Source organism: Pseudomonas sp. A2 (assembly GCF_023100865.1).
Lineage (GTDB): Bacteria > Pseudomonadota > Gammaproteobacteria > Pseudomonadales > Pseudomonadaceae > Aquipseudomonas > Aquipseudomonas asiatica.
In genome coordinates, this window is the sequence record NZ_CP039127.1 from 5,017,292 (window position 1) to 5,074,064 (window position 56,773).

The 56,773-nt window shown below is 63.2% G+C and carries 52 protein-coding genes (2 of these 52 cut by a window edge); 22 read left to right on the forward strand and 30 right to left on the reverse strand.

All coding sequences use genetic code 11. The features are described from left to right. The 5 genes from E5221_RS23245 to E5221_RS23265 all read right to left on the reverse strand — a co-directional run. Positions 1-226 carry the beginning of a phosphatidylserine/phosphatidylglycerophosphate/cardiolipin synthase family protein gene (locus E5221_RS23245; protein WP_247846522.1) on the reverse strand. Its footprint begins 932 nt before the window's first position, so 226 of the gene's 1,158 nt are visible here — the first part of the coding sequence; its start codon is at positions 224-226; its stop codon lies off the left edge, out of view. 1 nt (position 227) lies between these two features. After that, positions 228-809, reverse strand: coding sequence for a YceI family protein (locus tag E5221_RS23250; RefSeq protein ID WP_013974065.1), 582 nt, complete (start codon positions 807-809; stop codon positions 228-230). A 44-nt stretch (positions 810-853) separates the two neighbouring features. Further along, a complete protein-coding gene (locus E5221_RS23255) occupies positions 854-1,150 on the reverse strand; it encodes a hypothetical protein (protein ID WP_039613782.1) in 297 nt (98 codons plus the stop codon). Next, positions 1,147-2,226: a serine hydrolase gene (locus E5221_RS23260; protein ID WP_247846523.1), complete on the reverse strand. Its 1,080-nt coding sequence runs from the start codon at positions 2,224-2,226 to the stop codon at positions 1,147-1,149. Before E5221_RS23260 ends, E5221_RS23255 begins: the two co-directional genes overlap by 4 nt. Positions 2,227-2,398: 172 nt before the next feature. After that, positions 2,399-3,286, reverse strand: a complete 888-nt coding sequence (locus E5221_RS23265) for an acyl-CoA dehydrogenase (protein WP_025340513.1) — start codon at positions 3,284-3,286, stop codon at positions 2,399-2,401. Positions 3,287-3,446: 160 nt separating this feature from the next. Between E5221_RS23265 and olsB the strand changes: the two genes are divergently transcribed. Both olsB and E5221_RS23275 read left to right on the forward strand, forming a co-directional pair. Beyond that, a complete protein-coding gene (gene olsB / locus E5221_RS23270) occupies positions 3,447-4,202 on the forward strand; it encodes an L-ornithine N(alpha)-acyltransferase (protein WP_247846524.1) in 756 nt (251 codons plus the stop codon). Then, positions 4,202-4,990 (forward strand): lysophospholipid acyltransferase family protein, encoded by a 789-nt coding sequence (locus tag E5221_RS23275; protein WP_123085008.1) that lies wholly within the window; start codon positions 4,202-4,204, stop codon positions 4,988-4,990. The genes olsB and E5221_RS23275 overlap by 1 nt, the downstream gene beginning before the upstream one ends. 133 nt (positions 4,991-5,123) lie before the next feature. On the opposite strand, the gene E5221_RS23280 is transcribed toward E5221_RS23275, so the two are convergent. Continuing rightward, complete coding sequence (locus tag E5221_RS23280; RefSeq protein ID WP_182329001.1) at positions 5,124-5,708, reverse strand: ACP phosphodiesterase; 585 nt, start codon at positions 5,706-5,708, stop codon at positions 5,124-5,126. Positions 5,709-5,858: 150 nt separating this feature from the next. On the opposite strand from E5221_RS23280, the gene E5221_RS23285 reads away from it, so the two are divergent. Both E5221_RS23285 and E5221_RS23290 read left to right on the forward strand, forming a co-directional pair. After that, the gene (locus E5221_RS23285; RefSeq protein WP_247846525.1) at positions 5,859-6,161 is read left to right on the forward strand and encodes a helix-turn-helix transcriptional regulator; all 303 of its coding nucleotides are present in this window, start codon (positions 5,859-5,861) and stop codon (positions 6,159-6,161) included. 17 nt (positions 6,162-6,178) lie between these two features. After that, on the forward strand, positions 6,179-7,228 hold the full coding sequence (locus E5221_RS23290; protein WP_039613786.1) for an alkene reductase: 1,050 nt from the start codon (positions 6,179-6,181) through the stop codon (positions 7,226-7,228). A gap of 123 nt (positions 7,229-7,351) precedes the next feature. Here the strand turns inward: E5221_RS23290 and E5221_RS23295 are convergent, their stop codons facing one another. The 3 genes from E5221_RS23295 to E5221_RS23305 all read right to left on the reverse strand — a co-directional run bounded on the left by E5221_RS23295 (position 7,352) and on the right by E5221_RS23305 (position 10,244). Further along, positions 7,352-8,221, reverse strand: a complete 870-nt coding sequence (locus E5221_RS23295) for a hypothetical protein (protein WP_039613787.1) — start codon at positions 8,219-8,221, stop codon at positions 7,352-7,354. Between the two features lie 87 nt (positions 8,222-8,308). Beyond that, positions 8,309-9,304 (reverse strand): NAD(P)-dependent oxidoreductase, encoded by a 996-nt coding sequence (locus E5221_RS23300; protein WP_247846526.1) that lies wholly within the window; start codon positions 9,302-9,304, stop codon positions 8,309-8,311. A 49-nt stretch (positions 9,305-9,353) separates the two neighbouring features. Continuing rightward, on the reverse strand, positions 9,354-10,244 hold the full coding sequence (locus E5221_RS23305; protein WP_039613789.1) for a LysR family transcriptional regulator ArgP: 891 nt from the start codon (positions 10,242-10,244) through the stop codon (positions 9,354-9,356). Positions 10,245-10,341: 97 nt separating this feature from the next. Here E5221_RS23305 and E5221_RS23310 point away from each other — a divergent pair, with 97 nt between their 5' ends. Together E5221_RS23310 and E5221_RS23315 are read left to right on the forward strand one after the other, a co-directional pair. Further along, positions 10,342-10,941, forward strand: coding sequence for a LysE/ArgO family amino acid transporter (locus E5221_RS23310; RefSeq protein ID WP_003258234.1), 600 nt, complete (start codon positions 10,342-10,344; stop codon positions 10,939-10,941). 473 nt (positions 10,942-11,414) lie between these two features. Next, on the forward strand, positions 11,415-12,011 hold the full coding sequence (locus tag E5221_RS23315) for a Fe-Mn family superoxide dismutase (protein WP_039612983.1): 597 nt from the start codon (positions 11,415-11,417) through the stop codon (positions 12,009-12,011). A gap of 115 nt (positions 12,012-12,126) precedes the next feature. Here E5221_RS23315 and E5221_RS23320 read toward each other — a convergent pair whose 3' ends face one another. Next, positions 12,127-12,876 carry a TIM barrel protein gene (locus E5221_RS23320; protein ID WP_247846527.1) on the reverse strand — a complete coding sequence of 250 codons (750 nt, stop codon included), beginning with the start codon at positions 12,874-12,876 and terminating at the stop codon, positions 12,127-12,129. A 93-nt stretch (positions 12,877-12,969) separates the two neighbouring features. Between E5221_RS23320 and E5221_RS23325 the strand changes: the two genes are divergently transcribed. The 9 genes from E5221_RS23325 to E5221_RS23365 all read left to right on the forward strand — a co-directional run bounded on the left by E5221_RS23325 (position 12,970) and on the right by E5221_RS23365 (position 28,895). Beyond that, positions 12,970-13,872 (forward strand): GntR family transcriptional regulator, encoded by a 903-nt coding sequence (locus E5221_RS23325; RefSeq protein ID WP_123085003.1) that lies wholly within the window; start codon positions 12,970-12,972, stop codon positions 13,870-13,872. A 212-nt stretch (positions 13,873-14,084) separates the two neighbouring features. Then, entirely contained in the window at positions 14,085-16,541 is a 2,457-nt protein-coding gene (locus tag E5221_RS23330; protein WP_247846528.1) for a membrane-bound PQQ-dependent dehydrogenase, glucose/quinate/shikimate family, read from the forward strand. A gap of 437 nt (positions 16,542-16,978) precedes the next feature. Next, positions 16,979-19,033, forward strand: coding sequence for a GGDEF domain-containing phosphodiesterase (locus tag E5221_RS23335; RefSeq protein ID WP_015271685.1), 2,055 nt, complete (start codon positions 16,979-16,981; stop codon positions 19,031-19,033). Positions 19,034-19,191: 158 nt separating this feature from the next. Further along, a complete protein-coding gene (locus tag E5221_RS23340; protein ID WP_182328997.1) occupies positions 19,192-20,529 on the forward strand; it encodes an imelysin family protein in 1,338 nt (445 codons plus the stop codon). Positions 20,530-20,843: 314 nt separating this feature from the next. Continuing rightward, the gene (locus E5221_RS23345; RefSeq protein WP_247846529.1) at positions 20,844-22,271 is read left to right on the forward strand and encodes a di-heme oxidoredictase family protein; all 1,428 of its coding nucleotides are present in this window, start codon (positions 20,844-20,846) and stop codon (positions 22,269-22,271) included. Positions 22,272-22,291: 20 nt separating this feature from the next. Beyond that, positions 22,292-23,356, forward strand: coding sequence for an imelysin family protein (locus tag E5221_RS23350; RefSeq protein ID WP_182328995.1), 1,065 nt, complete (start codon positions 22,292-22,294; stop codon positions 23,354-23,356). Positions 23,357-23,358: 2 nt separating this feature from the next. Further along, complete coding sequence (locus E5221_RS23355) at positions 23,359-24,456, forward strand: DUF1513 domain-containing protein (RefSeq protein WP_061552429.1); 1,098 nt, start codon at positions 23,359-23,361, stop codon at positions 24,454-24,456. 233 nt (positions 24,457-24,689) lie between these two features. Continuing rightward, positions 24,690-25,838: an efflux RND transporter periplasmic adaptor subunit gene (locus tag E5221_RS23360; RefSeq protein WP_247846530.1), complete on the forward strand. Its 1,149-nt coding sequence runs from the start codon at positions 24,690-24,692 to the stop codon at positions 25,836-25,838. 12 nt (positions 25,839-25,850) lie between these two features. Continuing rightward, positions 25,851-28,895 carry a multidrug efflux RND transporter permease subunit gene (locus E5221_RS23365; protein WP_247846531.1) on the forward strand — a complete coding sequence of 1,015 codons (3,045 nt, stop codon included), beginning with the start codon at positions 25,851-25,853 and terminating at the stop codon, positions 28,893-28,895. A 297-nt stretch (positions 28,896-29,192) separates the two neighbouring features. Here the strand turns inward: E5221_RS23365 and E5221_RS23370 are convergent, their stop codons facing one another. From E5221_RS23370 to colR, 5 genes are all read right to left on the reverse strand, one after another. Then, on the reverse strand, positions 29,193-29,426 hold the full coding sequence (locus E5221_RS23370) for a hypothetical protein (RefSeq protein WP_013974086.1): 234 nt from the start codon (positions 29,424-29,426) through the stop codon (positions 29,193-29,195). Further along, entirely contained in the window at positions 29,423-30,124 is a 702-nt protein-coding gene (locus E5221_RS23375) for a lipopolysaccharide kinase InaA family protein (protein WP_013974087.1), read from the reverse strand. The genes E5221_RS23370 and E5221_RS23375 overlap by 4 nt, the downstream gene beginning before the upstream one ends. A gap of 6 nt (positions 30,125-30,130) precedes the next feature. Further along, positions 30,131-30,814, reverse strand: a complete 684-nt coding sequence (locus tag E5221_RS23380) for a class I SAM-dependent methyltransferase (protein WP_013974088.1) — start codon at positions 30,812-30,814, stop codon at positions 30,131-30,133. 107 nt (positions 30,815-30,921) lie between these two features. After that, complete coding sequence (locus E5221_RS23385; protein WP_182328992.1) at positions 30,922-32,232, reverse strand: HAMP domain-containing sensor histidine kinase; 1,311 nt, start codon at positions 32,230-32,232, stop codon at positions 30,922-30,924. Then, positions 32,222-32,905: a two-component system response regulator ColR gene (gene colR / locus E5221_RS23390; RefSeq protein ID WP_003255215.1), complete on the reverse strand. Its 684-nt coding sequence runs from the start codon at positions 32,903-32,905 to the stop codon at positions 32,222-32,224. The genes E5221_RS23385 and colR overlap by 11 nt, the downstream gene beginning before the upstream one ends. 183 nt (positions 32,906-33,088) lie before the next feature. Here colR and E5221_RS23395 point away from each other — a divergent pair, with 183 nt between their 5' ends. After that, positions 33,089-33,817: a phosphatase PAP2 family protein gene (locus E5221_RS23395; protein WP_085721017.1), complete on the forward strand. Its 729-nt coding sequence runs from the start codon at positions 33,089-33,091 to the stop codon at positions 33,815-33,817. A 166-nt stretch (positions 33,818-33,983) separates the two neighbouring features. Here the strand turns inward: E5221_RS23395 and groL are convergent, their stop codons facing one another. The 5 genes from groL to E5221_RS23420 all read right to left on the reverse strand — a co-directional run bounded on the left by groL (position 33,984) and on the right by E5221_RS23420 (position 38,720). Then, positions 33,984-35,624 (reverse strand): chaperonin GroEL, encoded by a 1,641-nt coding sequence (gene groL / locus E5221_RS23400; protein WP_013974091.1) that lies wholly within the window; start codon positions 35,622-35,624, stop codon positions 33,984-33,986. 48 nt (positions 35,625-35,672) lie between these two features. Further along, on the reverse strand, positions 35,673-35,966 hold the full coding sequence (locus tag E5221_RS23405) for a co-chaperone GroES (protein ID WP_003260750.1): 294 nt from the start codon (positions 35,964-35,966) through the stop codon (positions 35,673-35,675). Between the two features lie 333 nt (positions 35,967-36,299). After that, entirely contained in the window at positions 36,300-36,761 is a 462-nt protein-coding gene (locus tag E5221_RS23410; RefSeq protein WP_039612990.1) for an FxsA family protein, read from the reverse strand. A gap of 67 nt (positions 36,762-36,828) precedes the next feature. Beyond that, the gene (locus E5221_RS23415) at positions 36,829-37,560 is read right to left on the reverse strand and encodes a DUF2470 domain-containing protein (protein WP_039612991.1); all 732 of its coding nucleotides are present in this window, start codon (positions 37,558-37,560) and stop codon (positions 36,829-36,831) included. Positions 37,561-37,709: 149 nt separating this feature from the next. Next, the gene (locus tag E5221_RS23420) at positions 37,710-38,720 is read right to left on the reverse strand and encodes a DUF481 domain-containing protein (RefSeq protein WP_061552434.1); all 1,011 of its coding nucleotides are present in this window, start codon (positions 38,718-38,720) and stop codon (positions 37,710-37,712) included. Between the two features lie 166 nt (positions 38,721-38,886). Between E5221_RS23420 and E5221_RS23425 the strand changes: the two genes are divergently transcribed. Both E5221_RS23425 and E5221_RS23430 read left to right on the forward strand, forming a co-directional pair. Beyond that, on the forward strand, positions 38,887-39,240 hold the full coding sequence (locus E5221_RS23425; protein WP_182328991.1) for an MGMT family protein: 354 nt from the start codon (positions 38,887-38,889) through the stop codon (positions 39,238-39,240). Positions 39,241-39,283: 43 nt separating this feature from the next. Beyond that, a complete protein-coding gene (locus E5221_RS23430) occupies positions 39,284-40,831 on the forward strand; it encodes an AmpG family muropeptide MFS transporter (RefSeq protein ID WP_013974096.1) in 1,548 nt (515 codons plus the stop codon). Between the two features lie 115 nt (positions 40,832-40,946). On the opposite strand, the gene E5221_RS23435 is transcribed toward E5221_RS23430, so the two are convergent. The 3 genes from E5221_RS23435 to E5221_RS23445 all read right to left on the reverse strand — a co-directional run bounded on the left by E5221_RS23435 (position 40,947) and on the right by E5221_RS23445 (position 43,848). Next, positions 40,947-42,191 (reverse strand): MFS transporter, encoded by a 1,245-nt coding sequence (locus E5221_RS23435; RefSeq protein WP_247846532.1) that lies wholly within the window; start codon positions 42,189-42,191, stop codon positions 40,947-40,949. A 214-nt stretch (positions 42,192-42,405) separates the two neighbouring features. Further along, complete coding sequence (locus tag E5221_RS23440) at positions 42,406-43,248, reverse strand: mechanosensitive ion channel family protein (protein WP_015271698.1); 843 nt, start codon at positions 43,246-43,248, stop codon at positions 42,406-42,408. A gap of 114 nt (positions 43,249-43,362) precedes the next feature. Continuing rightward, on the reverse strand, positions 43,363-43,848 hold the full coding sequence (locus E5221_RS23445; RefSeq protein ID WP_003260761.1) for a YajQ family cyclic di-GMP-binding protein: 486 nt from the start codon (positions 43,846-43,848) through the stop codon (positions 43,363-43,365). Between the two features lie 100 nt (positions 43,849-43,948). Between E5221_RS23445 and E5221_RS23450 the strand changes: the two genes are divergently transcribed. The 3 genes from E5221_RS23450 to E5221_RS23460 are packed head-to-tail and all read left to right on the forward strand — an operon-like array spanning position 43,949 to position 47,503. After that, positions 43,949-44,866, forward strand: coding sequence for a putative 2-dehydropantoate 2-reductase (locus E5221_RS23450; RefSeq protein ID WP_247846533.1), 918 nt, complete (start codon positions 43,949-43,951; stop codon positions 44,864-44,866). A 38-nt stretch (positions 44,867-44,904) separates the two neighbouring features. Further along, positions 44,905-46,935 carry an ATP-binding protein gene (locus E5221_RS23455; protein ID WP_013974101.1) on the forward strand — a complete coding sequence of 677 codons (2,031 nt, stop codon included), beginning with the start codon at positions 44,905-44,907 and terminating at the stop codon, positions 46,933-46,935. A 1-nt stretch (position 46,936) separates the two neighbouring features. Continuing rightward, a complete protein-coding gene (locus E5221_RS23460) occupies positions 46,937-47,503 on the forward strand; it encodes a cob(I)yrinic acid a,c-diamide adenosyltransferase (protein ID WP_247846534.1) in 567 nt (188 codons plus the stop codon). A 125-nt stretch (positions 47,504-47,628) separates the two neighbouring features. On the opposite strand, the gene E5221_RS23465 is transcribed toward E5221_RS23460, so the two are convergent. The 4 genes from E5221_RS23465 to secA form a co-directional block, all read right to left on the reverse strand. Continuing rightward, positions 47,629-48,573, reverse strand: coding sequence for a Nudix family hydrolase (locus E5221_RS23465; protein WP_013974103.1), 945 nt, complete (start codon positions 48,571-48,573; stop codon positions 47,629-47,631). Continuing rightward, positions 48,570-49,202: a glutathione S-transferase family protein gene (locus E5221_RS23470; protein WP_013974104.1), complete on the reverse strand. Its 633-nt coding sequence runs from the start codon at positions 49,200-49,202 to the stop codon at positions 48,570-48,572. The genes E5221_RS23465 and E5221_RS23470 overlap by 4 nt, the downstream gene beginning before the upstream one ends. Before the next feature lie 143 nt (positions 49,203-49,345). Continuing rightward, complete coding sequence (gene argJ, locus E5221_RS23475) at positions 49,346-50,563, reverse strand: bifunctional glutamate N-acetyltransferase/amino-acid acetyltransferase ArgJ (protein WP_023662147.1); 1,218 nt, start codon at positions 50,561-50,563, stop codon at positions 49,346-49,348. A 196-nt stretch (positions 50,564-50,759) separates the two neighbouring features. Continuing rightward, positions 50,760-53,495, reverse strand: a complete 2,736-nt coding sequence (gene secA, locus E5221_RS23480; RefSeq protein WP_039612997.1) for a preprotein translocase subunit SecA — start codon at positions 53,493-53,495, stop codon at positions 50,760-50,762. 390 nt (positions 53,496-53,885) lie between these two features. Here secA and E5221_RS23485 point away from each other — a divergent pair, with 390 nt between their 5' ends. Beyond that, the gene (locus E5221_RS23485) at positions 53,886-54,341 is read left to right on the forward strand and encodes a DciA family protein (RefSeq protein WP_023661964.1); all 456 of its coding nucleotides are present in this window, start codon (positions 53,886-53,888) and stop codon (positions 54,339-54,341) included. A 47-nt stretch (positions 54,342-54,388) separates the two neighbouring features. Here the strand turns inward: E5221_RS23485 and lpxC are convergent, their stop codons facing one another. From lpxC to ftsA, 3 genes are all read right to left on the reverse strand, one after another. Then, complete coding sequence (lpxC, locus tag E5221_RS23490) at positions 54,389-55,300, reverse strand: UDP-3-O-acyl-N-acetylglucosamine deacetylase (RefSeq protein WP_247846535.1); 912 nt, start codon at positions 55,298-55,300, stop codon at positions 54,389-54,391. Between the two features lie 112 nt (positions 55,301-55,412). Continuing rightward, positions 55,413-56,609 (reverse strand): cell division protein FtsZ, encoded by a 1,197-nt coding sequence (gene ftsZ / locus E5221_RS23495; RefSeq protein WP_003260772.1) that lies wholly within the window; start codon positions 56,607-56,609, stop codon positions 55,413-55,415. 55 nt (positions 56,610-56,664) lie between these two features. Next, positions 56,665-56,773: the final stretch of a cell division protein FtsA gene (gene ftsA, locus E5221_RS23500; protein WP_015271706.1), read on the reverse strand. The gene runs 1,148 nt beyond the window's last position; 109 of the gene's 1,257 nt are visible here — the last part of the coding sequence; its start codon lies off the right edge, out of view; it ends in the stop codon at positions 56,665-56,667.

Genomic DNA, 56,773 nt, shown 5'->3' on the forward strand with positions numbered 1-56,773 from the left:
CATAGTCGTCGAACAGGCAGCGCACCCGCACGCCACGTCGGGCAGCCTGCTCCAGCGCTGCGACCACCGCATCCGCGCAGTCACCGGCCTCGACCAGGTACAGTTCCAGGTCGACCTGGAACTCGGCGCGCATGATCGCCAGGAGCATGCGCGGAAAAAACTCGGGGCCGTCGATCAGCAGTTCGAACTGGTTGCCATCCCGCCAGGGAAAGACCGGCCCCGGCATGTCAGCGGGCGGTGAAGATCAGCACCGCGCTAACCGGCACCGACGGGTTGATGGACTTGAGCCCGGCGAACTTGCGCAGGCGTTGCAGCCCCGGCAGCAGGCCGAAATCCTCGGCGCGCAGCACCAGGGGCTCCAGGGTCACCACCTGGAAGCGTCGCTCGTCCAGGCGGGTGGCCAGCAGCAGGGCGTTGTAGCTGTGTGACTGGCCATGCAGGGTCACGGTCAATGGCAGGCGCAGTTCGATCTGGGCACCGTTGGCCAGGTCGTTGATCGGCCGTAGGTCCAGTTGCGCCTGCACCTTGGCTTCGGCAAAGCGCTCGACCTCGAACAGGTCCTCGCGCATGCGTTCATCACGCAGCGGAATACCGCTGCTCACCGAGTCCATCTCGATGCTCAACCCGGCCACACCCTTGCGGTCGACCGTGCCATGCAGCACCAGGAAGCGGTGCACTTCGGCGGTGTTACCGTTCTTGCCGGTAATGAACGAAAGGCGCGAAGACTCGCCATCGAGGTGCCAGTTGGCGTGGGCGGGCAGGCAAAAAGCCAGCAACAAGGCGGGCAGCAGGCGGGGCAGCTTGAACATGACAGATCTCGTGAAACCAGGCCGCCAACCTTACCCGCCCGCCTTCACGGCAGCAAGCGGCAGCCCTCGCGCGGGCCTTGCCAGGCAGCCTGATTGCGACGGCCCAGGCCTTCGGCGGTGACCTGCCGCTGTTGGCTGTCTTCCTCCAGCAGGCTCAGCGGCAGCCATTGCTTCACGTAGCCTTGGCAATACGCCGGCTCAAACCCCATGACGAAGCGGCACGAGCAATATTCCTTGGCCGAGTAGGCCGAAAGGATACCGGGGAAGTCCGTCAGGGCCTGGCGCTCATGCCAGGCCCAGTACACCACCCCCAGCAACACCACCAGCAGCACCCGCTTCATGCTCCCTCCCCAGCCAGCGCCGCGAGTATCCGCTTGAGCAGTTCATCGTGCTGGTAGCTGCCGTCGCGGTCATCGGCGTAACGCACGATCACCAGCTTTTGCGCGGGCAGCACGTACAGCGCCTGGCCCCAGTGGCCAAGGGCGGCATAGGTGTCTGCGGGGGCACTCGGCCAAGGCCGTGCTGCGCCGGGCAGCGGCTGGTTGAGCCACCAGTGGCCACCGGGGTTGGCCTCGCCGGGCAGTGCTTCGGCATCGGCAAACGGCGTGCGGTTGAAAGCCACCCAGGGCTTGGGCAGCAATTGCCGATCCTGCCAACTCCCGTCGCGCTGCATCAGCAGGCCGATGCGCGCCAGGTCGCGAGCGCTGAGGTACAGGTAGGACGAACCCACATAGGTACCCGCGCGGTCCCGCTCCCATACCGCGCTGTCGATCCCCAACGGAATGAACAGCGCATGCCAGGGGTAGTCGGGGTACTGACCGGCATCGAGCATGCCGCGCAACGCGGCGGCCAGCAGGTTGCTGTCGCCACTGGAATAGAGAAACCGCTGGCCCGGGCTGGCCACCGCTTCCCGCGCCGCCGTGTAGGCCGCCATGTCCTCGCGGCCACGGGTATACAGCATGGCCACCACCGAGGACTTGAGCGGGGCGTACTCGTAGTCTTCCTGCCAGTCCAGGCCGCTGGCCCAATGCAGCAGATCGGCCATGCGCACGCCGGGATGGGCGTGCATGGCCGGGTAGAAACGGGTCACCGGGTCCTGCAGCTGGAAGCGGCCTTCGCCCTGGGCTACGCCCAATAGCGTGGCGAGTACGCTCTTGCTGATCGACCAGGTGAGGTGGGCGGTGGCGGCGGTACTGGGGGCGGCGTAGCGTTCGTGGAGGATGCGGCCGTCGCGGATGATCAGCAGGGCGTCGGTGCGGATGCCGCTGCGTTCGGGGGTGGTGCGTGCGGGGAAGGCGTAGGCGTCGACGGCTTGCCAGTCGAGGGGGGTGTTGTCGATTGGCCAGTCGGGTTCAGGCCAGTCTTCGGCCCGGGCACAACCCGCAACCATTATCAGGATGATCAACAGTACCTTCATCGTGATCGCCGTTATTGGGGCCGCTGCGCAGCCCTATCGCGACACAAGGCCGCTCCTACAGGTACAGCGTCAGCCTGAACTTGACGCGTTCCCCTGTAGGAGCGGCCTTGTGTCGCGATAGGGCCGCAAAGCGGCCCCAGGATTCATCGGATCACACAAACCTATCAGGCATTCATGACAATCCCGCAGCAGCCCAAGCCTTGTTCAGCCGCTTCTCCCGCGCCGCCGCCGCCAGCGCCATCACCCCCTGGTCACGCTGCCAGATCTGCGCCCACTGCGCCGGCCCCGCCGCCAACGCAGCATCGATCTCCCCTCGCAGCGCCTGGAACTGTGCAAACAATCCCCCCAGCAACAAATGGCAACCAACGCTATCGGCGCACTGCCGGCTACCTTCGGCACACCCGGCCAGCAGCCCAAGCAACTGTAGGCGCAGGGCCTGCGGCCAGGCGCACTCCTGCCCCACGCCATACAGCCAGGCCGTCAACGCCGTAAGCACATACAAGTCCTCCAGCGAACGGAACGGCTTCACATAGGCATCCCAACCATCACCGGCCAGTAGCTCGCACGCCGCCTGCTCCAGCACCAGTCGCCCATGGCCCACCTCCGGCATCAGCGGCAGGGTCGGCAGCGCTTCCAGCGTCACACCTGGCTCCCCGGGGTAGACCACCGCCAGGTTCAACTGCGGCGCCGCGCCCGTCGCCTCGCAGCGCGCCGCCACCAGCAGCCATTCCGCCTCCAGGCCGGCAGTGACGAAGTCCTTGCTACCGGTCAGCCGCAAGCCGTCCAGGCGCGTGCGCATGTCCGCCGGCCGCACGCTGCGCCGTTCGGTGGCGCACAGGGCGCCGAGGCTGGGTGGAGCACTGGGCCACAGCACGCGCAAGGCGGCCTGGTAGCCGACCAGGAAGGCCAGGCCCGGGGTGGCCATCGCGCGCCCACCGAGCACCGCCAGTTCAAACGGGGCAACAGGGCCAAGGCGCTCGAGCAGCGCGGCATAGGTTTCGCCCAGAGTGCCCGCCAGCGCTTGGCGAAGCGGGTCGTTGAGTCGTTGCAACCAGGCCATCGGTCGGCTCCTTGCTGAAGGGCTTTCAGTTGTGGCTCAGGGGGTGTCACGCAAGCATCACCAAAGATTCACAGGGGTGACACCCCATCTACCTAGGCTGACTTTGCACAACAAAGCCGACCGGCCGCAACCCTTCATGGCTGGCTTATGGAGACTCGTAATGACTCGGATCGCTCACGCTGGCGACAACAGCACCGAACGCCGTCTGCAAGCCGAACGCCTGGTTGGCGCCACGGCCCTGCAGGAAGCCCAGGCCCTGCGCTACAAAGTGTTCAGCGCCGAATTCCAGGCCAAGCTCAAAGGAGCCGAGCAAGGCCTGGACATGGACGACTACGACGTGCACTGCCGCCACATTGGCGTACGCGACCTGAGCACCGGCGAGCTGGTGGCCACCACCCGCCTGCTCGACCATCAGGCCGCCAGCAGCCTGGGCCGCTTCTATAGCGAAGAAGAATTCAGCCTGCATGGCCTGTTGCAGCTGCAGGGCCCGATCCTGGAGCTGGGCCGAACCTGCGTAGCTCCCGACTACCGCAACGGCGGCACCATCGCCGTGCTCTGGGGCGAACTGGCCGAAGTGCTCAACGAAGGCCGCTACAGCTACCTGATGGGCTGCGCCAGCATCCCCATGCAGGATGGCGGGGTACAGGCCCATGCGGTGATGCAGCGCCTGCGTGACCGCTACCTGTGCACCGAGCACCTGCGCGCCGAGCCGAAGAACCCATTGCCCAACCTGGCACTGCCGAACAACGTCATCGCCGAGATGCCACCGCTGCTAAAGGCGTACATGCGCCTGGGCGCGAAGATCTGCGGCGAGCCGTGCTGGGACGAAGACTTCCAGGTGGCCGATGTGTTCATCCTGCTCAAGCGCGACGAACTGTGCCCACGCTACGCCCGCCACTTCAAGGCAGCGGTCTGATGCCGAAGCTGCGGGTAATGGCCCGCCTGACTCGACTGCTGCTGGTACTGCTGCTGGGCATGCTGATGGCCAGCGTGATCGCCCTGGGCGAACGCCTGGGGTTCAAGACGCCCATCGAGCGCCGCCAGCGCTGGACCTGCCTTTTCATGAAGCGCCTGGTCGCGGCCCTGCCCTTCGATGTGCGGGTGATCGGAGAGCTGCCCCAACGGCCAATGCTGTGGGTCAGCAACCACGTGTCCTGGACCGATATCCCGTTGCTTGGCATGCTGCTGCCGCTGTCGTTCCTGTCAAAGGCCGAAGTGCGGCACTGGCCGGTGGCCGGCTGGCTGGCGGAAAAGGCCGGCACCTTGTTCATCCGCCGTGGCGGGGGCGACAGCCAGCGCCTGCGTGAGCAGATCGCCGGGCAACTGGGTCTTTCCCGGCCGCTACTGATCTTCCCGGAGGGCACCACCACCAGTGGCCGTACCCTGCGCACCTTCCATGGTCGCCTGCTGGCAGGTGCCATCGACCGTGGCGTGGCGGTGCAGCCGGTCGCCATCCAGTACCTGCGCGATGGCCAGATCGACCCGATTGCACCGTTCATTGGTGACGATGACCTGGTGTCGCACCTCATGCGCCTGTTCGCCCAGCCGCGGGGCGAGGTTTGCATTCACCTGCTGCAGCCGATCGGCAGCGTGGGCAAGGAGCGAGCGGTGCTGGCATTGCAGGCGCAGCAGGCGATTCACCTGGCGTTGTTCGGGGTTGAGGAAGTTGAACTGGCGCCAAGGCGGCAAGCGCGGGCTGCCTGAGTTTTATGCACTGCCTGTTCTGGCCCTTTCGCGGGTGAACCCGCTCCCACAGGGATGGCACTCATCCTGAGTTCTGTGGTGTACCTGTGGGAGCGGGTTTACCCGCGAAGAGGCCGGCAATGCCAACCCAGCACTAACTGTCAGACATCCGCCCCGCTGCAGCAAACGCCTGCAACTGTGGATAAAACTCCCTGAAGTCGGCCAGCAATGGCTCATACAGCCGCTCCAGCTCCCCCATCACCCCAACCATCCCCTCCGGCCGCGACAAGCGCCGGGCAATACCGTTGAACACCTGCTCCAGCGTGGCAAAATCGCCATACGCCCCCAGCCAGTCATCCGCCGCCATGAACGGCGCTATCCGCGCCAGCCGCCCCGGCAACTCGGGCTCCGCAAGCAATACCCGATAAAAATCCCCGGTGAACTGCTCCAGCGGCTGCTCGGCATAATCCCGCCAGTGCCGGGCCAGGCAATGGTCGAAAAACACATCCAGGACGATGCCGGCAAAGCGCCGCCGCGCCCGCGGAAAACGCGCAAGAGCCGCCAACACCAACGGGTGCTGGTCGGTATAGCTGTCGATATGCCGGTGCAGCCGGATGGCCGCCTCCAGCGCTGGCGGGAAGCGCCCTTCCAGCGAGCCTTTGACGAAGTCGCCATACAGGCTGCCAAGCAGTTGTTGCGGCGCCGGGCCGCCAAGGTGCAGGTGTGCGAGGTAGTTCATGAGCGCAGTCTAGCACCGCCGGCCCATATATCGTTATAACGCGATATAGCGATTCGTGCTCAGCTCAGAACCTCTTCATATTTGTATATCGGGAAACCACGATTTACATTTCGTCCTATCGCGATATACCGCTACAACGAGCCTCAACCCATGCCTCTCGATCTCGACGAAATCATAAAAGCGCTGGCCCACCCGGTCAGGCGAGAAATCCTCAGCTGGCTGAAGGACCCGGCTACGCAATTCCCCGACCAGTACCACAGCACCGAGAACGGTGTGTGTGCCGGGCAGATCGACCAACGCTGCGGTCTGTCGCAGTCGACCGTCTCCGCCCACCTGGCCACCTTGCAGCGCGCCGGGCTGATCAGCAGCCAGAAGATCGGCCAATGGCATTTCTTCAAACGCAACGAAGCCAGCATCCAGGCGTTTCTCGAACAACTGCGCCAAGCACTCTGAACAGGCAGGTAACCGTCATGACCACGCTTTTCGATCCGATCACCCTGGGCGACCTGCAACTGCCCAACCGCATCATCATGGCCCCGCTCACCCGCTGCCGGGCCGACGAAGGCCGCGTGCCCAACGCGCTGATGGCCGAGTATTACGTGCAGCGCGCCAGCGCCGGGCTGATCCTCAGCGAGGCGACCTCGGTCAGCGCCATGGGCGTCGGCTACCCGGATACCCCCGGTATCTGGAACGACGAACAGGTGCGTGGCTGGAACAACGTGACCAAGGCCGTGCATGCCGCCGGCGGGCGCATATTCCTGCAGCTGTGGCATGTTGGCCGCATCTCCCACCCCAGCTACCTGAACGGCGAGCTGCCGGTGGCCCCCAGCGCGATCCAGCCCAAGGGCCATGTAAGCCTGGTGCGCCCGCTCAGTGACTACCCCACCCCACGTGCGCTGGAAACCGAAGAAATCATCGACATCGTCGAGGCCTACCGCAGCGGTGCCGAGAATGCCAAGGCTGCCGGTTTCGATGGCGTGGAAATCCACGGCGCCAACGGCTACCTGCTCGACCAGTTCCTGCAGAGCAGCACCAACCAGCGCACCGACCGCTACGGCGGTTCGCTGGAAAACCGTGCACGGCTGCTGCTGGAAGTGACCGATGCGGCCATTGAGGTGTGGGGGGCAAACCGCGTGGGCGTGCACCTCGCGCCGCGGGCCGATGCCCATGACATGGGCGATGCCGACCGTGCCGAAACATTTACCTACGTGGCCCGTGAGCTGGGCAAGCGTGGTATTGCCTTCATCTGCTCGCGGGAAAAGGAAGCCGATGACAGTATCGGCCCGCTGATCAAGGAAGCGTTCGGCGGCCCGTACATCGTCAACGAGCGCTTTGACAAGGCCAGTGCCAATGCAGCCCTGGCCAATGGCAAGGCCGACGCCGTGGCGTTTGGCGTGCCGTTCATCGCCAACCCTGACCTGCCGGCGCGGCTGGCGGTGGATGCGCCGTTGAACGAAGCGCGGCCGGAGACTTTTTATGGCAAGGGGCCGGTGGGGTACATCGATTATCCGCGGTTGTAACTGAAATCGCCGGGGCCGCTTTGCGGCCCTATCGCGACACAAGGCCGCTCCTACAGGGGAACGCGATTTCCTGTAGGAGCGGCCTTGTGTCGCGATAGGAGGGCAAAGCCCTCCCCTGCAATGTCACGGCCGGGCATTGATCTGCTGCTGCAGGTTCTGGATCTGGCTCTGCAAGGTATTCAGGTTGCGTGTCGTCTGCGCCCGGAAGGCGTCGAATTCCTGCACCGAAGCACCACTGGACGCCGCCGCGGCCGGGCGGTTATCGATCTGGCTCTTGAGCACCAGGATGTCCTGCTCCAGGTCCTGGATGGCCGCGCTCGGGTTACCCTGCTTCTTCAGCGCAGCAACCTCGCTGCCCAGGCTCTTGAGCTGCGCATCCAGCTTGGCGCCATCCACCTGCGCGGCCTTCAGCGCAGCAACCTGTTCGTTCAGGCCCTTGAACTGGGTATCCAGCTTGCCACCATCGACCTGGCCCGAGCGCAATGCGGCCAGCTCGCCATTCACCGCCTTCAGTTGCGCCTGCAACTGGGTTTGCAGCTGGGTCACGGCCTTCTGCTGTTCGCGGGTATCAGCCAGTACTTGCTCCAGGCGCTTGCCCAGGTCGCCAGTCTGCCCGGCCACCCCCTGCTGCAACTGACGCAGTTGCAGCTTCAACGCCTCGCTGTTGGTAGTGGCGCCGGATTCGCTGGCCGCCACCTTGCCGCTGATCGCCTGCAGGCGCCCGGCAGCCTCTTCGCTGATGCGAGCGAAGCTTTCCTGGGTCGCCACCAGCTGCTGCTCCATCAGCGAGATCTGCTGGAAGCTCCACCAGCCAAGGCCCGCCAAGGCGATGAACGAGGCCCCGAGCAATGCCCACAGCGGCGCCGTGCTGGCACCGCGAGCGGCCTTCTGGCGGTTACGCACCACGTGCGCCGGCATCAGTTCGTCATCGTCATGGGTGCCCGCCCGCAGGCTAGGCACGTCATCGTAGTCATCGTGAGCATGGTTACGCATGGATACATTCAACCGCGGTAGTCGCAAAGAGGCACGAGTATAAACCGCCAGCGCGGCGCGTTGATGACCATTGTCGGCCGGCCGGCTTTACTGCCTCGGCGGCTGGTGCTTCCACCAGGCACAGAATTCATCCAATGCCGTCCACAGGCTGACCTTGGGCTGGTAGTCCAGGTACTGTCGGGCGCGGCTGATATCCAGGGTGAAATCGCGGCTCATCACCTGCATCCCCAGGCGCGACAGGGTCGGTTGCGGGCGTCCCGGCCACAACATGCAGGCCGCCTCGTTCAGCGCGGCCAGGCTGTAGGCCAGGCCGTAGGAACGGTAACGGGTAACCTGCGGCAGCTGCATCTGGCGCATCACGTAGTTGACCACGTCCCACAGCGGCAGCGGCTGGCCGTTGCTGATGTTATAGGCTTGGCCCAGCGCCCGGTCATCGGCGAACAGGGCACTGAGCAGCGCTTCGTTAAGATTGTGCACGCTGGTGAAATCGACTTTGTTCAGGCCGTTGCCGATGATCGCCACGCGCCCCTTGCGCTGCATCTGCATCAGCCGCGGGAAGATACTGGCATCGCCAGCGCCGGTGACGAAGCGTGGGCGCAGCGCCAGCACCTCGAGGCCGAACTCCTGGGCACCGAACACTTTCTGCTCGGCCATGTACTTGGTCTGCCCGTAGTGGTCGTGGAAGCGGCGCGGCACCTGGTCTTCACGGATGTCCAGGCGCGAGCGGCCATTGAAGTAGATCGACGGCGACGACAGGTGTACCAGCCGCCGTACGTGCTCCTTCAAGCAGCCCTCGACCACGTTTTCGGTGACCACCACATTGCCTTGATAGAAGTCCTGGTAGCGCCCCCAGTTGCCCACTGCGCCGGCGCAGTGCACTACCGCCTCGACGCCCTGGCACAGGCGGCGGGCCAGCTCGGCATCCCCCAGGTCGCCGGGGATGAACTGGGCGCCGCGCTTGACCAGGTGCTCGACCCCTTCGGCTCGACGGCCGCTGACCCGCACGTCCAGGCCCTGCTCCAGGGCAAAGCGCGCAAAGCGCCCGCCAATGAAGCCACTCGCGCCGGTGACCAGAATTCGCATGTAAGACTCCGTCTTGCCAGATTTCAGATGCAACTGACGCCAGCCGTGGCTACAAGGGCACCAGCCATTGCCGTGCGGAGTGCCGCAGGTGGTCAGTCAGTTGCGCGAGCAGTTGCCCGCCATTGCGCCAATGATGCCAGTACAGCGGCACATCGATGGGGGTATCGCTGCAGATTTCCACCAGCCGGCCGCTGGCCAGTTGCTCGCGGGCCTGCAGTTCAGGCACCAGGCCCCAGCCCAGGCCAGCTTCGGTCATGCGCAGGAAGCCTTCGGACGACGGGCACAAGTGGTGCAGGAAGCCATCCTCGATGCCCAGCGATGCCAGGTAGCGGTGTTGCAGGAAGTCGTCCGGGCCGTAAACGATCGCCGGGGTACGGGCCAGGCGGCTGGCAGCGAAGCCCTGCGGAAAATGCCGCGCCATGAACCCGGGGCTGGCCAGCGCCCGGTAGCGCATGGCACCCAGTGGCAGGCTGCGCGCCCCGGCCACCGGCCGCTCGCTGCCACACAGGCAGGCCGCAACTTCGCCCGCACGCATGCGTTTCAGGCCCACTTCCTGGTCTTCCACCACCAGGTCGGTCAGCACATTCTGCTGCGCGCAGAAAGTGCCCACTGCCCCGGCCCACCAGGTGGCCAGGCTGTCGGCATTGAGAGCAATGCGCAGGCGCTCCGGCATACCCTCCTCGTCCAGTGCCGGCACCTGGCGCTGCAGGTCGCGTTCGAGCAGGCGCACCTGCTGCACATGGTTGAGCAACTGGCGGCCGACTTCGGTCGGGCTTGGCGGTGTGGCACGCACCAGCACCGGCTGGCCGACCCGCGCCTCAAGCAGCTTGATGCGCTGGGAAATGGCCGACTGCGACAAGCCCAGCACCTGCGCCGCGCGCTCGAAACCACCCTGCTCGATCACGGCGGCGAGGGCGGCCAGCAGCTTGTAGTCGAACATCGATTTTCCTAATGACGGATCAGCTCTATTTGTTTTTCTTATACAGCGTGGTTCATCACAATGGCCAGCATCTTTTAGACGCTTTGGAGAGCGCGCCATGTGGCAAAGCTATCTCAACGGCATGCTCGTGGCCTTCGGCCTGATCATGGCCATCGGTGCACAGAACGCTTTCGTCCTCGCCCAGAGCTTGCGCCGCGAGCATCATTTGCCGGTGGCGGCACTGTGCATCGTCTGTGACGCCATCCTGGTGGCTGCCGGAGTGTTCGGCCTGGCAACCGTGCTGGCGCACAACCCTACCTTGCTGGCGATCGCCCGCTGGGGCGGCGCGGTGTTCCTGATCTGGTACGGCGCCAAGGCGTTGCGCAGCGCCTGCTCCAGGCAGAGCCTGCAGCACCAGCAGGGCCAGGGTGCGCGCTCACGCCGCGCGGTACTGCTCAGCGCCCTGGCGGTGACCCTGCTGAACCCGCACGTGTACCTCGACACGGTGCTGCTGATCGGCTCGCTGGGCGCCCAGCAGGCTGCGCCTGGCGCCTACGTGGCCGGCGCTGCCAGCGCCTCGCTGCTGTGGTTCTCGACCCTGGCGATCGGCGCTGCCTGGCTGGCACCGTGGCTGGCCCGGCCGGCGACCTGGCGCATGCTCGACCTGATGGTGGCGGTGATGATGTTCGCGGTGGCGGCGCAGTTGATCTTCAACTGACCTCGGCTCACCACAACATCTTTATCGCCTGTGAGATCGAGCGCCGCCCGCGCGGCGCTTCGCAGCACAAGGCTGCTCCTACATCTGTTTCGGGCCAGTAATGCCTGCACCAACGCGCGCGACCGCCTTGTTGGTCCGACACGATATCGAGGTGAACACTAAGGGGCCGAGCGCGCCTGCCTCAGGAATGACTGGCCTGAAACAGATGTAGGAGCAGCCTTGTGCTGCGAAGCGCCGCGCGGGCGGCGCTCGATCTCACAGGCGCTACAAGCGTTAAGCCGAACACCACCGGTCGGCACACCCCAACCGCTCTGGAACCTCTATTCCCTATCTTTGTTGCGTGGTTATGCGCCGGGCCCGGTGCTATGATCCAGCCCTTGCGTCGCAAAGAGTACAAACTCGCCGACGCTCATCGGGCCGCCCGTGATCGGCCTTGCGCAAACCGCAAACAGACCTGAATCAGGAGATCCACCATGGCTTTTGAATTGCCGCCGCTGCCGTACGCCCACGATGCCCTGCAGCCGCACATCTCCAAGGAAACCCTGGAGTATCACCACGACAAACACCACAACACCTATGTCGTGAACCTGAACAACCTGGTCCCAGGCACCGAATTCGAAGGCAAGACCCTGGAAGAGATCGTCAAGACCTCTTCGGGCGGCATCTTCAACAACGCCGCTCAAGTCTGGAACCACACCTTCTACTGGAACTGCCTGGCACCAAACGCCGGTGGCCAGCCGACCGGCGCCCTGGCTGACGCCATCAACGCCGCTTTCGGTTCCTTCGACAAGTTCAAGGAAGAGTTCACCAAGACTTCGGTTGGCACCTTCGGTTCCGGCTGGGGCTGGCTGGTGAAGAAGGCTGACGGTTCCCTGGCCCTGGCCAGCACCATCGGCGCCGGCTGCCCGCTGACCAGCGGCGACACCCCGCTGCTGACCTGCGACGTCTGGGAACACGCCTACTACATCGACTACCGCAACCTGCGTCCGAAGTACGTCGAGGCGTTCTGGAACCTGGTCAACTGGGCCTTCGTTGCCGAACAGTTCGAAGGCAAGACCTTCAAGGCCTGAGTCATCCAGCCTTGAGACAGAACCCCGGCGCCACGCCGGGGCTCTTCGAAGATCCGATGCCAGTCCCCTGGTATCGGATTTTTCGGGGCATGCGAGGGGCCAGAACGCCCTGTTTTCAGGAAGCGTACCGATCAAGCCAGCCAAGGCTATCTACGGTGGCACCCGTAGGCCGATACTCACATCCAACCCACCCCGCATACCCGCGCTGCTCCAGCGCCGCCAACAACCCCGCAACATCCATCTGTCCCGTTCCCGGCTGATGCCGCCCCGGACAGTCGGCTACCTGCACATGCACCGTCCGCTCAAAGAACTGCGCCAACACATCGGCAGCATTTCCAGTCAGCAACTGTGCATGATAAAGATCAAGGATCAGCCCCATACCGGGATGCGCCTCCAGTACCTGCTGCGCCTTGCCGAAATCGGACATGTAATACCCCGGCATTGCCTGCGTGCAGATCACCTCGATCAATGGCCGCAGCCCCTGGTCCTCAAAATACTTCACGGCATAGTCCAGGTTGCTCGCATACACCTTGTCGGCGCCATCCTCGTGGGTTACCCCGGACATCAGGTGCACATCCGCACACGCCAGTGCGCGGGCATAGCTGACGGCCTGGCGTAACCCGTCACGGAATTCGAGCTCCTTGCCCGCCACAGCAGCAATGCCCTTGGAAACGCCGGCCGGCGCGGCAAACTGGACCAATGGCAACGCATATTGCGCCAGTTGATCAGCCAACAAACTCGCGTCGAATTCATAGGGTGACGGGAATTCCACCGCGCGAAATCCGGCGGCGGCAGCGGCTTCGATACGCTGCAGAAAAGGCAGTTCATTGAACTGGAAGCCGAGATGAGCATTGAATTTGAGCATACGTATAGATCCATCCGTGTGTGGTATTTTCCTGCCCCCAGTCCGACCCGAATCTGCTGGATCGACTGAAGATAACCATTCGGAATACAGCCTGTGATAAAGAAAGATCTCGCCCTGCAGTTGGCCCCTCGCGTCATCGAGATGATCCGCGCCCGGTCGATGAAGGCCGGCGAGCCATTGCGCGAGCAGACCTTCGCCCAAGCCTTCGATGTCTCCCGCTCCCCCATTCGCAGGGTATTTGCCCTGCTCGCCGAGTGGAACATCGCGGTGCAGGAGCCCAATCGCGGCTACTTTCTGAAACAGGACGCCGGGCAGATCCAGGAAACCACTGTACCGCCCACCTGCGACCCATTCGAAGACTTCTACCTGCGCGTGGTGGACGACATCCTCAGCGGGGAAATCCCTGCCGAATTCTTTGAGGCCCAATTACTGCGACGCTACTCCGTGCCCCGCGGGCAACTGCTCAAGGTCCTCAACCGGCTGGCAAGCGAAGCCATGGTGGAGCGCAAGCCCGGGCAAGGCTGGAGCCTTAACGAATTCGTACACAACGCCCAGACCCACATCCAGAGCTACCGCTTCCGCATGGCCATCGAGCCGGCCGCACTGCGCGAACCAGGCTACAAGGTCAACCAGGCCGCATTTGCCAAAGCCCGGGAGCAACAGCAGGCCATGCTCGACGGCGAAATTCACCAACTCTCACGTGCCCAACTGTTCGAAATTGGCGCCCAGTTTCACGAAATGATCGTGCAGTGCTCGGGCAATCTCTTCTTCATAGATGCCATACGTCGGCAAAACCAGCTCAGACGCTTCATGAGCTACAAAGCCAACGTCGACCGCAGTCGCCTGATGACGCAATGCCTGGAGCACCTGCACCTGCTCGACTTGATCGAGTCCGGTCGGCGTGAAGAAGCCGCTCAGTTTCTCTGGAAACATCTGGACGAAGTCGGCCGGCTCAAGACCCGTCAGGATGCCTTGCTGGAAAGCCAGCAGGCGTAACCCCTTCCCCCGCCTAGCTTTCATTACCCGCGCGTTCAGATCAGGGAAGGCAGCTTAGACATTGCCTTCTTTTCACGCAAGATACAAAACCACCCTGAGATCCAGCGCCAGGAGTAAATTTCGCGCCACTTATTGTATTTCATTGCAAGAATAAGCAATTATGCGCGCCGCTCGGACGCACTGTGGCACCGAATCACACAGGGATGATTGCAATGAAACAAGGAACGTTGGCTAACGGGACGGGGGTCTCCAGCCTGCTGTTCGGGGTGTACACGATTCTGCTGGCCCTGCTTGGCCTGACGCTGGCCTGTCAGGGAAGCACGCTGGTCAGTGCCGGCGGCTCGCCTTACTACGCAATGATGGGTACCGCATTGCTGCTGTCAGCCGCACTCATGGGTCTGAAGAAGTCGCTCGGCATCTATCTCTACGGTGCAGCATCCCTGGCCACCTACGGCTGGGCAATCTGGGAATCCGGCTACAACGGCTGGGCCTATATCCCACGTCTGGCATGGCTGGTACTTCTCAGTGTGATCTTTCTGGCCTTCTGGCCTCTTGTCCGGCGCGACTTTGCCAAAGTCAACAAGGCACTGTATTTCAGCATCATGGGGGGGCTGCCGCTGCTGATGGCGGCCACCATCCTGACACCGCTGTTCTTCCCCAACACCGTTCACCTGGCCGACTCGCCCGCTATCACCGCCCATACACAGCAACCCTTCAGCCGCAGTACGGTGACCTCACCGGACGCCAATGTCGCCGCGTCCCACGACAAGACCAACTGGACCGCCTATGCCGGCTCCAACCTCGGCAACCACTATTCCGCTGCGGCGCAGATTACCCCAAGCAACGTTTCCGGCCTGGTCAAGGCCTGGGAGTATCATCATGGCGATGTGAAACAGCCTGGCGAAAAAACCAAGTATCTGAACGAGGCCACGCCAATCAAGGTTGGCGACTCGCTGTATACCTGCACGCCCAAGCAAATCATCATTTCGTTGAGCGCCACTACCGGCAAAGAGAACTGGCGCTACGACTCGAAAGTCGACCCGGACTATTTCGCCAACGGTGGTGCCTATTGCCGTGGTGTCTCGTACTACGAAGTACCCAATGCCAGTGGCCTATGCGCCAAACGCATCATCTGGGGCACCAACGACATCCGCCTGGGTGCAGTTGATGCGCTCACCGGGCAGGCCTGCCCAGATTTCGGCACGGCAGGCTTTGCCGACCTCAAGGACGGCCTGGGCACGTTCCGCAAAGGCTCCACCGGCATCACTTCTGCACCACTGGTAATCCGCGGTGTGGTCATTACCGGTGGCCGCGTGCTTGATTCGGATGTGCGCCCAGCGCCATCAGGTGTGGTTCGCGCCTACGACGCAGTCAGCGGCAAACAGAAGTGGGCCTGGGACCTCGGTCGCCCCGACAGCACTGCGCCTGCCGACGCCGATGAAACCTATACGCTCAGCACGCCCAACTCATGGGCGCCGATTTCCGCCGACGACGAACTGGGGCTGGTCTACATCACCACCGGCAATGCTGCAGGCGACTTCTATGGCGGTACCCGTACCGAACAGGAAGACAAGTTCAGCTCTTCACTGGTGGCCCTGGATGCGCTCACCGGCAAGGTCAAATGGCATTTCCAGACCGTCCATCACGACCTCTGGGACTACGACCTGAGCCCACAACCGGCGCTGATCGATTTCCCCACGAGCAGCGGCCCACGCCCGGCCGTCATTCAAGCGACCAAATCGGGCCAGTTGTTCGTCCTCGACCGCGCCACCGGCGCACCGCTGGTCGACGTGGTGCAGGCTGCCGTCCCGCAGGGTACTGCCCCTGGAGACTACACCGCGGCGACGCAGCCGCTGTCACCAAGCATGCCGAGCACCATGGGCCGCCCATCGAAAAGACCGGAAGTGCTGAACGAAGCCGACGCCTGGGGCCTGACGCCGTTCGATCAGTTGCAATGCCGCATCGAGTTTCGCCAGGCGCGTTACGAAGGGATCTTTACACCGCCGGTAGTCGGCCAGCAAAGCCTGATCTTTCCCGGCCATCACGGCGGCCTGAACTGGGGCGGAGTGATGGTGGACCTGCAGCGAGGCCTGCTGATCATCAATAACCAGCGGTTGCCGTACATGCAGGGGCTGGTTCCACGCGAACAGCTCGATGCGATCAATGCCAAGTCGTTCCAGGAGTCGCCGGGCAATAACCAGGGGTTCCGCGTCCAGGCCGGTCTGCCGTTCGGGGCAATCAAGGCCCCATGGATGTCAGCGCTGGAACAGCCGTGCATCGCACCACCCTGGGGGTTCATCTCCGCTATCGACCTGCGCACACGTGAAGTGCGCTGGAGCCGCCCGTTCGGCACCGGCTATGACAGTGGGCCCTTGGGCATCCCCTCGAAACTGCGCTTCGAAATCGGCACTCCGAGCGACGCCACTGGCGTGGCTACAGCAGGAGGCGTGACCTTCATTGGCGCTGCCATCGACCGTTTCATGCGCGCCTACAACAGCGAAAGTGGTGAATTGCTGTGGGAAGAGCGCCTACCGGCCGGCAATCAGGCTTCACCCCTGACCTACATGAGCGAAGGGCGGCAGTACGTTGTTGCCGTGGTCGGCGGGCATGACCGGATTCCGACCAAGCTGGGTGACAGCATCATTGCCTGGGCGCTGCCGGAAAAATAGCGCGCCCGCTGCGTAAAGGCGCTGCTCGGCACTGAAAGCCAGGCGCTGACATACCCGCTATCAACCAATCATCGACAGCCGATGGCGCGCCGTGCGCCGTCGGGTGGTAGTTGCCGTTCATCGCAGGGACCCGTCCGCTTCTCCAGCGGCGTGCAAATCAGACCCGCCCCACAGGCGCTACTCCATTTGGAGGAATGTGCCATGCCTGAGGGGGCGGGCTTGCCCGCGAAGCGGTCGACACGGTTTTCATCCACGCCCCACCCGCAAAACGCTTGCTCAGCCCGCATACCACGCTAACATCAAACCTCTGGAAGATTGTCACGGCGCATTCAAGTTGCGGGGTCAGGCAACCGATACACTTCTGATGGTCGGCCGATAGTGTATCGTCATCGTTGATGGCAAAATGATGCCATGCGCATGGATTAAGGAAACCCCCATTGAAGCTGGAATTGCGGAACAGCTTGTCGGTCAAGTTGCTCAGGGTCGTGCTGCTGTCGGCGCTAGCGGTCGGTGTCGTGCTCAGCTGTGCGCAAATCGTCTACGACACCTACAAGACCCGCCAAGCCGTGAACAGCGATGCCCAACGCATCCTCGACATGTTCCGCGACCCCTCGACCCAGGCGGTATATAGCCTCGACCGCGAAATGGGCATGCAGGTGATTGAAGGCCTGTTCCAGGATGAATCGGTACGCATGGCCTCCATTGGCCACCCCAACGAAACCATGCTCGCAGAAAAGTCCCGCCCGCTGCAGGACATGTCCATGCGCTGGCTGACCGACCTGATCCTCGGCCAGGAACGTACCTACAGCACGCAACTGGTCGGCCGCGGCCCCTACAGCGAATACTACGGCGACCTGAGCATCACCCTCGACACCTCGTCCTACGGCGAAGATTTCCTGATCAACGCCGTGATCATCTTCATTTCCGGCGTGCTGCGGGCCCTGGCCATGGGCCTGGTGCTGTATCTGGTCTACCACTGGCTGCTGACCAAACCGCTGTCGAAGATCATCGAGCACCTCACCCAGATCAACCCCGACCGCCCCAGCCAGCATCAGCTACCGCTGCTCAAGGGCCACGAGAAGAACGAGCTGGGCCTGTGGGTAAATACCGCCAACCAGCTGCTGGCCTCGATCGAGCGCAACACCCACCTGCGTCACGAGGCGGAAAACAGCCTGCAACGTATGGCCCAGTACGACTTCCTCACCGGCCTGCCCAACCGTCAGCAACTGCAGCAGCAACTGGACAAGATCCTCGTCGACGGTGGCCGCCTGCAACACCGCGTGGCGGTACTGTGCGTAGGCCTGGACGACTTCAAGGGCATCAACGAGCAGTTCAGCTACCAGGTCGGCGACCAGTTGCTGCTGGCCCTGGCCGACCGCCTGCGCGCCCACAGCGGCCGACTGGGCGCCCTGGCACGCCTGGGTGGTGACCAGTTCGCCCTGGTGCAGGCCAATATCGAGCAGCCCTACGAGGCCGCCGAACTGGCGCAGAGTATCCTCGACGACCTGGAAGTACCGTTCGACCTCGACCACCACCAGCAGATCCGCCTGCGCGCCACCATCGGCATCACCCTGTTCCCGGAAGACGGCGACAGCACCGAGAAGCTGCTGCAGAAAGCCGAACAGACCATGACCTTGGCCAAGGCCCGTTCGCGCAACCGCTACCAGTTCTACATCGCCAGCGTCGACAGCGAGATGCGCCGCCGTCGCGAACTGGAAAAGGACCTGCGCGAAGCCCTGCCACGCAACCAGCTGTACCTGGTGTATCAGCCACAGATCAGCTACCGCGACCACCGCGTGGTCGGTGTCGAAGCACTGCTGCGCTGGCAACATCCGGAGCTGGGCATGGTGCCCCCGGACCAGTTCATCCCCCTGGCCGAACAGAACGGCAGCATCATCGGCATCGGCGAATGGGTGCTCGACCAGGCCTGCCGGCAATTGCGCGAATGGCACGACATGGGCTTCAGCGACCTGCGCATGGCGGTCAACCTGTCCACCGTACAGCTGCACCACAACGAGCTGCCGCGGGTGGTCAACAACCTGCTGCAGGCTTACCGCCTGCCACCACGCAGCCTGGAACTGGAAGTCACCGAGACCGGCCTGATGGAAGACATCAGCACCGCTGCCCAGCACCTGCTGAGCCTGCGCCGCTCCGGAGCACTGATTGCCATCGACGACTTCGGCACCGGCTACTCGTCGCTCAGCTACCTGAAATCGCTGCCGCTGGACAAGATCAAGATCGACAAGAGCTTCGTCCAGGACCTGCTGGACGACGATGACGACGCCACCATCGTCCGCGCCATCATCCAGCTGGGCAAGAGCCTGGGGATGCAGGTAATCGCCGAAGGCGTGGAAACCGCCGAACAGGAAACCTACATCGTCGCCCAGGGCTGCCATGAGGGCCAGGGCTACCACTACAGCAAGCCGCTGTCGGCCCGTGAGCTGACCAACTTCCTCAAGCAGGCACAGCGAAACCAGGTTTCGATGTTCTGAGCCGCCTGCCCGATTACAGCCCGTGACCGGCATTTACACGAATTGCATGCCCGCCCCCTTTACAGCAAATGCAAATCTTTCGCATGATGTTGTCGTTTCGCGTGCCACGGCGCACCGTCCACCCCTTGGTCCAACCACACGATGCAGGAAAACCAACAATGATTCGAATGCCTCTGGCCTCCGCCAGTCTGCTGGCCATTGCCATCGCTCTCGCCGGTTGCGGTGAAGGCAAGGACGACAAGGCCGCCGCGCCGCAAGCCCAGGCACCTGTTGCCGCCAGCACCACCGCTGCAGCGCCCGGGGCTGTCGACGAAGCCGCCGGCAAAGCCGTGGTCAAGCATTACGCCGAGCTGGTCTACGCCGTGTACAGCGACTCGCTGAGCACCGCCAAGACCCTGCAGACCGCAGTCGACGCGTTCCTGGCCAAGCCGAACGACGAAACTCTGAAAGCAGCCAGGGAAGCCTGGGTCGCCTCGCGCGTACCGTACCTGCAGAGCGAAGTATTCCGCTTCGGCAACACCATCATCGACGACTGGGAAGGCCAGGTGAACGCTTGGCCGCTGGACGAAGGCCTGATCGACTACGTCGACAAGAGCTATGAGCACGCCCTGGGCAACCCGGCGGCCAACGCCAACATCATCGCCAACACCGAGATCCAGGTGGGCGAAGAGAAGATCGACGTCAAGGACATCACCCCCGAGAAGCTGGCCAGCCTGAACGAACTGGGCGGCTCTGAAGCCAACGTCGCCACCGGCTACCACGCCATCGAGTTCCTGCTCTGGGGCCAGGACCTGAACGGCACCGGCCCGGGCGCGGGCAACCGTCCGGCGTCGGACTACCTGGAAGGCAAAGGCGCCACCGGTGGCCACAACGACCGCCGCCGTGCCTACCTGAAAGCGGTCACCGACCTGCTGGTCAAGGACCTCGAAGAGATGGTCGGCAACTGGGCACCGAACGTTGCCGACAACTACCGCGCCAAGCTGGAAGCCGAGTCGGTCAACGACGGCCTGCGCAAGATGCTGTTCGGCATGGGCAGCCTGTCGCTGGGCGAACTGGCTGGCGAGCGCATGAAGGTTTCGCTGGAGGCCAACTCGCCGGAAGACGAGCACGACTGCTTCAGCGACAACACCCACTACTCGCACTTCTACGATGCCAAGGGCATCCGTAACGTCTACCTGGGCGAGTACACCCGCCCGGACGGCAGCAAGGTGACCGGCCCGAGCCTGTCGTCGCTGGTGGCCAAGGTAGACCCGGCCGCCGACGCCACCCTCAAGGCCGACCTGGAAGCCACCGAAGCCAAGATCCAGGTGATCGTCGACCACGCGCTCAAGGGCGAGCACTACGACCAGCTGATCGCTGCCGACAACGCAGCCGGCAACCAGATCGTGCGTGACGCCATCGCCTCCCTGGTCAAGCAGACCGGTGCGATCGAGCAGGCCGCGGGCAAGCTGGGCATTGCCAACCTGAACCCGGATACCGCGGATCACGAGTTCTGATCCTGCTGTAGCGGTTCTGAAAGAGGCGGCCTTCGGGTCGCCTTTTTCGTTCAGGCAACACACACCCTTGTAGGAGCGGCCTTGTGTCGCGAAAGGGCTGCAAAGCAGCCCCAGGATTTCGGCGCCGATGCAAACAATGCCGGGGGCCGCTTTGCGGCCCTTTCGCGACACAAGGCCGCTCCCACAAGAGACCGAGCATGCCGACATGGCCAACTGACACCGATTTCATCCAGCAATTGCAAATTGCTCTTATTCAAACTCACTCACCCTGCTAAGCTTGCACGCCGGTTTTTCGCTCACGCCCAGGATTTTCGATGTCCTTGTCGCTGTCCCGACTCTCCCCCCTGCTGCTGGCCTTTGCCCTTGCCGCCTGCGACGACGCCCCGCGTTTCACCCAGGCCGAGCCCGGCGAAGCGTTGTCGGGCGGCAAAGCCACCGTGCAGCGTACTGACCGCAATGCCTATTCCCTGCCCTCGGCCAACCTCTCGCCCGAGCGGCGCCTGGACTTCGCCGTAGGCAACAGTTTCTTCCGCAACCCCTGGGTGATCGCCCCGTCCACTACCACCGCCCGTGACGGCCTGGGCCCGCTGTTCAACACCAATGCCTGCCAGAACTGCCACGTGCGCGACGGCCGCGGCCACCCGCCAGAGCCGGGCGACAGCAACGCCGTATCGATGCTGGTACGCCTGTCGATCCCCGACCAGCCCTACCTGGCCAAGGTGGTCGAACGCCTCGGCGTGGTGCCGGAGCCGGTCTATGGCACCCAGCTGCAGGACATGGCCATCCCCGGCGTGACGCCGGAAGGCAAGGTGCGGGTGAGCTACACCAGCGAAACGGTGTCGTTCGAGGATGGCCACCAGGTCGAGCTGCGCAAGCCGGCCCTGCAGATCACCCAGCTCGGCTATGGCGTGATGCACCCCGACACGCGCTTTTCGGCGCGGGTGGCGCCGCCGATGATCGGCTTGGGCCTGCTCGAAGCCATCCCCGAAGCCGACCTGCTGGCCAACGAGGATCCCGACGACCGCAACCGCGACGGCATCCGCGGCCGGGCCAACCGGGTGTGGGATGACGCCCAGGGCAAAACCGTGGTCGGCCGCTTCGGCTGGAAGGCCGGGCAGCCCAACGTCAACCAGCAGAACGTGCATGCCTTTGCCGGCGACATGGGCCTGACCACCACCCTGCAGCCCAACGACGACTGTACCCCGGCGCAGGCCGACTGCCTGGCCGCGCCCAACGGCGACGGTGCCGATGGCGAGAAGGAAGTCAGCGATAATATCCTGCGCCTGGTCACTTTCTACACCCGCAACCTGGCCGTGCCGGCCCGCCGCGATGTTGGCTCGCCGCACGTGCTGGCGGGCAAGAACCTGTTCTACCAGGCCGGCTGCCAGGGCTGCCATACACCGCAGTTCACCACAGCCGCCAATGCCGCCGAGCCGGAGCTGGCCAACCAGTTGATCCGCCCTTACAGCGACCTGCTGTTGCATGACATGGGCCCGGGCCTGGCCGACGAGCGCACCGAATTCGCCGCCAACGGCCAGGACTGGCGCACCCCGCCACTGTGGGGTATCGGCCTGAGCGAAACGGTCAGTGGCCACAGCCAGTTCCTGCACGACGGCCGCGCCCGCAACCTGCTCGAAGCCGTGCTCTGGCACGGTGGCGAGGCCGAGGCGGCACGCAATTTCGTACTCACTTTCAATGCCGAGCAGCGTGCCGCGTTGCTGGCTTTCCTGAACTCACTTTAAAAAGCGCAAAGGAGCCGGGCATGTTCCGACCCAAACTGTTGTTCACCAGCCTCGCCGCACTCGCCCTCGGCGCCTGCTCGCCGCAGGACCCGCAAGCCGTGACCTCCGCTGCCATCGCCAAGCAGGTGATCCTGCCCACCTACAGCCGCTGGGTCGAAGCCGACCGCACGCTGGCCGCCAGCGCCCTGGCCTACTGCGAAGGCAAGGAAACCCTGGACAAGGCCCGTGCCGACTTCCTCAACGCGCAAAAGGCCTGGGCCGAACTGCAACCGCTGCTGGTCGGCCCGCTGGCCGAAGGCAACCGCGCCTGGCAGGTACAGTTCTGGCCCGACAAGAAGAACCTGGTCGGCCGCCAGGTCGAGCAACTGGTCAACGCCGACCAACCGGTCGATGCCGCGGCCCTGGGCAAGGCCAGCGTGGTGGTACGTGGCCTGTCGGCCTACGAGTACATCCTGTTCGACAGCAAGCCGGACATCGCCACAGCCGAGCAGAAAGCCCGCTACTGCCCGTTGCTGGTGGCCATTGGTGAACACCAGAAAACCCTGGCCGAAGAGATCCTCAAGGGCTGGAACAGCACCGACGGCATGCTCTCGCAGATGACCAAGTTCCCCAACCAGCGCTACGCCGACTCCCACGAGGCCATCGCCGACCTGCTGCGCGCCCAGGTCACCGCTCTGGACAGCCTGAAGAAAAAGCTCGGTGCGCCGATGGGCCGCCAGAGCAAGGGCATTCCGCAGCCACTGCAGGCCGAAGCCTGGCGCAGCCACAGCTCGCTCAAGAGCCTGGAGGCCAGCCTCAAGGCCGCCGAAGCGGTCTGGGTCGGGGTCGACAACCAAGGCCTGCGCGGCTTGCTGCCCAGCGATCAGAAAGCCCTGGCAGACAAGATCGACGCCGCCTACGCTGCCTCGCTCAAGCTGCTGGCCGACAATCAGAAAACCTTGGGCGAGCTGCTGGCCGACGACGCTGGCCAGCAAACCCTGAACCAGATCTACGACAGCCTCAACGCCGTCCACCGCCTGCACGAAGGCGAGCTGGCCAAGGCGTTGAACATCCAGCTGGGCTTCAATGCCAACGACGGTGACTGATCATGCTGCGACGCCAGGCCCTCAAACTCGGTAGCGTATTGCTCAGCGCCCTCACCCTGGGCGGCTGGAGCCTGTTCCGCAACAAAGGCAGCGAGCCCCTGCTGCTGTCGGCGCGTGACGACGGCGACGGCAAGCACTATGCGGTCGGGTTCCGCCTGGACGGCACCCAGGTGTTCAGCACCCAGGTCGCCCAACGTTGCCATGCCATCATCCATCACCCGGACCTGCCGATCGCGCTGTTCGTCGCCCGCCGTCCCGGCACCGAAAGCTACCTGGTCGACCTGCGCGACGGGCGCCTGCTGCAAACCGTCACCTCGCAGCCGAACCGGCACTTCTACGGCCACGCGGTCATCCACAAAGGTGGCGAATGGCTGTATGCCACCGAGAACGACACCACCGACCCGGGGCGTGGCGTACTCGGTGTGTACCGCTTCGAAGGCGAGCGCCTGGTGCACAGCGGGGAGATTCCGACCCACGGCATCGGCCCGCACGAAGTGGCCTGGCTGCCGGACGGCGAAACGCTGATCGTGGCCAACGGCGGTATCCGCACCGAAGCCGAAAGCCGAGTGGAGATGAACCTCGACGCCATGGAACCGAGCCTGGTGCTGATGCAGCGCGACGGCACCCTGCTGAGCAAGGAAACCCTGGCCCAGCAGATGAACAGCGTGCGCCACCTGGCGGTGGGCAGCGATGGCACCATCGCCGCCTGCCAACAGTTCATGGGCGATGCCGATGAAACCGCCGAACTGCTGGCGATCAAGCGCCCGGGCGAGCCGTTCATGGCCTTCCCGGTACCGGAGCGGCAGTTGCAGGCCATGGCCCAGTACACCGCCAGCGTGGCTATCCACAGCGAGCTGCGGCTGGTCGCGCTGACCGCGCCACGAGCCAACCGCCTGTTCGTCTGGGACCTGGACAGCGGCGCGGTGCGGCTGGATGCGCCAATGCCCGATTGCGCGGGGGTGGGCGCGGTACAGGACGGCTTTGTCGTCACCTCCGGGCAGGGCCGTTGCCGGTTCTATGATTGCCGCAAGGCCGAGCTGGTCGGGCAACCGATGAACCTGCCGTCCGGTTTCTGGGACAATCACCTGCATCTCGTCTGATTTTCGGGTTGGCTGTACTGGCCCCTTCGCGGCTAAAGCCGCTCCCACAGGAATAGCGCAACCCGTTGACTGCGCGTTCCCTGTGGGAGCGGCTTTAGCCGCGAAGAGGCCGGCCCAGGCATTCCACTCCCCTTCCCCCAAAAAACAGTCAATACTTCCCCCATCCACACGTGGGCAGGATCGCCCGTTGTCGTGTCTAAGCGAATAACAACCGCATCCAAGGAACCGGACCTATGCTGCGCCGCCGCATGCTCATCATGTTGGCCGTGGTTCTGCTGATCGTGCTGGCCCTGGGGGGCTACAAAGCCTTTTCGATCTACCAGCAGATCCAGATGTTCACTGCCCCCAAGCCGCCCATCACCGTGGCGGCCGCCTTGGCCGAACAGCGCCCGTGGCAAGAGCGCCTGCCCGCTGTCGGCAGCCTCAAGGCGCTACAGGGCGTTGAGCTGAGCCTGGAAGTGGAAGGCATCGTCAAGGCCCTGCATTTCGACTCAGGCCAGCAGGTCAAGGCCGGGCAACTGTTGCTGCAACTCAACGACGACCAGGAAACCGCCCTGCTCGGCACCGCCCAGGCTGACCTGGGCCTGGCCAAGGTAGATTTCGGCCGTGGCAGCCAACTGGTCGGCGACTCGGCCATCTCCCGCGGCGAATTCGACCGCCTCACCGCCCAGTACCGGCGCAATCAGGCGGTGGTCGACCAGCTCAAGGCATCGAAGACCAAGAAGAGCATCAGCGCTCCGTTCAGTGGCACCATCGGCATTCGCCAAGTGGACGTCGGCGACTATCTGGCCGCCGGCACGGTGATCGCCACCCTGCAGGACACATCCAGCCTCTACGTCGACTTCAACGTACCGGAACAGGCCCTGCCGCACCTCAGCCTGGGCCAGCAGGTGCTGGTGCAGGTGGCCGCCTACCCGGGCCAGACCTTCCCCGCCAGCCTCAGCGCCATCAACCCCAAGGTCGAGGAAACCACGCGCAACCTGCTGGTGCGCGCGACCATGGCCAACCCGGACAGCAAGCTGCTGCCGGGCATGTTCGCCAGCCTGCTGATCCTGCTACCCAACCCGCAGCCACACGTGGTGGTGCCGGAAAGCGCCATCACCTACACCCTGTATGGCAACTCGGTGTATGTCGCAACGCCGAAAAAGGACAAGGACGGCAAGCCACTACACGACGACAAGGGCCAGCCGCAGCTCACCGCCGAGCAACGCGCGGTGCAGACCGGCGAGCGCCGTGACGGCGTGGTGGTGGTCAGCAAGGGCCTGCAGGCCGGGGAACAGGTGATCACCGCCGGCCAACTGAAGCTCACCCCCGGCGCCGCGATCCGCATCGGCCAGGACAAAGCCCTGAAGCCCGCACAGGGCGCGCCGGGCAAGGACTGACAGGAGGCTGGCATGGCGTTCACCGACCCGTTCATCCGCCGCCCGGTGCTGGCTAGCGTGGTGAGCCTGCTGATCCTGCTGCTGGGCTTCCAGGCCTGGAACAAGCTGCAGATCCGCCAGTACCCGCAAATGGAAAATGCCCTGATCACCGTAACCACCGCCTACCCCGGCGCCAACGCCGAGACCATCCAGGGCTATATCACCCAGCCGCTGCAGCAAAGCCTGGCCAGCGCCGAAGGCATCGACTACATGACCTCGGTGAGCAGACAGAACTTCTCGATCATTTCCATCTACGCCCGCATCGGCGCCGACAGCGACCGGTTGTTCACCGAACTGCTGGCCAAGGCCAACGAAGTGCGCAACAAGCTGCCCCAGGACTCCGAAGACCCGGTACTGAGCAAGGAAGCCGCCGATGCTTCGGCGCTTATGTACATCAGTTTCTACAGCAAAGAGATGAGCAACCCGCAAATCACCGACTACCTGTCGCGGGTGATCCAGCCCAAGCTGGCGACCCTGCCGGGCATGGCCGAAGCGGAAATCCTCGGCAACCAGGTGTTCGCCATGCGCATCTGGATCGACCCGGTGAAACTGGCGGGCTATGGCCTGTCTGCCATCGACGTGACCAATGCCGTGCGCCGCTACAACTTCCTTTCCGCGGCCGGCGAGGTGAAGGGTGAATACGTGGTCACCAGCATCAACGCCAGCACCGAGCTGAAGTCGGCCGAGGCGTTCGCCGCCCTGCCGGTCAAGACCAGTGGCGACAGCCGCGTGCTGCTTGGCGATGTGGCGCGGGTCGAGATGGGGGCGGAAAACTACGATACGGTCAGCTCATTCGACGGCACCCCATCGGTGTACATCGGCATCAAGGCCACACCAGCCGCCAACCCGCTGGACGTCATCAAGGAAGTGCGGCGCATCATGCCCGAGCTGGAAAGCCAGCTGCCCTCGGCGCTGAAGGTATCGATCGCCTATGACGCCACGCTTTTCATCCAGGCCTCCATCGACGAAGTGATCAAGACCCTCGGCGAAGCGGTACTGATCGTCATCGTGGTGGTGTTCCTGTTCCTCGGTGCCCTGCGTTCGGTGCTGATTCCGGTGGTGACCATTCCGCTGTCGATGATCGGCGTGCTGTTCTTCATGCAGATGATGGGCTATTCGCTCAATCTGCTGACCCTGCTGGCAATGGTGCTGGCCATCGGGCTGGTGGTGGACGACGCGATCGTCGTGGTGGAAAACATCCACCGGCACATGGAAGAAGGCAAGTCGCCGTTCGACGCCGCCCTCGAGGGCGCCCGCGAAATCGCCATGCCGGTGGTGTCGATGACCATTACCCTGGCGGCGGTGTATGCACCGATCGGCTTCCTCACCGGGCTGACCGGCGCATTGTTCAAGGAATTTGCCCTGACCCTGGCCGGTGCGGTGATCATATCCGGCATCGTTGCCCTCACCCTGTCACCGATGATGTGCGCGCTGCTGCTGCGCCAGGAACAGAACCCCAGCGGCCTTGCCCACCGCCTGGACGTGCTGTTCGAACGCCTGAAGGTGCGCTACCAGCGCCTGCTGCACACCACCCTCGACAGCCGGCCCGTCGTGCTGGTGTTTGCCGTGATCATTCTGTGCCTGATTCCGGTACTGCTGAAGTTCACCCAGAACGAACTGGCGCCCAACGAAGACCAGGGGGTGATCTTCATGATGAGCAGTTCACCCCAGCCGGCCAACCTTGATTACCTCAACGCCTATACCGACGAATTCACCCCGCTGTTCAAGGCTTTCCCGGAGTATTACTCGTCGTTCCAGATCAACGGTTTCAATGGCGTGCAGACCGGCATCGGCGGCTTCCTGCTCAAGCCCTGGAACGAGCGCAAGCGCACGCAGATGGAGCTGCTGCCGCTGGTGCAGAGCAAGCTCGAAGAAATCAGTGGCCTGCAGATCTTCGGCTTCAACCTGCCGTCGCTGCCCGGCACCGGCGAGGGCCTGCCATTCCAGTTCGTGATCAACAGCGCTGGCGACTACCCGGCACTGCTGGATGTGGCCCAGCGCATCAAGGCCCGCGCCCAGGAATCCGGCAAGTTCGCCTTCCTCGACATCGACCTGGCCTTCGACAAGCCCGAGGTGGTGGTGGATATCGACCGGGCCAAGGCGGCGCAGATGGGGGTGTCGATGGACACCTTGGGCAGCACCCTGGCGACCTTGCTGGGCGAGGCGGAAATCAACCGCTTCACCCTCGAAGGCCGCAGCTACAAGGTGATTGCCCAGGTCGAGCGGCCTTACCGCGACAACCCCGGCTGGCTGAACAACTACTACGTGAAGAACGACCAGGGCCAACTGCTGCCGCTATCCACCCTGATCACCCTTACCGACCGCGCCCGCCCGCGCCAGCTCAACCAGTTCCAGCAGCTGAACTCGGCGATCATCCAGGGCGTGCCCATGGTCAGCCTGGGCGAGGCGCTGCAGACCGTACAGGGCATCGCCCGTGAGGAGGCTCCGGAAGGTTTCGCCTTCGACTATGCCGGCGTGGCGCGCCAGTACGTGCAGGAAGGCAGCGCGCTGTGGGTGACCTTCGGCCTGGCATTGGCGATCATCTTCCTGGTGCTGGCGGCGCAGTTCGAAAGCTTCCGCGACCCACTGGTAATACTGGTGACGGTGCCGTTGTCGATCTGTGGCGCGCTGCTGCCACTGTTCCTTGGCGTATCGAGCATGAACATCTACACCCAGGTCGGGCTGGTGACACTGATTGGGCTGATCAGCAAGCACGGCATCCTGATTGTCGAGTTCGCCAACCAGTTACGTGAGGAGCGCGGCATGAGTGTGCGCGAGGCGATCGAGGAAGCCGCGGCGATTCGCCTGCGGCCGGTGCTGATGACTACGGCAGCGATGGTATTTGGCATGGTACCGCTGATCCTGGCGACTGGTGCGGGGGCAGTCAGCCGCTTTGACATCGGTACGGTGATTGCCACCGGGATGTCGATTGGTACGCTGTTTACCCTGTTCGTGTTGCCTTGTATCTACACGTTGCTGGCGCACAAGGCGGTTGCCAGGGAAACATCGGTTGCCTGAACAGGCCTCTTCGCGGGCTCGCCCGCTCCCACCTGGCCAGCATCGACTTTGAGGTTTGCGCAGGACCGGTAGGAGCAGCCTTGTGCTGCGAAGGGGCCCCTACTGCCGAAGAAGCACTGTTGCCCTGCTGGCCTCTTCGCAGCACAAGGCTGCTCCTACAAATACTGCACAGGTCTTGAACCTTGCGCGTTACCTGTGGGAGCGGGCAAGCCCGCGAGAAGAGGCCGGCGAGGCAAATGCAAAAATGCCAGAGGCCCCGCAATCGCGAGGCCTCTGGCATTTCCATCTACACCGGGTTCAACCGAACGGCCGCAACCCCTGGCGCATGCCGAACAGGAACAGCAACAGGTCCTGATCCGGCGCGGCCTCGGCTTGTTGCTGCGGTTTCATTTCCCGCGGCAACGCGCACTGGTCGGCCAGTTCGGCCTTGCTGAACACCGTCGGCTTCGGCTCCTCCCAGGCAGCCACCGCCACGGTGGTCACCGCCAGGCCAGCTACCAGGAACAAAGCTCGAGCTATTTCTAGTTTCATTGCCCTAACCCTTTGACAGCGCTGCCAAACGCCATCTGGTAAAAGTAGAGCAGTGTTTGCCATTCCGCGTCATTCATCGACGAATGGCGGCGCAGCTGGCGCAGGTCATTGCCCGCCGCACGCTGGCAGCTGATGCGCCGACGGCATTTTTCCAGGTCCAGCAGCGCGACTTCGACCCGGGCCTGCTCGCCCTCGCCAATCACCTTGACGAACACATGCTTGCCATACAGACAACCGTGCTGCCAGTGCCCCAGGTGCATGCGCGCCAGGTTGTCCGCCAGGTCCTTGAGCATGCGCTCATGCACCACCTGCGGGTAACGCTCGCGGGCACCTTCGGCATGCCAGGTATCGAGTTCGACGAAACCGTCGAGTGCTTCGCTCACCAATAGCGCACGCCACTGCTTGTCGGCACCACGTTCGGCGCCACAGAAGACGATGCGCGGTACACGCACGCCCAGTTGCTCGAAGCTGTTCAACGCATCGAGCTCACGCAATACGGTCGGCCGGCCGAAAGGGTGCAGCAGGCTACGGTAGATATGCCCGACCTGGCGCTTGGCATACAGCAGCTTGCCATTGCCATCGTCGAGGCGTTGCACACCGCTCTCGCCACCACGGCGCTGGTTAGGCTCCTCGACCCACTCGCCCTGCTGGCGCCAGTAAAAATCGAACCGCGACTCCCCGCTCTGGGCTACAGCCATCAAACACTACCCCTTACGCAATACATATACCCGCCACATGGCATAGAACGGCAGGAAGTCGAGGCGTTCCTGGATTCTGAAGCCGGCGGCTCGGAATTCTTCTTCGACCGTGTCGGCCGGTAACACAAAACGGTTCTGGTAATTGTCCTGGTCGCCCTTCCTGGACCTGCGGCGCTGTTCCAGTTTTTTCCGGCGCCATGCCTTGAAATTACCATCCACCCACAATGACAGGATCACACTATCACGGCTAACCCGTTGAAATTCCGAAAGAATGGTCTTTCTGTGCGCCGCTTCGCCGATGTGGTGGAACAAGCGCATGCAGAAGATGCTGTCCACCGAATTGTCCGGCAAGTCGATGGCAAATGCCGAAGTCTGCAAAGGGCGTACCCGTGCCACCACCTCTGGCGCTTGCGCGGTACAGGCTGTCTCGATCATCGCTTCTGAGTTGTCGGCGCCGATGATCACCCGGTTGGGCTTTTCTGCCAGCAACGGCCAGAAGCGGCCGGCACCGCATGGCAGGTCGAGGACAAGCCCAGGCTCACCAGCCAATGCCAAGGCACGACGCGCCAGCTGCTCATCACGCTTGTGGGAAAGGCGTCGCGCCAGGCCATCCTGGTGCTTGAGAAAGTACTCGCGGGCATGTTCTTTGTCGTACTTCTCGGAAAATTCAAGCTTGATGGGGCTACGCATTGGGCATCTCCTGACTCCATTCCGGCCACATTAGGTAAGTAAGCGTAGGAATCAGGTCATGCTGATGTGAAAAATATGTTGAGCGCCGAATGGCCTGTAACAACAGATTACTCGACCAAAGCCTCCGGATCGCCCTTGACCGCGGTATTGCTCAGGTCGACCACGAAACGGCAGCCGTGGGGCAAGGTTGACGTGAGGGTGACATGCCAACCCTGGTCATCGCAGATGCGCTGTACCAGCGACAGGCCCAGGCCCAGGCCCTCACCGCGCCGCTCATCGCCGCGCACGAACGGCCGGAACATCGCCTCGCGCTGTTCCTCCGGGATACCCACGCCACTGTCCTCCACGCTGAAGCCGTTGGCTTCCAGGCTCAGGCGGATGTAGCCGCTGTCGGTGTAGTGCGCGGCATTACGCAGCAGGTTGCCCATTACCGACTGCAGGAAGGTGGCGTTGTACAGTACCGGGCTGGCACTGACGCGGCCATCGTAATACAAGGCCAGGCCCTTCTGCTCGATGGTGTCGCGCCAAACCCCGACCAGTTCGTCAGCCACCTCCCGCAGGGTGGCCCGCGATGCCACCGCACCCTCGTCGCGCTGTGCCCGGGCCAGCATCAGGAAGGTCTTGACCAGCTCGCGCATTTCTTCCGTGGCCCGCGCCACACGCTCCACCTGGCTGCGCGAGCGGGCGTCCAGCGTCGGGTTTTCCATCAGCAGCTCACACGAGGTGGCCAGCACCATCAAGGGTGTGCGCAATTCATGGCTGACGTCGCTGGTGAACAACCGTTCGCGGGTCAGCGCATCGCGCAGGCGGCCCAGGGTATCGTCGAAGGCTACCGCCAGCTGGCCGACTTCGTCCGCGGCATAGTCCGGTGCCAGCGGCGGGGCCAGGCCCAGCAACTGGTCACGGTGGCGTACCTGGCGCGCCAGGCGGATCACCGGCGCCATCACCCGGCGCGCCACCAGCCAGCCGAGGATCACCGCCAGTACCAGGCTGAGCACGAAGCCCACCACCACCACCGCGAACAGCAAGCGCTCGCGCTCTTCGAAGTCGCTCTGGTCCTGCAACAGCACATAGCGACGGCCATCGACGATCTCGACCATCGCGTGGTACGACAGTTGATCGCGGAATACCTCGTGGAAGCCGCGGTCAAGGTGGCGCAGGTCCTTGGGCAGCTCGAAGTCGTCGCGCCCGCCGCTGAAATAGAACAGCTGGTCGGGGCGGGGGCGGTGGCTCCAGTCGCTGACGCTGTCCATGCGCAGCAGGCGCTGCAGGTCACCGCCCAGCACCGACGAAATCAGCCGCTCTTCGACCAGGTGCACGGTGCCGACGATGCCAAAGGCGAAGGCCCCGGCCACCAGCGCGCTCATCAGGGCAAAGGCGATGATGATGCGCTGGGCAAGGCTTTGCTTAAACTCCATCACGGCCCTCGGCGAGGCGATAGCCGACGCCATGGACGGTATGCAGCAGCGGTTTTTCAAACGGCTTGTCGATCACCTGGCGCAGCTGGTGCACGTGGCTGCGCAGGCTGTCGCTGTCAGGGCAGTCATCGCCCCACAGGGCTTCTTCCAGCACTTCGCGACGCAATACATGCGGACTCTTCTGCATCAGCACCGCCAACAGCTTGAGGCCGACCGGGTTGAGCTTGAGCAAGCGGCCCTGGCGGGTGACTTCGAGGGTGTCCAGGTCATAACTGAGGTCGGCCACCTGCAAGGTGCGGCGCCCGCCCCCCTGGGCCCTGCGCAGCACCGCTTCGATGCGGGCAGCCAGCTCCGACAGGGCGAAGGGCTTGAGCAGGTAATCGTCGGCACCGGAGCGGAAGCCCTGCAGGCGGTCGTCCAGTTGGTCGCGGGCGGTGAGCATGATCACCGGCGTATCGCGGCGGGCGTCTTCGCGCAGGCGCTTGCACAGGGTGTAGCCGTCGATGCCCGGCAACATGATGTCGAGCACGATCAGGTCGTAGTGCTCGGTGGCTGCCAGGTGCAGGCCGGACAGGCCATCCTGGGCACAGTCGACGGTGTAACCCTTCATGCCCAGGTAATCGGCCAGGTTGGCCAGGATATCGCGGTTGTCTTCAACCAAAAGAATGCGCATCGGTTTCTCCTGTGCGGCGCTTCTCGCTGTGGTGCGCGGCAGGCGCAGCTTAAGGCCTATGCCTGCAGGGTGCCAGCCCCAGGGAAAATTCAGCGCACTTGACGGTTTTTTCACTGATCCTTCACGGACACAGGATAGCGGGCGGCCGACAATGCCCGATCTTTTTCGCGCCCTGGAGCCGCCATGCAGCAACCAAATCGCCCCCGCCCGATCAATTTCTGGCTTTACCTGGGGCTACCCCTGGCGACCGCAATCGGCCTGATTCTGCTGGAACTGACATCGGTCGACATGGACATTGCCAACCTGTTCTTCGACCCTGCTGCCGGGCAGTTCATCGGCCGCCACAGCTATTTGCTGGAGAACATCCTGCATGACAGGGTCAAGCAGGGGGTGATCCTGCTGGGAGTGATGTCACTGGTGACCTTTGCTGCCAGCTTCTTCTGGAAGCGGCTGTTCGGCTGGCGCCGTGAGCTGGGCTGCCTGGTACTGGCACTGGGCCTGTCCACGGCGTTTGTCACACCGCTGAAGAAAGTGACCCAGGTGCAATGCCCGTGGAGCCTGACCCAGTTTGGCGGGAAGGAAACCTACAGCAAGCTGCTGGAACCGCGGCCGGCGACCGACAAGCCCGGGCTGTGCTGGCCGGGCGGGCATGCCGCCACCGGGTTCTGCCTGTTCGGGCTGTTCTTCATGTTGCGTGATCGCAAGCCGCGGCTGGCGCGGGTGGCGTTGACGGTGGCCTTCGTCGCCGGGTCGGTGCTGTCGCTAGGGCGGATGATGCAGGGAGCGCACTTCCTGTCGCACAACGTGTGGACGGCGGTGTTCTGCTGGTTGATCGGCTTGGGGTCCTATTATCTGATCCTGTATCGGAGGGGAATGGCTGAGGTGCCTGCTGCCGAGCGTAGCGTCGCCTGAACCCGGGGCCGCTTTGCGGCCCTTTCGCAGCACAAGGCTGCTCCTACAAGAGTACGCGATCGTCTGTAGGAGCAGCCTCGTGCTGCGAAAGGGCCCTCACAGGAAAACAAAAAAGCCCCGGTTCTCGCGAACCGGGGCTTCTCATGGTGCAGGGGGTAAGGCTGGCTTACATCATGCCGCCCATGCCACCCATGCCGCCCATGTCAGGCATGCCAGCAGCTGGCTTGTCTTCCGGCAGGTCAGCAACCATGGCTTCGGTGGTGATCATCAGACCGCCGATCGAAGCAGCAGCTTGCAGCGCCGAGCGGGTGACCTTGGCTGGGTCCAGGATGCCCATCTCGATCATGTCGCCGTATTCGCCGGTAGCAGCGTTGTAACCGAAGTTACCCGAACCTTGCTTGACCTTGTCAGCGACAACGCTTGGCTCGTCGCCGGCGTTGGCAGTGATCTGGCGCAGCGGCGCTTCAACAGCGCGACGCAGCAGGGCGATACCGACGTTCTGGTCTTCGTTGTCGCCTTTGAGGTTGGCAATGGCAGCCAGGGAGCGAACCAGGGCTACACCACCGCCAGGTACCACGCCTTCTTCAACGGCTGCACGGGTAGCGTGCAGGGCGTCTTCAACGCGGGCTTTCTTCTCTTTCATTTCAACTTCGGTGCCGGCACCGACCTTGATCACGGCAACACCGCCAGCCAGTTTGGCCAGACGCTCTTGCAGCTTCTCACGGTCGTAGTCCGAGGAAGTCTCTTCGATCTGGGCACGGATCTGCTTGACGCGTGCTTCGATCTCGGTGTCGGCGCCAGCGCCGTCGATGATGGTGGTGTTTTCCTTGGACAGGATGACGCGCTTGGCGTTACCCAGGTGCTCCAGGGTAGCGGTTTCCAGCGACAGGCCGATTTCTTCGGAGATGACCTGGCCGCCAGTCAGGACGGCGATGTCCTGCAGCATGGCCTTGCGGCGGTCGCCGAAGCCCGGAGCCTTGACCGCAGCAACCTTGACGATGCCGCGCATGTTGTTGACTACCAGGGTAGCCAGGGCTTCGCCTTCAACGTCTTCGGCAACGATCAGCAGTGGGCGGCCGGCCTTGGCAACGGCTTCCAGAACTGGCAGCAGCTCACGGATGTTGGAGATCTTCTTGTCGACCAGCAGCAGCAGCGGGCCTTCCAGCTCGGCAACCATGGTGTCCGGCTTGTTGACGAAGTACGGGGACAGGTAGCCGCGGTCGAACTGCATGCCTTCAACGACCGACAGTTCGTTTTCCAGGCCCGAGCCTTCTTCAACGGTGATCACGCCTTCTTTACCGACTTTTTCCATGGCTTCGGCGATGATTTCACCGATGGAGTTGTCGGAGTTGGCGGAGATGGTACCTACCTGGGCGATGGCCTTGGAGTCGGCGCATGGCTTGGACAGGTTCTTCAGCTCGGCGACGACGGCAGCGGTGGCCTTGTCGATGCCGCGCTTCAGGTCCATCGGGTTCATGCCGGCAGCGACGGCTTTCAGGCCTTCGTTGACGATGGCCTGAGCCAGGACGGTAGCGGTGGTGGTGCCGTCACCGGCAGCGTCGTTGGCCTTGGAAGCAACTTCCTTGACCAGTTGGGCGCCCATGTTCTCGAAGGCGTCTTTCAGCTCGATTTCCTTGGCGACGGAAACGCCGTCCTTGGTGATGGTCGGAGCGCCGAAGCTCTTGGCCAGCACCACGTTACGGCCTTTCGGGCCCAGGGTCGCTTTTACCGCGTCAGCCAGAACGTTGACACCAACCAGCATTTTCTTACGAGCGGAATCGCCGAATTTTACGTCTTTAGCAGCCATGATCGTTTAATCCTTGGAATTCTTTGGAGTAACGGGAAGTCGGGGAAATCAGCCTTCGATAACGGCGAGGATTTCGTTCTCGGCCATGACCAGCAGGTCTTCGCCATCGACTTTCACGGTGTTGCTGCCCGAGTAAGGGCCGAAAACCACTTTGTCACCCACTTTCACGGCCAGTGCGCGAACTTCGCCGTTGTCCAGGATGCGACCGGTGCCGACGGCGACGACTTCGCCGCGGTTTGGTTTTTCAGCGGCCGAACCCGGCAGGACGATACCGCCAGCGGTTTTCGATTCTTCTTCGCTGCGACGGATAACGACGCGGTCATGCAGAGGACGAAGCTTCATTGTCGATCTCTCCCAAATTGTGGTTTTCATCGGCCGGTGTCGACACCGGCGGGTTGTTGCTGTCCGGCGTTGCCGGGGTGGCCCGCAATGGGCGAACCACCTGAGTTATGCCTGGTGTTGCCACCAGAAACCTTGCGGTGACCACATACATGAGGCCGCCATATTCAATTACAAGGCTTGCTTCAGAAAATTTTTCATCAGCGCCTTGGCCCCGCAAAAAGCTGGGGCCGCTTTGCGCCCCTTTCGCGACACAAGGCCGCTCCCACAGAAGGTATGCATTGCCTGTGGGAGCGGCCTTGTGTCGCGAAAGGGCCGCAAAGCGGCCCCCGGTTATTACTTGTCGCGGCGCTCGTACTCGCCTTCGATCACATTCGGCCTATGCCCGCCATCACGCGGCCGGGCCTGGAACGGGTCGTCCTGGAAGGCGCGCTGTCGCATGGCCTGGGCCTCGGCACGCTCGCGCATCTTGCGCGCGGCCAGATGACGGGTGAATGGCAGCAGGCACAGCAGGCCCAGCACGTCGCTGATGAAACCTGGCAGCAACAGCAGGCCACCACCAACGGCCAGCATCATGCCCTGGAACATGTCCTCGGCGGGCAGTTCGCCACGCTGCAGGCTTTCACGGGCGCGCAGTGCGGTTGCCAGCCCGGCCACGCGCATCACCAGCACACCCAGGGCGGAGCCGGCGATGATCAGCAGCAGTGCCGGGAAGAAACCGATGGCGGCACTGACCTTCACGAAGACGAACAGCTCCAGCACGGGAAACAGGAGAAACAGCAGTAGAAAAGCACGCATCAAAGCATTCCTCGTCGGAAGAGAACCTTCCTGTAAGACCAACAGATGGATGCGTGCGCTCGGCTTTTCAACCCTCGACTTCCGTCGCAACCGGCCACTGGTCGGCGCGAGCCAGCAAAACCAGGGCTTCGCGGACTTGTGTCGGCGTGTTGCAAGTACTTGGGAAGGGCAACCAGTAAACCGCCTGGCCAATACGCAGGTGCATGCCTTCACTGTCCACCCCGACCATCTGTGCTGGCGCATGGCGTGGCAAATCGGTCAGCTCCACATAATGGGCGATGGCGTTGGCGTGGTCGTTGTTCATGTGCTCGACCATGCTCGTCTCGGCCTTGCCGGCGAACGGGTTGGCCAGGGTCACCTGATCGAGCCAGTGGATCGCGCCGAAGCCGCCGATGTAGCGGTGGCGCACCGGCTGCAGCACCCAGAAGTCGAAGTCGTGGGCCTTGTGGTAGTTGGCCGCGTCCGGGAAATAGCGGTAGTAACGCTCGGCGGCAGCCTCGATGGCGGCCTCCTCCACCAGCTTGTGCGCCTCGGCCATCACTGTCAGGCGCCCCACGGCCTGCACGTCCTCGGCTTCGCGCTCACCTACCAGCAGCGAGCACTTGGGGTCCTTCTGCAGGTTGTGCGTGTGCTGGGCGATGCGGCTGATGAGGATCAACGGGTTGCCCTGGGCGTCCAGGCAGTACGGCACGACCGAGCCGAAGGGGTAGCCGGGCATCGACTTGGAATGGGTCGAGAGCACGCCGCGGTATTCCTTGAGCAGCAGCTCCCGGGCGGGACGGATGGCATTGGTACTCACTTGGGGGCGGCTCCTGATATCGGGCTGGATGGGACAAGATAAGCATTATCAGATCCAGTGCCAATGGGGCTGCTTTGCAGCCCATCGCGACACAAGGCCGCTCCTACAAGGGATCGCGTACATCCTGTGTCGCGATGGGCCGCAAAGATTTACCAGGTGACGCCGAAGCCTGCGGTATAGCGGGTCTTGTCCAGGTCACTCTCACGGGTACCGGTGATGATGTCCTTCTCCGCCTTGAGGTTGAGCGAGGCCCATTCAGTGACCTTGTAGCGCAGGCCAACTTCGGCATCCAGCGCATAGTCGGCCACGCCACCCAGCGGCTTGGCGAACTCGCCGTTGGTGAACAGTTGCACATTCTTGCCAATCAGGTAGCGGGTGTAGTCCCACTTCACTGCCGCAGAATAGAAGTTGTCCTTGGCGCCATCCTGGTATTCGAAGTCGGTGCGGTTGATCAGCGACCCCAGCGAAAACGCGCCCAGTTCGTCGTCCCAGAACTGGTAACCCGGGCCGGTACCCACGGTGCGCTGGCGAGCAAGGTCTTCGATGCGATCGCGCTTGTACTCCATGCGCCCTTGCCAGAACCACTTCTCGGTGAGGAAGCGGTCCAGGGCATACTCGGCACTCCAGTTGTCTGTGGTGGTGACGTCGTCCTTGGTCTCGCGGTTGTATTCGCCTTCGGCATTGTGCCGCCAGCGGCCATGGCGGGCGCTGGTCTTGAAGCCGACGTCGTAGTCGTCGGTGTCGTTCTCGGCGCGCTTGTAGTCCAGCGCCACGTCGACGTTGCCCTTCCACACGAAATCCTCGACCAGGGGCTTGGGCTTCATGATCTGCTCAATGCTGGCCAGCTCCACGGTCTTCGGCGCCTCGCCATTGGCCAGGGTCACCTTGCCAGGCTCGGCGGCCTTCAGCGACTTGGCGCGCTCACCGCTGTAGGCGTCCTGCTTGACCAGCATCTCCTGGTCGCTCTCCAGGGTCTGGACCTCTTTCCAGTCCAGGGCGATGGAACCGCCATAGGGGGTTTCCAGCAGCAGCTTGCCGCCGTCGAAGACTTTGATCTTGCCGCTGAGACGGTCACCGTTCTTCATCCATACGGTGTCGGCGAACACCGGGGAGGCGCAGAGGGAAACAGCAAGCAGGCACAACAAGGATCTAGAATACATAAGCGGGCTATGATTTTCGGACTACAGGTTCGATTTGGCGAAAAAAGCCGGGCATTATCCGGATAACGACGACCAGAGCAAGAAAAGACCGGGAGCATGCCGTTGAGTTCAACTCTCATTTGCCAGACCGCCGGTCCGGTTTCATCTGCAGCCCAGAGGGGGCCTGATGTCTGACGGATATGAGCACGCCCTCGACTCCGCCGAGGGCCGACGGACGGTGCTGTATTCGGTACTTGGCCAAGTTCCGGCCGGCAAGGTGGTCAGCTATGGCCAACTGGCCGAACTGGCAGGGCTTGGGCGGGCGGCACGCTGGGTCGGGCGTACCCTCGGGCAACTGCCCGCGGACACTCGCCTGCCCTGGCACCGGGTGCTTGGCGCAGGTGGCAGGCTGAGCCTGGCACTGGGTACCCCGGCTGGGGATGAACAACGGGCGCGACTGCGCGCGGAGGGTGTGAATGTAACCAACAATCGTGTGGATATGACGCGCCATGGCTGGCGCCCGATGGAGCACAGCGGTTAGAGTGCGCGCTTTGTTTTCGCAAACTTGAGGCAGATGTTGGCCCATGCCCCGTAAAACCTGGCGCGCTGCGCTTGCTGCCTATGCCAGCCCGTCAACCTTGGTACTTTTGCTGCTCGGCTTCGCCGCCGGTCTGCCCTACATGCTGGTGTTCTCCACCCTTTCGGTGTGGTTGCGCGAAGCTGGCGTGGCCCGCGAGACCATTGGTTACGCCAGCCTGATCGGCCTGGCGTACGCCTTCAAGTGGGTGTGGTCGCCACTGCTCGACCAATGGCGCCTGCCGCTGCTCGGCAGCCTGGGGCGCCGGCGTTCGTGGTTGCTGCTGTCGCAAGCGCTGGTGGTGATCGGGCTGGTCGGCATGAGCCTGTGCGACCCGCAGCAGCACCTGTCATGGCTGATTGCCCTGGCGGTGTTGGTGGCCTTCGCTTCGGCCACCCAGGACATCGCGGTCGATGCCTACCGCCTGGAAATCGCCGACGACCAGCGCCAGGCTGCACTCGCCGCCAGCTATATGGCCGGCTACCGCGTGGCGGCCCTGCTGGCCACGGCTGGCGCCCTGTTCTTCGCCGAGTGGTTCGGCTCCACTGGCTTCAGCTACCTGCACAAGGCTTGGGCCGGCACCTACGTCATGTTCGCGGTGATGATGCTGCCCGCCGTATTCACCACCCTGATCATGCGCGAACCGCCCGTACCCATGCGTACCCAGCTGTCGGCAGCGCGCTATGGGCTGGTGCACCAGCTGGCCTCGGTGTTCGTGCTGATAATCTTGCTGGTATCGGTACCGGCCAGCTTCACCCAGATGTTCAATACCGGCTGGTCCAGCGTCATCTCCGGTGATGCAACGCCACTGGACCTGCTGCTGGAAGACCGCGCCTTCCTGCGCCTGATCCTCTATGTACTGCTGACCTGGGCGTGCCTGTCGAGCCTGGGCCGTCGCGGCCTCGCGCCGGTGCTGACCCCGGTCAACGACTTCATCGCCCGCTACCGCTGGCAGGCCCTGCTGCTGCTCGGCCTGATCGCCACCTATCGCATGTCGGACACGGTAATGGGCGTGATGGCCAACGTGTTCTACATCGACATGGGCTTCACCAAGGACCAGATCGCCAGCGTCAGCAAGATCTTCGGCCTGATCATGACCCTGGTCGGCGCCGGTGTTGGCGGCCTGCTGATCGTGCGCTTCGGCATCATGCCGATCCTGTTCATCGGCGGTGCGGCCTCCGCGGGCACCAACATTCTGTTCCTGATGCTGGCCGACATGGGCCCGAACTTGCAAATGCTGGTGGTGACCATCTCGCTGGACAACTTCAGCTCCGGCCTGGCCACCTCGGCCTTCGTTGCCTACCTGTCGAGCCTGACCAACCTGAAGTTCTCGGCTACCCAGTACGCGTTGCTCAGCTCGATCATGCTGCTGTTGCCAAGGCTGATCGGGGGTTATTCGGGGGTGATGGTGGAGAAGTTCGGTTACCACGACTTCTTCCTGATCACTGCCCTCCTTGGCGTGCCGACCCTGATCCTGATTGCCCTGCAGTGGCGCCAGGAGGCCGGGCCGGGCAAACCGGTTGCAGAGGAAGGTTCGGCGGCCGAGCGGCCCTGACAGGTTTGTATTGCCTGTAGCGGCCTCTTCGCAGCACAAGGCTGCTCCTACAGAGCTGTGGTGTATCTGTAGGAGCAGCCTTGTGCTGCGAAGAGGCCGCTACAGGCAATAAAGTTTACTGAGCAACAGCCCCCTCACCAGGCCTTCCACCCACCACAAACCACAGCGGCCACAGCGCCAAGGCCCCCGCCACACCCGCCGCCAGGGCAAAGTGCAGCAAGCTGGCCCCGGCCCCAATCATCGCCAGCAGCGCCCCACCCAACCCCAGCAAGGCAATGGTGATCATCCCCAGCATGGCCGAGACCAGGCCCTTGCTCTGCTCGCTGGCGAACAGCGTCATGCGATACAGCACCGCGTTGGCCACGCCCAACCCCAGCGCGTACAGCGACATGCCCGCCACCACGCTGGTCACACTCGGCCAGTACCATGTCGCCAGTCCCATCAGGCACAGGCCGGCCAGGTATGGCCACAATGCACCACGCACCAGCGCCGCCAACGGATAGCGATCGGCAATGCGGTTGATGATCAGGTTGCCCAGGATCAGCCCGCCAAACACCGGCAACTGCCACAAGGCGTACTCCATGGTGCTCAGCCCCTCGTCGTGGATCAGCAGCACCGGCGACAGGCCGATCCAGCCAATCAGCGGCAGACCGACCAGGCCCAGGGCCGCGCTGCCAGCGACAAAGCGGCGGTTGCCCAGCAATTGGCCGTAGCCGGCCAGCAGTGGCAGCAGGTGGATCGGCGTGAATGCCAGGCGCGAGCCGTCACGGCGCTCCACGCCCAAGGTCTCCGGCATCAGCCGGTACAGCAGCAGCCAGGCCACAACCGCACCAATGGCGAAGGCCACGAACAGCCAACGCCAGTCCAGCCACTGCAGCAGCAAGGTGCCCACCAGCGGCCCGAGCAGTGGCGAGAGCAAGGCGATGTTGGCCAGCAGGGCCATCATGCGCACGGCGTCGGCTTCGCTGAAGGCTTCGTTCAGGGCCGGGTAGCTGACCGTGACCACAAACCCCAGGCCGATGCCTTGCAGCAGGCGCAGCAAGTTGAACAGGCCGATGTCGTGGACCCAGAAGGTGGCCAGGCAGGCCAGGCCGAAGAACGCGCAGCCGATCAGCAGCAACGGGCGCCGGCCATAGCGGTCGGCCAGCGGGCCGATCAGCCATTGCAGCACCACGCCCCCCAGCAGGTACAGGTTGAGGGCGTGGGGAATGTATTCGGGACTGGCATTCAAGTCGCCGACCACCACCGGCATGGCCGGCATGACGGCATCGCTGGCCAGGTAGGTGAGCAGCTCGAACAGGGCCAGGGTCAGGCCGAACAGCAAGGCGCGCAGGGGGGTGATGTACAGCAGTGGTTTCATGATGGCGTATCGGGTGTGGCAGGTGGGGTCAGGCTATATGCCAGAAATGGCGGGGTATTGCTGTGAACAAGTGTAAAAAGCCGGGGCCGCTTCGCGCCCCATTGCCGGCAAGCCAGCTCCCACAGGAACAACACAAGCCTGAAGACTGTGATAACCCTGTGGGAGCTGGCTTGCCAGCGATGGGGCGCGAAGCGGCCCCGGCTTCAACGCGGTATTACTGCGCTGCAGTCTCCTGCACCACGCGAATCACCCGCTGCGGGAACGGAATGTCGATCCCTTCGGCCTTCAACCGGTCACGCGCATGCTCGTTGAGCATGAACATCACATCCCAGTAATCGGCAGTCTTGGTCCACAAGCGCAAGGACACTGTGATCGAGCTGTCGCCCAGGGTCGCGACCACCGCCTGCGGCGCCGGGTCGGGCAGCACGCGCGGGTCCTGCGCCAGCTCCAGCAGCACGTTGCGGGCCTTCTGCAGGTCGGCCTCGTAGTCCACGCCCACATCGAACACCACCTTGCGCGTCGGCTGGCGGTTGGTGTTGGTGATGATGCCGTTGGACAGGCTGCCGTTGGGCATGATCACCGTCTTGTTGTCACCAGTGCGCAGCACGGTGTGGAAGATCTGGATGCTGTCGACGGTGCCGGCCACGCCTTGCGCCTCGATCCAGTCACCGATGCGGAACGGGCGAAACATCAGGATCAGCACACCGCCGGCGAAGTTCGCCAGGCTGCCCTGCAAGGCCAGGCCGATGGCCAGGCCCGCGGCACCGATGGCGGCAACGAACGAGGTGGTCTCGATACCGATCATCGACGCCACGCTGACGAACAGCAGCACCTTCAGCACGATATTCGACAAGGTGCTGATGAAGCCCTGCAGCGCCAGGTCGGCGTTGCGCAGGCCAACCAGCTTGCCCAGGCGGGCGCTGACCTTGTTGATGATCCACCAGCCGACCGCCAGGGTCAGCAGCGCCAGCAGCACACGGCTGCCATATTCCATGATCAAGGGGATCCAGGTCTGGGATTGGCGGACCAGCTGATCGACTTCAGCGTTCAAATCCATATTCATCTCCTGATGCCGAGCGGCAAGTACACGGTAGAACTGGCCACGCGCGATGGCGCAGCCCCGGCCCCCATGGACATCATTTGGCCATCGGGGTTCCGGGCGATGCCCACATCAGTCGCGGAAGTTGTTGAACTGCAGTGGCATGTCGAATTCCTTGGTACGCAGCAGCGCAATGGCTTCCTGCAGGTCGTCGCGCTTTTTGCCGGTAACGCGTACCTGCTCGCCCTGGATGGCGGCCTGCACTTTCAGCTTGGCATCCTTGATGGTGGCGACGATCTTCTTCGCCAGTTCCTTGTCGATGCCTTCGCGGAACTTGGCTTCCTGTTTCTTTTCCTTGCCCGAGGCGTACGGGTCCTTGGTTTCCAGGCACTTCACGTCGATCTTGCGCTTGACCAGCGCCAGGCGCAGGATTTCCAGCATCGCTTCGAGCTGGAACTCTTCCTCGGCGGTGAGCATCACGGTCTGCTCTTTGTCCTTGAACTCGAAGGTGCCCTTGCCCTTGAGGTCGTAGCGACGGTCCAGGTCCTTGATGGCGTTGTCGACCGCGTTCTGCACTTCGTGCTTGTCCAGTTCCGATACCACGTCGAACGAAGGCATGGTTGTTCTCCCAAAATAAAAGCGCGCTCAGGCTGAAGATGGAGCGCGCTGGGTTTGACGGTTAAAATGCGGGCTTATTATAACGGGTTGCGAAACGCATATGAGCAGCACCTGGCATATTCTCGGCGCCGGTAGCCTTGGCAGCCTGTGGGCTTGCCGCCTGGCGCGCGCGGGCAAGGCAGTGCGCCTGATCCTGCGTGACGGGCAGCGGCTGCAGGCCTACCAGCAGGCCGGCGGCCTGACCCTGGTCGAACAGGACCAGTCCCGCCACTACGCCATCCCAGCCGAAACCGCGCAGGCACACGGCCCGATCCATCGCCTGCTGGTGGCCTGCAAGGCCTACGACGCCGCCCCGGCCATCGCCGGCGTGGCACCTCGCCTGGCCGAAGACGCCGAGGTGGTTCTGCTGCAGAACGGCCTGGGCAGCCAAGACGAGGTCGCCGACCTGGTGCCCTATGCACGCTGCATCTTCGCCTCCAGTACCGAAGGCGCATTCCGCGAGGGAGATTGGCACGTACGCTTTGCCGGCCACGGCTTCAACTGGCTGGGTGACCCACGCAACCCGACGATCCCGGCCTGGTTCGATGACCTGCATCAGGCTGGCATCCCTGCCGAGTGGACGGTGGATATCCTCACCCGTCTGTGGCGCAAGCTGGCACTCAATTGCGCCATCAACCCGCTGACCGTGCTGCACGACTGCCAGAACGGCGGGCTGCTGGGGCACCTGGGCGAAGTGGATGCGCTGTGCGCCGAGCTGGCCCAACTGCTGCGCCGCTGTGGCCAGCCAGAAGCGGCAGACGGGCTGAACGAAGAAGTGCAGCGGGTGATCCTCGCCACTGCGGCCAACTACTCTTCCATGTACCAGGATGTACGCGCAGGCCGCCGCACCGAGGTGCACTACCTGCTTGGCCATGCCTGCCGCGCCGCCGGCCGTCATGGCCTGCAGCTGCCAGAGCTGGAACGCCTGCTGCAGCACCTGGTCGATAACCTGCGTGTGCGTGGTTTGCCCTGCGACTGACGCAGCCCTTTCAACCGGATACGGATATTGCCTAGCCCATGACTTTGCGCCAACGCCTGGAAAACCTCCCGGTCGGGCAGAAGCTGCTGGCAGCCCTGCTGGTGTTGCTGGTGACCATCCTGTTGGTGGCCAACCTCACCTTCATCAGCGCCGCCTACTGGATCACCCAGGAAAGCATGGCGCCACAGGCGCTGCACACCATCGGCCGGCTGGTGGCCAACCCGCAACTGGCGGCGCGCGCCGGCGATACACCGGACACCGCCAGCGCCCTGCTGAAAGAGCTGGACAGCTACACGCCGCTGCGCGCCGCTGCCGTCTACGGTGGCGATGGCCGCATGTTGGCGCAGCTGCAGCATGGCGAGCCGCTGGCACTGCCCAAGCGTTTTCGCAACATCGACGGCTGGCGCCTGATGGAGTTTCGCAGCACCCAGCTGATCCGCATGCCACGTGACGCCAACCCGCCCGCACACCTGCTGCTGGTGGCCAGCAGTGAACTGCCCACGGCTTTCTATACCGGCACCCTCAGCGCCAGCCTGGGCATCCTGGTGTTCAGCATCCTGCTGTGGATCGTCATCGCCCGACAGATAAAACGCCTGATCACCCAGCCGATCAACCAGCTCGAAGAGCTCAGCCGCCAGGTCACCCGCGAAGAGAGCTATGCCTTGCGCGCGCAGCGCGGTAACGACGATGAAATCGGCAGCCTGGCCGAAGCGTTCAACACCATGCTCTCGCGCATCGAAGCCCGCGAACAGCAACTCAAGCGCACCCGCGACGAGTTTCAGGAGGCCTACGACCAGGCCCAGGGCCTGGCCGAGGAAACCCGCCACACCAATCGCAAGCTGGAACTGGAAGTCCAGGTGCGCAGCAAGATCGAGAAAAAGCTCACCGGCTTCCAGAACTACCTCAACAGCATCATCGACTCGATGCCCTCGGCGCTGATCGCCCTGGATGAACAGCTCTACGTGACCCAGTGGAACCACGAAGCCACGGTACTTTCCGGCACGCCTCTGGACGAGGCGCTGAATCAGCCGATCTTCATTGCCTTCGAACCGCTCAAGCCGTTCCTGCCGCAACTGAAGGAAACAGTGGAAAAGCACCGGGTGGCAAAGATCGAACGGGTCACCTGGCCCAAGGGTGACGACCTGCGCCACTACGCCCTGACCTTCTACCCGCTGACCGGTGGCGGCGGCCGTGGCGTTGTCATCCGTATCGACGACATCACCCAGCGCCTGTCGCTGGAAGAAATGATGGTGCAATCGGAAAAGATGCTTTCGGTCGGCGGCCTGGCCGCCGGCATGGCCCACGAGATCAACAACCCGCTGGGCGCGATCCTGCATAACGTGCAGAACATCCGCCGGCGCCTGTCACCAGAACTGCCGCGCAATCAGGAACAGGCAGAGGAGCTGGGCATCGACCTGCCCACGGTCAACCGCTACCTGGAGAGCCGCGAAGTGCCGCAATTGCTCGACGGCATCCAGCAGGCCGGTGCCCGGGCAGCGAAGATCGTCACCCACATGCTCAGCTTCAGCCGCCGCAGCAACCGTCAGCTGGCGCCGTGCGACCTGCCGGCGCTGATCGATCAGGCGGTTGAAATTGCCAGCAACGACTTCGACCTGGCCATAGGCTTCGATTTCAAGGGCCAGGCCATCGTGCGTCAGTTCGACCCCGACCTGGGGCCGGTGCCGTGCACCGCCAACGAATTGGAGCAGGTGCTGCTCAACCTGCTGAAAAACGCGGCCCAGGCCATCCACCAGCGGCCACAGCCGAGCGAGCCCGGGCGCATCACCCTGCGCACCCGCTTGAGCCCGCCATGGGCGGAAATCCAGGTCGAGGATAACGGCGTCGGCATGCCCGAAGGGGTGCGCAAGCGCACCTTCGAGCCGTTCTTCACCACCAAGGAAATCGGCCAGGGTACCGGGCTGGGGCTGTCGGTCTCGTACTTCATCATCACCAACAACCACAAGGGGCAGATGGAAGTGCAGTCCACGCCCGGCCAGGGCACCTGCTTCACCCTGCGCCTGCCCCTTGGCCAGCCGGCAGCGGTGGCGCCGGCCAAAATGGAGAAATGACATGGGCTACCGCCTGTCGAAGATCTACACCCGCACCGGCGACAAAGGCGAAACCGGCCTGGGCGACGGGCGCCGAGTGCCCAAGGACCACCCGCGAATCGAGGCGATTGGCGAGGTGGACAGCCTGAACAGCCAGCTGGGTTTGCTGCTGGCGGGGCTGGCCGAACAAGGGCTGGATGAAGTGAGCGCGGTGTTGGCGCCGTGTCAGCACCGCCTGTTCGACCTGGGCGGTGAGCTGGCGATGCCCAGTTATCAGGCGTTGAACCTGGCGGAGGTGGAGCGGCTTGAGGCAGCGATCGATGTGTGGAATGAAGAGCTGGGGCCGTTGAAAAACTTCATCTTGCCCAGTGGCTCGGCGCTGGTGGCACAGGCGCATGTGTGCCGGAGCCTGGCGCGCAGTGCGGAGCGGCGGTGCCAGCAGCTGAATGCGCTGGAGCCGTTGGCGGGGGTTGGGTTGGCGTATATAAACCGGCTTTCGGATCTGCTGTTCGTGGCGGCGCGGATCATTGGGCGGCGGCAGGGGGTGGCGGAGGTTTTGTGGCAGCCTGCTGAGAAACCAAACGGCTGATATTTCTGGGGCTGCTGCGCAGCCCATCGCCGGCAAGCCAGCTCCCACAGAGCCCGGTCTGTGCTGCCTCTGTGGGTGCTGGCTTGCCGGCGATGGGCCGCAAAGCGGCCCCAATTACAGGCGACTCAGATCTCAGGCCAGAACGCCCGGATCCCGGCCACACCCTGTGCCCCCGCTTCCCAGGCCTGCTCACGCTCACCCGGCCCTACCCCACCCAGCAGGTAGACCGGCTTGTTGAACCCGGCAATCAACCGCTGTGCCTCGTCCCACCCCAGCGGCACCGCCTCAGGGTGTGTCCGGGTTGCCTGCACCGGCGACAAGGTGACGAAGTCCACGCCCATCTGCTCCGCCAGCGCCAGCTCTTCGGCACTGTGGCAGGACGCCGCCAGCCAGCGCTCCTTGGGGAACGGCCGGCCGTTGGCGGCATATTTGCGCAGTTGTGCAGCCGTCAGGTGCCAACCCGCGGCTGGGAAGTCACCCAGCCACTCCAGCGGCCCCTTGAGCATCAGCTGCGCCTTGCCCGCGCAAAGGCCGACCGCATCCACCGCCACATCGCGATACTTGGGATCGTACATGTCCGGGGCACGCAACTGGATCAGGCGAATGCCACTGGCCACTGCCTTCTGGATGCCCTTGAGCATCTGCGGCACTTCCAGGCCATCGGGGGTGATCAGGTACTGATCCGGCAGGCGCGCGGCTGCAACGATCGGCTTGTTGGCCTCGGGGAATTCGTATTGGGGCAAATCGCGTGGAGCAACCCATTCCAGCGGCTGCCCTTCGGCGCCATGCGGCTCGCCGGCGAATGCCTCGACTTCGCGCACATCCAGCAGCACCTGCTTGTCCGGGTAATCGTGGCTGACCTTGATCAGCGCGCGCGAACGGCTCACCTCGATACCCAGCTCCTCGCGCAGCTCGCGGGCCAGCGCCGCCTCGACGCCCTCACCCTCTTCCACCTTGCCGCCCGGGAATTCCCACAGACCGCCCTGGTGCTGGGTATCGGCGCGCCGTGCGATCAGAATACGGCCGTCAGTACCGCGAATGACAGCAGCTACAACATGAATCCGTTTCACCCTTCACGCTCCGCCAGGCCAGCCTTTTGCCAGGCCTGGAAGGCTGGCCACTGATAAATGGTTTCGATATAAGCCGCTGCCTCTGCAGGCACTTCCACACGGTAGGTGCGCAGGCGCACCGCCACCGGGGCGAAGAAGGCATCAGCCAGGCTCGGCCTGCCGAACAGGAACGGGCCGCTGTCCTTGGCCGCAAGGCGACATTCCGACCACAGTGCAACGATACGGTCGATATCGATTTGAACCTCCAGCGGCACACCGTCCAGCGCCTGGTCGCGGGACAGGTCGAACGGCATCGCGCCGCGCAGGGCGAAGAAGCCGCTGTGCATCTGCGCGCAGGCCGAACGGGCCTGGGCCCGGGCCGCCACGTCGGCAGGCCACAGCTGCGCGTCGGGGTGGCGTTCGTTGAGGTATTCGGCAATGGCCAGCGAGTCGGCGATCACACCGTGCTCGGTCTTGAGCAGCGGTACCTTGCCGGTAGCCGAGAAGGCGAGGATGCGCTGACGGGTGTCAGGCTGGTTCAGCTTGATCAGTGTTTCTTCGTAAGGCACGCCAGCCAGCTCGAGGGCCAGGGCGCCACGCAGCGACCAGGAGGAATACAGCTTGTCGCCGATGATCAGGTGATAGCTCATGGTTCGGCTCCATCGTTTGGGAATTCTGGGGCTGCTCTGCAGCCCTTTCGCGACACAAGGCCGCTCCCACATGAGGCGGTGTACGCAGGTCCTTGTGGGAGCGGCCTTGTGTCGCGATGGGCCGCAAAGCGGCCCCAATTACATCAGGTACGGTACTCGGCGTTGATCTTCACGTACTCGTGGGACAGGTCGGTGGTCCAGATGGTTTCGCTGCACTGGCCACGGCCCAGCTCGATACGGATGGTGATCTCTTCCTGGGCCATAACCTTGGCGCCCTGGTCTTCGGTGTAGCTCGGGCTACGGCCGCCTTTGCTGGCAATGCACACGCTGTCCAGGTACACATCGATCAGGCTCACGTCCAGCTCCGGTACGCCGGCACGGCCGACGGCGGCGAGGATACGGCCCCAGTTGGGGTCGGAAGCGAACAGCGCAGTCTTGATCAGCGGCGAGTGGGCCACGGCGTAGCCGACGTCCAGGCATTCCTGGTGGTTGCCACCGCCGTTGACCTGCACGGTAACGAACTTGGTGGCGCCTTCGCCGTCACGGACGATGGCTTGGGCCACTTCCATGCACACTTCGAACACTGCCTTCTTCAGCGCTTCGAACAGTGCGCCGCTGGCTTCGGTGACTTCCGGCAGGTTGGCCTTGCCAGTGGCAATCAGCATGCAGCAGTCGTTGGTCGAGGTGTCGCCATCGATGGTGATGCGGTTGAACGACTTGTTGGCGCCGTCCAGCATCAGGTCCTTGAGCACCGCCGGGGCAACCTTGGCGTCGGTGGCGATGTAGCCGAGCATGGTGGCCATGTTCGGGCGGATCATGCCTGCACCCTTGCTGATGCCGGTGACGGTAACCGTCACGCCATCGTGCTGGAACTGGCGGCTGGCCCCCTTGGGCAGGGTGTCGGTGGTCATGATGCCGGTGGCAGCTTCAGCCCAGTGGTTTTCCGACAGGTTGTCGAGGGCGGCCTGCAGTGCGCCTTCGATCTTCTCGACCGGCAGCGGCTCGCCGATCACACCGGTGGAGAATGGCAGTACCGACTCGGCCGGTACGCCGGCCAGTTCGGCCAGCTTGGCGCAGGTGCGCTCGGCGGCGGCCAGGCCTGGCGCGCCGGTGCCGGCGTTGGCGTTACCAGTGTTGGTCAGCAGATAGCGCACGGTGCCCTGCACACGCTGCTTGGACAGGATCACCGGCGCTGCGCAGAAGGCGTTGAGGGTGAACACGCCAGCCACGCTGGAGCCTTCGGCGCAGCGCATGACCACCACATCCTTGCGCCCCGGGCGCTTGATGCCGGCAGAAGCGATGCCGAGTTCAAAACCCGGAACCGGGTGCAGGGTGGGCAAAGGACCAAGACCAACAGCCATTAGAGCGCTCCTAGAAAATACGGTGAACAGGTGATGGAAGAGCGGGGCCGCTTCGCGCCCCATTCGCGGCACAAGGCCGCTCCTACAAGGACATCGCAACCATTGGGGCGGGCGCGGTCCCTGTAGGAGCGGCCTTGTGCCGCGAATGGGCCGCAAAGCGGCCCCGGATGTTTCAGGTTACAACAGCCTGGTCAGATCACTCGATCTGCCCGTGGCAATGCTTGAACTTCTTGCCCGAACCACACCAGCACGGCTCGTTGCGGCCCAGCTTCTGCTCGTTGCGCACCGGTGCCGAGGCAACGGCCACTTCGGCGCCCTCCTCGTTCAGCTGCTCGCTTTCCAGGCCCGGAGCAGCGGCATGCTGGAACTGCATGCGGCTGGCCAGTTCCTCGGCCTCGCGGCGCAGGCGTGCTTCCTCTTCGACCGGGTCTTCGCGGCGAACCTGAACGTGCGACAGCACGCGGATGGTGTCGCGCTTGATCGACTCGAGCAGCTCCTGGAACAGGCTGAAGGATTCGCGCTTGTACTCCTGCTTCGGGTTCTTCTGCGCATAACCACGCAGGTGGATACCGTGACGCAGGTGGTCCATGGTCGACAGGTGGTCTTTCCACAGGTCATCCAGCACACGCAGCAGGATCTGCTTCTCGAAGGTACGCAGGGCTTCGATACCGGCCTGGTCTTCCTTCTCGGTGTACGCGGTGGTGATTTCGTTCAGCAGCTTCTCGCGCAGGGTCTCTTCGTAGAGGTGATCGTCCTCGTCGAGCCACTGCTGGATCGGCAGCTTCATGGCGAAATCGCTGGCCAGCGCAGCCTCCAGGCCGGCCACGTCCCACTGTTCGGGCAGCGACTGCGGCGGAATGTGCTGGCTGATGGTAGCGTCCAGTACTTCCTTGCGGAATTCGACGATGGTGTCGCCGATGTTCTCGGCGGCCAGCAGGCTGTTGCGCATGTGGTAGATCACCTTGCGCTGCTCGTTGGCCACGTCGTCGTATTCCAGCAACTGCTTGCGGATGTCGAAGTTGCGGCCTTCGACCTTGCGCTGGGCCTTCTCGATGGCGTTGGTGACCATGCGGTGCTCGATGGCCTCGCCGGACTGCATGCCCAGCGCCTTCATGAAGTTCTTCACCCGGTCAGAGGCGAAGATACGCATCAGGCTGTCTTCCAGCGACAGGTAGAAGCGGCTGGAGCCCGGGTCGCCCTGACGGCCGGAACGGCCACGCAGCTGGTTGTCGATACGGCGCGATTCGTGGCGCTCGGAAGCGATCACGTGCAGGCCACCCGACTCGATCACCTGCTGGTGACGCTTCTGCCAGTCGGCCTTGATCTGGGCAATCTGCTCGGCGGTCGGGTTTTCCAGGGCTGCCACTTCGGCTTCCCAGTTACCGCCCAGCAGGATGTCGGTACCACGGCCGGCCATGTTGGTGGCGATGGTCAGGGCACCTGGCGCACCGGCTTGCGCGATGATCTCGGCTTCCTTCTCGTGGTACTTGGCGTTGAGCACCTTGTGGTCGATACCTTCCTTCTTCAGGAGGTTGGACATGTGCTCGGAGGTTTCGATGGTCGCAGTACCCACCAGCACCGGGCGCCCCTGCTTCATGCTTTCCTTGATGTCGGCGATGATCGCGGCGTATTTCTCGTCGGCGGTCAGGTACACCAGATCGTTGAAGTCTTTACGTGCCAACGGTTTGTTCGGCGGAATGACCATCACGTTGAGACCATAGATCGACTGGAACTCGAACGCTTCGGTGTCAGCGGTACCGGTCATGCCGGACAGCTTGGTGTACAGGCGGAAGTAGTTCTGGAAGGTAGTCGAAGCCAGGGTCTGGCTCTCGGCCTGGATGTTCAGGTTCTCTTTTGCTTCGATGGCCTGGTGCAGGCCTTCGGACAGACGGCGGCCCGGCATGGTACGGCCGGTGTGCTCGTCGATCAGCAGGACCTGGCCGTCCTGGACGATGTATTCGATGTTGCGGTGGAACAGCTTGTGCGCGCGCAGGCCGGCATAGACGTGGGTCAGCAGGCTCAGGTTATGCGCCGAATACAGGCTCTCGCCCTCGGCCAGCAGGCCGGACTGGGTGAGCATCTCTTCGATGAACTGGTGACCGGCTTCGTTCAGCTCGACCTGACGGCTCTTTTCGTCAATGGTGAAGTGGCCTTCCTGGGTGACCTGGCCTTCCACTTCCTCGATGTGCTGGGTAAGGCGCGGGATCAGACGGTTGATCTCGATGTACAGCTTGGAGCTGTCCTCGGCCTGGCCGGAAATGATCAGCGGGGTACGCGCTTCGTCGATGAGGATGGAGTCGACTTCGTCGATTACGGCGAAGTTCAGTTCACGCTGGAACTTCTCTTCCTGGCTGAACGCCATGTTGTCGCGCAGGTAGTCGAAACCGAATTCGTTGTTGGTGCCGTAGGTGATGTCGGACGCGTAGGCGGCACGCTTTTCTTCCGGCGGCTGGAAGGCCGAGACGATGCCGACCGACAGGCCGAGGAACTCGTACAGCGGGCGCATCCAGTTGGCGTCGCGGCGGGCCAGGTAGTCGTTGACGGTGACCACGTGCACGCCCTTGCCGGACAATGCGTTGAGGTACACGGCCAAGGTACCGACCAAGGTCTTGCCTTCACCGGTACGCATTTCTGCGATCATGCCCTCGTGCAGGGTCATGCCACCGATCAGCTGCACGTCGAAGTGGCGCATGCCCATCACGCGCTTGCCGGCCTCACGGGCCACGGCGAAGGCTTCAGGCAGCAACTGGTCCAGTGTCTCGCCTTTGGCCAGGCGCTCCTTGAACTCTGCGGTCTTGCCCCGCAGTTGCTCGTCGGAGAGGGCCACCATCTTCTCTTCGAGAGCATTGACGATGTTCACCGTCTTGAGCATGCGTTTGACTTCACGCTCGTTCTTGCTTCCAAAAAGTTTCTTTAACAAAGGCGCAAACATATCGGCAGGATCTTCCACACGTAGGGATGGAGGGCGGCCCCATGAGTCGCCCGTGCAGCCCTGAGGCCGCATGCGAACGAGCATTCTACCCGGAAACGATGGTGAGGAAAGTGGTGGATTTCCACGATGCTTGGACAGCGTTTTGGCGGGGGCTTGTTTTAGATAGGGGCATTTTCCCTGAGTTCAAGGTTCGGGAAGATGAAACGTATCGAGAATGAGTCTTGTCTTTTGTTATCTGTGCCGGCCTCTTCGCGGGTAAACCCGCTCCCACAGGATCACCTACACATCAAGGGCAGTGCCGTACCTGTGGGAGCGGGTTCACCCGCGAAGAGGCCAGTGCAGGCTATAGAGATGTTAGACTGCGGACCATGTAACCTCATGCGTACCACCATGGCCTACAAACCCTCCCCCGCCCAGCCGCCCTCGGCCCTGCTCCGCCAGGTCCGCCCGCTGCGCCTGCTGCTGAACCAGGCCGAACGCCTGGAGCACCTGCAGCGCCTGCTGGAAAGCCAGCTGCAACCGGCCGCCCGCGAGCACTGCCATGTGGCGTCGTGGCGCGATGGCACATTGTTGCTGGTGGTGACCGACGGCCATTGGGCAACCCGCCTGCGCTATCAGCAGAAACGCTTGATGTCTGCATTACAGGCCATGGAGGCATTCGCCAACCTCAGGCGCATCCTGTACAAGGTCCAGCCACCGCTGGTGCCAGCCAAGCGTGGCGGCAATGCCGCAGAACTGTCCAATAACGCAGCCGAGAGCCTGCGCGATACCGCCGAGGGCATCACTGACCCCAAGCTGCGTGCAGCACTGGAACGATTGGCCGCCCACGCCCGTGACAAGCCATAAAAAAGGCCACCCGAAGGTGGCCTTAATGAACTAGAGAGTGTTCGAACTTACACGGCCGCAACAGGGCGCATGTACGAGATCGGTGCCGTGCTGGCATCTTCGAAGGTGACCACTTCCCAGGCATCGGTTTCGGCAATCAGCTTGCGCAACAGCTGGTTGTTCAGCGCGTGGCCGGACTTGTAGCCCTTGAACTCGCCGATCAGGCTGTTGCCCAGCAGATAAAGGTCGCCAATGGCGTCGAGGATCTTGTGCTTGACGAATTCGTCATCGGAACGAAGGCCGTCTTCGTTGAGCACACCGGTCTCGTCGACCACGATGGCGTTCTCGACACTGCCACCCAGCGCAAGGTTGTGCTTGCGCAGGTACTCGATGTCACGCATGAAGCCGAAGGTACGGGCGCGGCTGACTTCCTTCACGAACGAGGTGCTGGAGAAGTCGACGACCGCACTCTGGGTCTGGCCCTTGAGGACCGGATGATCGAAGTCGATCTCGAAGCTCACCTTGAAGCCGTCGAAAGGCAGGAAAGTGGCGCGCTTGTCGCCCTCTTCCACGGTTACCTCACGCAGGATGCGGATGAACTTCTTGGCTGCGTCCTGTTCTTCCAGGCCGGCAGACTGAATCAGGAATACAAAGGGTCCGGCGCTGCCATCCATGATCGGCACTTCCGAGGCGGAGAGCTCGACGTAGGCGTTATCGATGCCCAGGCCCGCCATGGCGGAGAGCAGGTGCTCGACCGTATCGACCTTGACGTCACCGTTGACCAGCGTCGTCGACATGGTTGTCTCGCCGACGTTGGCCGCGCGCGCCGGGATTTCGATCACAGGGTCGAGGTCGGCGCGGCGGAAGACGATGCCGGTGTCAACAGGTGCAGGCTTGAGGGTCAGGTAAACCTTCTCCCCGGAGTGCAGACCGACACCTGTGGCACGGATGGTATTCTTCAGGGTGCGTTGTTTAATCATGGCATTGGCCGCTTCAGCGCAAATTGCGAACAGGTATCAACAAAGGCTGGGGATGATAACAGACCCAACCTTTGATGAATACCAATCACCTTTATACCCCTGATAAATTCCATTAATCAGCCTGACGACGCAGGAATGCCGGGATATCAAGGTAGTCCAGGTCATCCTGAGGGTTCAGTTTAGCGGCTGCAGCAGCACCTGCATGAGCCTGGTTGCGCATTACGGTCGGGCGCTCCAGGTCACGGTAGTTGACCGCAGGCTGCTCCTGGCGAACCGGCGCCGGGTTGGAGGCCTCGTACACCTGCTGGGCAGTCTGCAGGGTGTTGTCGACCACCTTCACAGGCTTCTCGATGCGCGCGCCCAAGCCAGTGGCCACTACGGTCACGTGCAGCTCGTCACGCATGTCAGGGTCAATCACGGTGCCGACCTTGACCATGGCGTGGTCGGAGGCGAAGGCTTCGATGATGCTACCCACATCGGAGTACTCGCCCAGCGACAGGTCAGGGCCTGCGGTGATGTTCACCAGGATGCCGCGGGCGCCCTGCAGGTTGACGTCTTCCAGCAGCGGGTTGCGGATCGCTGCCTCGGTGGCTTCACGTGCACGGTTCGGGCCGCTGGCGCAGCCAGTACCCATCATGGCCATGCCCATTTCACCCATCACGGTACGCACGTCGGCGAAGTCGACGTTGATCATTCCCGGGCGCTTGATGATATCGGAGATACCGCGCACGGCACCGGCCAGTACGTCGTCGGCCTTGGCGAAGGCGGACAGCAGGCTGGCATCCTTGCCCAGGATGGTCAGCAGCTTCTCGTTGGGGATGGTGATCAACGAGTCGACGCTTTCGGCCAGCATGCGGATGCCTTCATCGGCGATCTGCATGCGCTTGCGGCCTTCGAACGGGAACGGACGGGTCACCACGGCAACGGTGAGAATGCCCATTTCCTTGGCCACTTCGGCGATGATCGGCGCTGCACCGGTACCGGTACCGCCGCCCATGCCAGTGGTGATGAACACCATGTTGGTGCCCTGCAGCACTTCAGCGATGCGCTCACGGTCTTCCAGCGCGGCCTGACGGCCGACTTCCGGATTGGCACCGGCACCCAGGCCCTTGGTCACGCCAGTGCCCAATTGCAGGATGGTGCGCGCGCCGATGTTCTTCAGCGCCTGGGCATCGGTGTTGGCGCAGATGAATTCCACGCCTTCGATGCTGCTCTTGACCATGTGGTTGACGGCGTTGCCGCCACCACCGCCAACACCGATCACTTTGATGACCGGGCTTTGCGGGACGTTGTCTACGAGCTCGAACATTTTCCCTCTCCTTACAGTTCTCTAGTTGTCGCGCCTACCACTACTGCTTTGAAACTTAGAAATTGCCCTGGACCCAGCGCTTGAAGCGTTCAAGCACTGGAGCCTTCGGTTCATCGCCATAGCTGTTGTTGCTGCTGTTACCGGTCAGGGGCAGGTCTTCGGTC

Bases quoted from the DNA above. Each gene is read 5' to 3' on its own strand.
- E5221_RS23360 (WP_247846530.1), top strand. From the start codon at position 24,690: ATGCTGCGCCGCCGCATGCTCATCATGTTGGCCGTGGTTCTGCTGATC.
- E5221_RS23340 (WP_182328997.1), top strand. From the start codon at position 19,192: ATGATTCGAATGCCTCTGGCCTCCGCCAGTCTGCTGGCCATTGCCATC.
- E5221_RS23430 (WP_013974096.1), top strand. From the start codon at position 39,284: ATGCCCCGTAAAACCTGGCGCGCTGCGCTTGCTGCCTATGCCAGCCCG.
- E5221_RS23385 (WP_182328992.1), bottom strand. From the start codon at position 32,232: ATGGAGTTTAAGCAAAGCCTTGCCCAGCGCATCATCATCGCCTTTGCC.
- olsB (WP_247846524.1), top strand. From the start codon at position 3,447: ATGACTCGGATCGCTCACGCTGGCGACAACAGCACCGAACGCCGTCTG.
- E5221_RS23275 (WP_123085008.1), top strand. From the start codon at position 4,202: ATGCCGAAGCTGCGGGTAATGGCCCGCCTGACTCGACTGCTGCTGGTA.
- E5221_RS23410 (WP_039612990.1), bottom strand. From the start codon at position 36,761: ATGCGTGCTTTTCTACTGCTGTTTCTCCTGTTTCCCGTGCTGGAGCTG.
- E5221_RS23300 (WP_247846526.1), bottom strand. From the start codon at position 9,304: ATGCGAATTCTGGTCACCGGCGCGAGTGGCTTCATTGGCGGGCGCTTT.
- E5221_RS23470 (WP_013974104.1), bottom strand. From the start codon at position 49,202: ATGAGCTATCACCTGATCATCGGCGACAAGCTGTATTCCTCCTGGTCG.
- lpxC (WP_247846535.1), bottom strand. From the start codon at position 55,300: ATGATTAAACAACGCACCCTGAAGAATACCATCCGTGCCACAGGTGTC.
- E5221_RS23305 (WP_039613789.1), bottom strand. From the start codon at position 10,244: ATGTTCGACTACAAGCTGCTGGCCGCCCTCGCCGCCGTGATCGAGCAG.
- E5221_RS23310 (WP_003258234.1), top strand. From the start codon at position 10,342: ATGTGGCAAAGCTATCTCAACGGCATGCTCGTGGCCTTCGGCCTGATC.
- E5221_RS23365 (WP_247846531.1), top strand. From the start codon at position 25,851: ATGGCGTTCACCGACCCGTTCATCCGCCGCCCGGTGCTGGCTAGCGTG.
- E5221_RS23405 (WP_003260750.1), bottom strand. From the start codon at position 35,966: ATGAAGCTTCGTCCTCTGCATGACCGCGTCGTTATCCGTCGCAGCGAA.
- E5221_RS23290 (WP_039613786.1), top strand. From the start codon at position 6,179: ATGACCACGCTTTTCGATCCGATCACCCTGGGCGACCTGCAACTGCCC.
- groL (WP_013974091.1), bottom strand. From the start codon at position 35,624: ATGGCTGCTAAAGACGTAAAATTCGGCGATTCCGCTCGTAAGAAAATG.
- E5221_RS23285 (WP_247846525.1), top strand. From the start codon at position 5,859: ATGCCTCTCGATCTCGACGAAATCATAAAAGCGCTGGCCCACCCGGTC.
- E5221_RS23445 (WP_003260761.1), bottom strand. From the start codon at position 43,848: ATGCCTTCGTTCGACGTGGTATCGGAACTGGACAAGCACGAAGTGCAG.
- E5221_RS23440 (WP_015271698.1), bottom strand. From the start codon at position 43,248: ATGGATTTGAACGCTGAAGTCGATCAGCTGGTCCGCCAATCCCAGACC.
- E5221_RS23345 (WP_247846529.1), top strand. From the start codon at position 20,844: ATGTCCTTGTCGCTGTCCCGACTCTCCCCCCTGCTGCTGGCCTTTGCC.
- E5221_RS23460 (WP_247846534.1), top strand. From the start codon at position 46,937: ATGGGCTACCGCCTGTCGAAGATCTACACCCGCACCGGCGACAAAGGC.
- E5221_RS23280 (WP_182329001.1), bottom strand. From the start codon at position 5,708: ATGAACTACCTCGCACACCTGCACCTTGGCGGCCCGGCGCCGCAACAA.
- E5221_RS23455 (WP_013974101.1), top strand. From the start codon at position 44,905: ATGACTTTGCGCCAACGCCTGGAAAACCTCCCGGTCGGGCAGAAGCTG.
- argJ (WP_023662147.1), bottom strand. From the start codon at position 50,563: ATGGCTGTTGGTCTTGGTCCTTTGCCCACCCTGCACCCGGTTCCGGGT.
- E5221_RS23250 (WP_013974065.1), bottom strand. From the start codon at position 809: ATGTTCAAGCTGCCCCGCCTGCTGCCCGCCTTGTTGCTGGCTTTTTGC.
- E5221_RS23450 (WP_247846533.1), top strand. From the start codon at position 43,949: ATGAGCAGCACCTGGCATATTCTCGGCGCCGGTAGCCTTGGCAGCCTG.
- E5221_RS23435 (WP_247846532.1), bottom strand. From the start codon at position 42,191: ATGAAACCACTGCTGTACATCACCCCCCTGCGCGCCTTGCTGTTCGGC.
- E5221_RS23350 (WP_182328995.1), top strand. From the start codon at position 22,292: ATGTTCCGACCCAAACTGTTGTTCACCAGCCTCGCCGCACTCGCCCTC.
- E5221_RS23380 (WP_013974088.1), bottom strand. From the start codon at position 30,814: ATGCGTAGCCCCATCAAGCTTGAATTTTCCGAGAAGTACGACAAAGAA.
- E5221_RS23355 (WP_061552429.1), top strand. From the start codon at position 23,359: ATGCTGCGACGCCAGGCCCTCAAACTCGGTAGCGTATTGCTCAGCGCC.
- E5221_RS23425 (WP_182328991.1), top strand. From the start codon at position 38,887: ATGTCTGACGGATATGAGCACGCCCTCGACTCCGCCGAGGGCCGACGG.
- E5221_RS23485 (WP_023661964.1), top strand. From the start codon at position 53,886: ATGGCCTACAAACCCTCCCCCGCCCAGCCGCCCTCGGCCCTGCTCCGC.
- E5221_RS23315 (WP_039612983.1), top strand. From the start codon at position 11,415: ATGGCTTTTGAATTGCCGCCGCTGCCGTACGCCCACGATGCCCTGCAG.
- E5221_RS23370 (WP_013974086.1), bottom strand. From the start codon at position 29,426: ATGAAACTAGAAATAGCTCGAGCTTTGTTCCTGGTAGCTGGCCTGGCG.
- colR (WP_003255215.1), bottom strand. From the start codon at position 32,905: ATGCGCATTCTTTTGGTTGAAGACAACCGCGATATCCTGGCCAACCTG.
- E5221_RS23260 (WP_247846523.1), bottom strand. From the start codon at position 2,226: ATGAAGGTACTGTTGATCATCCTGATAATGGTTGCGGGTTGTGCCCGG.
- E5221_RS23295 (WP_039613787.1), bottom strand. From the start codon at position 8,221: ATGCGTAACCATGCTCACGATGACTACGATGACGTGCCTAGCCTGCGG.
- ftsZ (WP_003260772.1), bottom strand. From the start codon at position 56,609: ATGTTCGAGCTCGTAGACAACGTCCCGCAAAGCCCGGTCATCAAAGTG.
- E5221_RS23395 (WP_085721017.1), top strand. From the start codon at position 33,089: ATGCAGCAACCAAATCGCCCCCGCCCGATCAATTTCTGGCTTTACCTG.
- secA (WP_039612997.1), bottom strand. From the start codon at position 53,495: ATGTTTGCGCCTTTGTTAAAGAAACTTTTTGGAAGCAAGAACGAGCGT.
- E5221_RS23255 (WP_039613782.1), bottom strand. From the start codon at position 1,150: ATGAAGCGGGTGCTGCTGGTGGTGTTGCTGGGGGTGGTGTACTGGGCC.
- E5221_RS23320 (WP_247846527.1), bottom strand. From the start codon at position 12,876: ATGCTCAAATTCAATGCTCATCTCGGCTTCCAGTTCAATGAACTGCCT.
- E5221_RS23330 (WP_247846528.1), top strand. From the start codon at position 14,085: ATGAAACAAGGAACGTTGGCTAACGGGACGGGGGTCTCCAGCCTGCTG.
- E5221_RS23420 (WP_061552434.1), bottom strand. From the start codon at position 38,720: ATGTATTCTAGATCCTTGTTGTGCCTGCTTGCTGTTTCCCTCTGCGCC.
- E5221_RS23375 (WP_013974087.1), bottom strand. From the start codon at position 30,124: ATGGCTGTAGCCCAGAGCGGGGAGTCGCGGTTCGATTTTTACTGGCGC.
- E5221_RS23265 (WP_025340513.1), bottom strand. From the start codon at position 3,286: ATGGCCTGGTTGCAACGACTCAACGACCCGCTTCGCCAAGCGCTGGCG.